A 55,514-nucleotide genomic window follows, 5' to 3' on the forward strand; every position below is an offset into this window, starting at 1 on the left:
GATCCGAGAGGCTTGACCATATAACCTCAAGTTGCCTTGGCCGACATGACATGTCGATAGATCCAAGTGCACGCTACGTCACAAGACCAAACGAGAGGCAGGCGCTCAGGCGCGTCTCTTTGCAACGCTGGCATCATCATGCCCGCCCCTGCAAAGACACGACGCCCAGGCGACACTCCAACCGCCTCCCTGGTGAAATTAGCGCTATGGAACCACCCGATCCCATCCCGAACTCGGAAGTGAAACGTAGCTGCGCCGATGGTAGTGTGGCCTAAGCCATGCGAGAGTAGGTCATCGCCAGGGTTTATACCCAAAAACCCCGCTGCTCATGCAGCGGGGTTTTTCTTTATTAAGTGAAGGCTCTGCTTTTTCGAGTTCCTTCCGCCCCAAGGGCAAGTACGCGAGCTGGCGCTGCAAGCGCTGCTGCAACCGTCTCCCTGGTGAAATTAGCGCTATGGAACCACCCGATCCCATCCCGAACTCGGAAGTGAAACGTAGCTGCGCCGATGGTAGTGTGGCCTAAGCCATGCGAGAGTAGGTCATCGCCAGGGTTTACATCCAAAACCCCGCTGCTCACGCAGCGGGGTTTTTCTTTGCGCGCGAGAAACCACGGGTAGTGCCGGCCGCTGGCCGGCAGATGCGTGGATGCTGGCGCCGCGTACGGTGCTGCCAACCAAGGTTGGCAACTACCAACGGCGGGGCCGGATGCGCCCTCCACACACGCACAAAAAAAAAAGCGGCGCCCAGAGGGCGCCGCTTTGTGTACAGCTCAACAGCTGGCGGACTTACTTCGCCGCAGCGGCCGGTGCCTTGGCCTTCATCATCGTGTCGCGTGCAGCCTTGAACGGATTGCCTTCGTACCAGTTCGGCCAACGATCGCCGCCGGCCAGTTCCTTGCCGACGCCATACATCAGCTGCAGGTCCTCGACCGTGCCATCCAGCTTCCAGGTGGCCGCGTCATACTCGTCCTTGGGCCCGTGATAGCGATTGGAACCGTAGTCGGCGGCCGCCTTGCGGCCCGCTTCGACGCCACCGTCGCGAAGGTCCTCACCGCCGTCGGCATACAGCGCCGGCACACCCGCCTTGGCGAAGTTGAAGTGATCCGAACGGAAGTAGAAGCCGCTCTGCACCGAGGTCTCGCCGTGCAGGGTGCGATCCTGGGCCGCAGCCAGCGGCTTGAGGATGTCTTCCAGCTCGGAACTGCCGAAGCCGGTCACCGTCACGTCCTTGGCACGACCGGCCACCGACATCGCATCGATGTTGATGACACCGGCGATCTTGTCCAGCGGGAAGGTCGGGTGGGCGACGTAGTACTTCGAACCCAGCAGGCCGGATTCTTCCAGGGTCACCGCCAGGAACACCACCGAACGCTCCGGCTTCGGTTCCTGGTGGGCCATCGCTTCGGCCACTTCAAGGATGCCAGCCACGCCGGTCGCGTTGTCGACGGCACCGTTGTAGATGTTGTCGCCCTGTTCGCCCTCGTGCTTGCCGAGGTGGTCCCAGTGCGCCATGTACAGCACGGCCTCATCGGCGCGCTTGCTGCCAGGCAGCACGCCCACCACGTTGCGCGACTGCTTCTGCGCGACCTTGCTCTTCAGGTCCACCGACGCGGTTGCCTTCAGCGGGACCGGCTTGAAGCCGCGCTTGCTCGCGTCCTTGTAAGCCTGGTCCAGATCCAGCCCGGCGCCGGCGAACAGCGCCCTGGCGGCATCGGCGCTCAACCAGCCCTGCACCGGCAGGCGCGGTTCTGCATCGTCCTTGGCCGGCAGGTCGTACTGCGGGCCCGCCCAGGAGTTCTTCACCACGTCCCAGCCGTAGGAAGCGCCCGCGGTGTCATGCACGATCAGTGCGGCGGCGGCACCCTTGCGCGCGGCTTCCTCGAACTTGTAGGTCCAGCGGCCGTAGTAGGTCATGCGCTTGCCGTCGAACAGCTTTTCATCATCGACATGGAAGCCCGGGTCGTTGACGAACATCACCACCGTCTTGCCCTTCCAGTCCTGGCCGGCGTAGTCGTTCCACTTCTGCTCCGGTGCATCCACGCCGTAGCCGACGAAGACGAGGTCACTGGCATCGACCTTCACTTCTGTCTGGCCGGTACGGGTGCCCACCACCATGTCGGTGCCGAACTTCAGTTCGGTGGTTTTGCCGCCCTGGTTGAGCGTGAGCACGGTCGATTCGTCGGCCGTGGTCTCGGTCATTGGCACGTCCTGGAACCAGCTGTCGCCGTTGCCGGGCTGCAGGCCGATGCGCTGCATCTGGTCGCGGATGTAGTTGACCGTCAGTTCCTCACCCTTGCTGCCAGGCGAGCGGCCTTCGAACTCGTCAGAAGCCAGGGTCTTCACCATCTCGGCGAAGTCGGCGGCGTTGATCGCGGCTGAGAACGTGTGCGGGGCCGGCTTGGCGGCGCTTTCGGCGTTGGGCGCCGGAGCCGGGGTGTCTTCGCCTTTGCAGGCGCTGAGCGCGGCCGCAGCGGCCAGGCACAGGAGGAGTTTGCGGGGCATCATCGGTTCCTGGAAACACAAGGGACGGCCGCGCAGCTGGCGCGACCGGTAACGGCAGTATCGCCCAAGCCGCAGGCTCAGTCGGCCGGGGCGGTATCGGTATCGAAGGGGATCGGGTCGGCGCCGGTGACCGGGCCGATGCGTGCGCTGCGGTGGACGTACAGCACCACTTCGCGCTCGAACAGCAGGCTGCCGTTGACCACGGCATTCGGGCCGATGATGACCCGCGGCTTGCGACTGGCCGTCAGCGAGACACTGAAGTTCGGCTTGCGGACATGTACGCCGCCGCCGACCTGCGAGCCGATGCCGACGGTGATGTCGCCGTTGACGGTCTCCACGTCCTTGCGCACGCGGCTGCCGACCAGGCCGATGCCGCCGTTGACGGTTTCCACGCCGCCTTCGATCTGGCTGCCCTGGTCGCTGAAGATGCTGCCGTTGACCGTGCTGACATCGCCGTGGGCCGTCACTTCGCGGCCCATGCGGATGCCGCCGTTGACGGTCTCGATGCTGCCGGTGCGGGCACGATCAGCGACCTTGACGCCACCGTTGACCGTGTCGATGCTGCCGGTTTCCACGCCTTCGCCGACACGGATGCCGCCATTGACGGTGTCCAGCTTGCCGTAGCGCTGGCCCGGATCGGCGCTGATGCTGCCGTTGACCTTGCTGACGTCCGCCTGGGCCCAGGCCGGACCACTGGCCAGCGCAATGCCCAACAGCAGCGGAATGGAGAGAGCTTTCATGGGAACCTCGTTGTTGTGCGGCTGGCAGGCCGCGTGCGGAGATGTCACCATTCCCCGCACGTCTCCGCATCTGCCTGAAGTCACTGGAAAGCCCTTGCGCAACAACGCCTTCCCCTCACGCCGGCATCACATCGCCACCCTGCGCGGTGGACGTTGCCTGTTGCTGGGAATGGCGCTTGCCCTGGCGCTGCCATTGCCGGGTGCGGCGCAGACCGCTTCGACCCGCGAGGCCGAGCGCAAGCTGCAGAAGCTGCGCACCGAACTGAAGGGCGTGGCACAGGAGCGCCGGCAGATCGAGGGCCAGCGCGGACAGGCGTCGCGGCAGTTGCGCGAGGCCGATGAGAAAGTCGCGCGCAGTGGTCGGACGTTGGCCCAGACCGAGGCGGCACTGCGTGAGCAGGCCCAGGCGCTGGCCCAGGCCGAGCAGCGGCGCAATGCATTGCAGTCCAACCTGGAAAAACAGAATCGCGAACTGGCGGGCCTGTTGCGCGCCGCCTACCAGCTTGGCAACCACGCGCCGCTGAAGCTGCTGCTTTCGCAGGACACGGTGGCCGATGCCAACCGTGCGCTGGCCTATCACCGCTACCTGCAGCGCGAGCGTGCGCAGCGCATCACCACGCTGACGGCCGATCTGAAGGAGCTGGAGACACTGCAGACGCAGATCGCCCAGCGCCAGCAGCACCTGCAGGGTACCCAGCGGGAGCAGAAGCAGCAGGTCGCCACGCTCGCGTCGGACCGGCGCGAACGCGCGCAGACGGTGGCTTCGCTGGAGGAACGCTTCAAGGACAAGCGCGAGAAGGAACAGGCACTGGGCCAGGATGCCAAGGCACTGGAAACCCTGCTGGCCAACCTGCGCGCGGCTGCGGCCCGTGCCGAGGCAGAGCGCCGTGCTGCTGCCCGCAAGGCCGCTGCCGAAAAAGCCGCGGCCGAGCGCGCGGCCCGCCAGGCCGCTGCCGCCGGCCGCCCACCGCCGCCGCCGACCAAGGTTCCCCCCGCGGTTGCCTCGGCGCCAGCGCCGAAGGTCGGTGGCCTGGGCTGGCCCCTGTCGGGCAATCTGCTGGCCCGCTATGGCGGCAAGCTGCCGGACGGCCGCACCAGCAGTGGTGTATTGATCGGCGCACCTGCCGGAAGCACCGTCACTGCCGTGGCCGACGGCACCGTGGTGTTCTCCGATTGGATGACCGGCTACGGCATGATCCTGATCGTCGACCATGGCAATGGCTACATGAGCCTGTACGCCCACAACGACACCCTGCTGAAGGATGCCGGCGCGCGGGTCAGCCGCGGCGATGCGGTGGCCAAGGTCGGCAACTCTGGCGGCCAGGGCGTGACGGCGCTGTACTTCGAGCTGCGCCGTGGTGGGCAACCGGTCAATCCGGACAGCTGGCTGCAGCGGCGCTGAATTCCGGCTGGCCGCACGAGGCCGGATTCAACGGGAATTTAGCCACGCTTCGCGCATAATCGGTGCATGTGCCTTGGGCACGATGCCATCGTCGACAGGAGTGATCCATGCGCGCAGCCCGTACCGCCACCCTCTTGCTGGCTCTGTTGCCGGCCCTGTCCTGGGCCCAGCAGACCGCCCCCATCCCGTTGAAGGAAACTCCCGGGAAGGCGGCGAGCAGCGAGGAGGCGGTGACCTCGAAGGTGCCGCTGGACGATATCCGGCGTTTCGTCGCCGTCTACAACGCGGTCCGCGCGGCCTATGTCGATCCGGTCGATGACAACAAGCTGATGCAGTCAGCTGTACGCGGCCTGCTGCTCGACCTCGATCCGCACAGCACCTACTTCAACAAGGAAGACGCGGAAGCGTTCGACGAGCAGGCCAACGGTGCCTACGAAGGCATCGGCGTGGAGCTGCAGCAGCAGCCGGACAACGCCAGCATGAAGGTGATCTCGCCGATCGACGACACCCCGGCAGCCAAGGCCGGCATCCTCGCCGGTGACCTGATCATCGCCATCGATGGCAAGCCGATCAGCGCGATCGATGCCAGCGAACCGCTGCGTGGTCCGGCCGGCAGCAAGGTGGTGCTGACCATCGTCCGCGACGGCAAGCCCAAGCCGTTCGACGTCAGCCTGACCCGGCAGACCATCCGCGTGACCAGCGTGCGCAGTCGCCTGCTGGAGCCGGGCTATGGCTACATCCGCCTGAGCACGTTCCAGGCTGACACCGGCTCTGATTTCCAGAAGCACCTGCAGCAGCTGCAGAAGCAGTCCGGCGGCAACCTCAAGGGGCTGGTGCTGGATCTGCGCAGCAATCCGGGTGGTCTGCTGACCGCTGCCGTGCAGGTGGCCGATGACCTGCTCGACAAGGGCAACATCGTCAGCACCCGCGGCCGCATCAGCATCAGCGATGCACGCTTCGACGCCACTCCGGGCGACCTGCTGAAGGGGGCGCCGGTGGTGGTACTGGTGGATGCCGGTTCGGCCAGTGCATCGGAAGTGCTGGCCGGTGCGCTGCGCGACAACAAGCGCGCGCGCGTGATCGGCAGCCGCACCTTCGGCAAGGGCTCGGTGCAGACCGTGCTGCCGCTGGACAACGGCGATTCGGTGAAGCTGACCACGGCACGCTATTACACGCCCAGCGGCAAATCGATCCAGGCCACCGGAATCGTGCCGGAAGTGGAACTGAAGGCCGCACCGCGTCCGGAAGACGAGGCATTGCCGGCCAGCCTGAGTGACTACAGCGAAGCAACCCTGCCGGGCCACCTGCGCGGTGACGAGGAAGGCACCGAGGGCTACCACGCAGGCGCCGTGCTGCCGGGCGATGGCCCGATCAACGATGCACTGGCCGAGCTGAAGAACCCGGGTTCGGTGGCGGCGCGTTTGAAGGCGGAAGCTGCGAAGGCCGAAGCGGACAAGGCAGCAAAGGCCGCCGCCAAGCCGGCGCCGAAGGCGGAGCCCAAGGCTGAAGCGAAGCCGGAAGCGAAGCCCGAAGCGAAGCCCGAAGCGAAGCCCGCAGAGATCCCGGCCAAGCCTTGATTCTGTAGATTCGAGCCATGCTCGACTGATGTTCAAACACCGCCCGAGCATGTCTCGGGCGTTTCGCAGAACGCGGCACGCGGACGCTAGAACCCGTGCCGCTTGCGCAGTCGCCGTGCGATCGCCGCGCGCACGTACATGCCGTACACCACACCGAACACGAAGCCGCCGATGTGCGCCCACCAGGCGACCATGCCGAAGGTCGGGCCGATGTAGGCGAACACCACCTGCAGCGCCGCCCAAACACCGATCAGCAGATAGGCCGGGGCGCGCACGAATTCCAGGAACAGCCCCAGCGGAATCACCACGCCCAGCCGCGCGCCGGGGAACAGCGCCAGATAGGCGCCGATCAACGCCGACACTGCACCACTGGCGCCGATGATGATCTGGTCCGGGCTGCCCATGGTGTAGATCGCGACCAGGTTGGAGATCGCCCCGCCCACCAGGAACAGCAGCAGCAACCGCCACGGGCCCAGCACCCGCTCGGCGGGCAGGCCGAAGATCAGCAGGAACACCAGGTTGCCCAGCAGGTGCGACCAGTCGGCGTGCAGGAACAGGGCGGTGAACAGGCGCAGCACGCTGCCGTCCTGCAGGGTTGCCCACCAGTCCAGCGGGTGGGTCAGGCCGGTGGACAGGGCGCCCCAGTCCAGCCACAGGCTTCCGCGGGCATCGTCCGGGCGCGAGATCGACCACAGGAATGCCAGCCACAGTGCCGCAAACAGCACGGGCGTAGCCCAGCGCAGGGTCGCCTTTTTGCGCGAGGGGAGGGAGACAAACATGGCACTAGCCTAGCGTGCGGGCGCTTTTGGCGGGGAAGGAGCCTGTTCAGCTTTTGCGACGAAGAAAGCCCCGGCGCTGTTATTGTTTCATTAACGGCTCTGGGTAATACTCGCATACGGCGTCGTATGTCGGGAGGGGAATCCGGCGCGCTTCGAAAGGCCATCCGGCCTGACGGGCGCAGGCGCACTTAGAGCACCATCACCGCTTACCGGAGAGAGAACTACGATGCAAACTGCTTCTACCATTGCCCGCCTGACCCTGCTGGCCGTCGGCGTTGCCGGTGCGCTGGCCGCCGCCGACGCCAATGCCGCCGCCTTCCAGCTGAAGGAAAACAGCGCCAAGGGCCTGGGCCGCGCCTTCGCTGGTTCCACCTCGACCGAAGGCGACGCCTCGGTCATCGCCACCAACCCGGCCTCCATGCGCCTGCTCGACGGCACCGTGGTGCAGGGCGATGTCAGCGCCATCAGCTTCGGCGCCAAGTTCCGCGGCGAAGGCCGCTACGGTAACGGCGCGCCGATTTCCGGCGGCAACGGCGGCGACGCCGGCATGATCGCTCCGGTTCCGGCAGCTTACTTCCACGTCCCGTTCGGCGAAAACAACAACATGCATTTCGGCGTGTCGCTGACCGTGCCGTTCGGCTTCAAGACCGAATACGACCGTGACTGGGTCGGCCGCTACAACGGCGTCAAGACCGAGCTGCAGGCCGTCGACCTGGGTGCTGCGTTCTCCTATGACGTCAACCCGTACCTGTCGTTCGGTGCGTCGGTGTTCGCCGAGCGCCTGAATGTCGACCTGACCAGCGCCGTCGATACCGGCACCGCCATCAATGCAACTGCCCAGCGCACCGCTGCTGCGCGCGTGCTGGCTGCCGGTGGCACCCAGGCCCAGGCCGCTGCCGCTTCGCAGGCCGCTGCCCGCCAGGCCGCACAGCTCGGCTTCTCGCCGGGTACCGCCGATGGCTACCTGCGCATCAAGGGCGATGAGGTGTCGATCGGCTACACCCTCGGCATGACCGTCACCCCGGTGGAAGGCACCAACATCGCCTTCAGCTACCGCTCGGAAGTCGAGCACAAGATCAACGACGGCAAGGCCGACTTCACCATCCCGCAGAATGCTGCCGCCTTCCTGGCCACCGCTGCCCCGGGCACCTTCATCGACAGCAACGGCCGTGCCACCATCACCCTGCCGGCCAGCGCCACCGTCGGCTTCACCCATCGCGTGAACGACCAGTGGCAGATCATGGCCGAAGTCACGCGCACTGCGTGGAGCAAGTTCGACCAGGTCGTCGTCGATTACGACTCCAACCAGCCGGACAGCGTGCTGCCGTTCCACTACCGCGACACCACCTTCGCGTCGATCGGTACCGATTTCCGCGTCAATGACAAGCTGACCCTGCGTGGCGGCCTGGCGTACGACCAGACCCCGACCACCGACGCCCACCGCGACGTGCGCGTGCCGGACACCACCCGCAAGTGGCTGTCGCTGGGTATGACCTACGCCGCTTCGGACAAGATGGAATACAGCGTGGGCTACACCCACCTGTTCACCAAGGATCCGAACGTCAACTCGACCTCGGCCACCGCCAACACCGTGACCGGCAAGTACAAGGTCACCGGCGACGTGCTGGCTGCGTCGATGCAGTACAAGTTCTGATTCCGGCGATTGCCTGAAGCAGTACGAAGGAGGCCCCGCGCAAGCGGGGCCTTTTTTTGCGTGGATGACGCATCCGGCTCGTGCCTGTTTCGGGAGTGCCTGCTACCTTGCCGGCATTTACGCAGTACAGGCGAATGCGAAATGGTTGATCGTCGCTACCAGAAGCGGATGATCCGATACTGGGCTCGGGAAGAGGCCAAGGCGAACGCGATTCTGGATCGCGTGCTGGAGTCGGAGTGGTTCGACTACTGGCACACGCATCTTGACTGGATGGGGCGCGGCAATCGCCATGTCAGTGACCGAATCGCCGTTGCCGCAGGGCTACTGCGGCTGCTCGAGCGGGCTGTGACGAGCGGGCGGGAGGATGTGCAGTGTTGGGTGACGCTGGCGCCGGATACCGGTCAGAGTGCGCTGTTCCTGCATTCGCCGAATCCTCGGGGAACACCGTGGCCGTACCCGTTCGATGGGGTGACCTGGGACATCGCCCCGCCTGACTGGCTTGCGCCTGTGCTCTCTTCAACCGGCCTGCAGCCAGGACGCTGGGGAGAGGGGGACAACCAGCGATGGATGATGCGCGTGCGCGCGCCGGGAAATGCGAGTGGTGCTCCGGAGGCGCAGGCATGACGCTCACCCGAAAAGGCAAGCATTGGTATGGCAGCGAAGACGATGACATCCGTACTGCCATCGAGGACTTCAGCGAACGCAACAGCTACCCCGCCACAGCGTACCGTGCCTCGGTCTGTGTTTGCGGATCGACGCTTTTCCGGCTGTTTGATGACGATGAAGCGGGCGTCGCTCGTCGAGACTGCGTGAGCTGTGGGAAGTCGCATCTGATGGGTGACAGCGCAGAATATGCTGATGAGGCCGAACTCGAAGCGCACTGGTGTCTGTGCGGGAACGAGTCTCTGGCAATCCATTCCGGTGCCGCGCTTTATCCCGACTCACGGGACGTGCGCTGGCTGTATATCGGCTGCCGCTGCCCGCAATGCCAGCTGGTTGGGGTATACGCCGAGTGGAAGTGCGAAGCGGGAGATGCCGAGGCGTTCCTGGCACGCGTGTAAGGCCATCCACGCGGGGCGCGGATCTACGCGACAATAGCGCGATGAACCTGTCCGACCCGAATTTCCAGCTGGAGCTGGCTGCCAACATCGCCGTTGCCGGCTCGATACTGCTGGCCGGCCGCAACAACGTGCATACGTGGTGGCTGGGCATCGTCGGCTGCGCGTTGTTCGCCGCGGTGTTCGAGCGCTCGCACCTGTACGCGGACATGGTCCTGCAGTTCTTCTTCGTGGTCATCAGCGTGTTCGGCTGGTGGCAGTGGCTGCGTGGTGACCATGGCGCGCCGTTGCCCATCACCCGCTTGCCAGCACGCGCGTGGAGCTGGCTGCTGCCGTTGGCGGTGCTGGCGACCTTCGGTTACGGCTGGATGCTGACCCGGCTGACCAATGCGTATGCGCCCTACATCGACTCGGCGGTGCTGGTGTTGAGCGTGATCGCACAGATCCTGATGATGCGGCGCAAGCTGGAATCGTGGTGGGTGTGGCTGCTGGTCAACACCATCGCGGTGCCGCTGTACTACAGCCGCGGGCTGCACCTGACCTCGATCCTGTATGTCGGTTTCTGGATCAACGCGCTGGTGGCGCTGCGTCACTGGCGGCACCTGATGCGCGCCGAAGCGGATACGGGCAGGGCGGCCGATGGCATTGCCTGAGCGGGTACCGCGCGGGTTGGTGGTCGGCAAGTTCTGCCCGCTGCACCTCGGCCACGAGCGCCTGATCGAATTTGCTTCTACACGCTGCACCCAGCTGCTGGTGATCGGGTGGTCTCAGCCGGGTTTTGCCGGCTACAGCGCGGCGCGTCGCGAGCGTTGGCTGCGCGCGCGCTTCCCGCAGGCGACGGTGGCGGTGCTGGATGATGCGCGGCTGGCGGCGTTGTGCAGGCAACAGGGTGTTCCCGTGTGTGCGCTGCCGCAGGACAAGGACAGTGAGCAGGTGCAACGCGCGTTCACCGCATGGCTGTGCGTGGCGCTGTTTGGCGGACCGGTCCAGGCTGTTTTCACCGGTGAAGACTACGGCGATGGTTTCGCTGCAGCCCTGGCGCAGCATTTCAATGCGCCGGTGCAGCACCATCGGCTGGAGCGTTCGACCGACATCGGTCAGGCCAGTGGTACCGAACTGCGCGCCGATCCGCATGCGCATCGACAGGGCCTGAGCCGGTCGGTCTATGCCGACCATGTGCAGCGGGTGGCCTTCATCGGCGGTGAGTCCACGGGCAAGAGCACGCTGGCGCGGGTGCTGGCCGAACGCCTGGGTACGGCATGGGTGCCGGAGTTCGGGCGTACGTTGTGGGAGCAGCAGGGCGGCGAGCTGCAGGCGCAGGATCTGCTGCGTATCGCTGCAACCCAGCCGCAGCACGAGGACCAGGCCGCGCAGCATGCGCATCGCTGGGTGTTCTGCGATACCACGCCGTTGGTGACGCTGGGCTACAGCGGCTGGATGTTCGGCACTGCACCCGAACCACTGCAGCGGGCCGCGGCGCGTGCGTACGACCTGTTGTTCCTGTGCGCCCCGGATATCCCGTTCGAGCAGGATGGAACGCGTGTGGGTGAGGAGTTCCGCATGCGCCAACACGAGTGGTATCTGCAGCAGTTGCAGGCGCGAGGAATGGCGTATGTGCTGCTGGAAGGCGATCTGGAGATGCGTATCGCGCGGGTGCTGGAGGAATTGGTGAGGCGTGCGGACAACCGGTTCAGTGTGCTGGCGGAATGAGTTGCCAGGGGCTGGCAGGCCCGCATCCGCCCAACATGAAAAAACCCCGCTTTCGCGGGGTTTTTCGTTTACTGCATGACGCTTGGGATCAGTCGCCCAGGGTCAGCAGCGAGGCGTTGCCGCCGGCGGCGGTGGTGTTCACCGTCACCGTCTTCTCGGTGGCGAAGCGCAGCAGGTAGTGCGGGCCGCCGGCCTTGGGGCCGGTGCCGGACAGGCCCTGGCCGCCGAACGGCTGCACGCCGACCACCGCACCGATCTGGTTGCGGTTGACGTAGACGTTGCCGACGTGGACGCCGTTGCTGATGCGGTCGACGGTTTCGTCGATGCGCGAATGCACGCCCAGGGTCAGGCCATAGCCGGTGGCGTTGATCTGGTCGATCACCGCGTCGAGCTGATCGCCCTTCCAGCGGATCACGTGCAGGACCGGCCCGAAGATTTCCTTCTGCAGCTGGCCCAGGTCCTTCAGTTCGTACGCACGCGGTGCGAAGAAGGTGCCGTTGGCCGCTTCGGCGGACAGTTCGGCCGCAGCGATCAGGCGCGCTTCGCGGTCCATGCGCGCGGCGTGGTCCTGCAGGATCTTCAGTGCATCGGCGTCGATCACCGGGCCGACGTCGGTGGACAGCAGACCGGGGTTGCCGACCTTCAGTTTCTTCATCGCACCGGCCAGCATGGTCATCACCTTGTCGGCGATGTCGTCCTGCACGAACAGCACGCGCGCGGCCGAGCAGCGCTGGCCGGCCGAGGTGAAGGCCGAACCGATGGCGTCCTTGACCAGCTGTTCCGGCAGTGCCGAGGAGTCGGCGATGAAGGCGTTCTGGCCGCCGGTCTCGGCGATCAGCACGCCGATGGCGGCATCGCGTGCAGCCATCGCGCGGTTGATCGCACGGGCGGTGTCGGTGGAGCCGGTGAAGGCCACACCGGCCACGCGCGGGTCGGCGGTCAGCGTGGCGCCGACGGTGGCGCCATCGCCCGGCAGGTACTGCACCACGTCAGCCGGCACGCCGGCATCGTGCAGCAGCTTCACTGCGTAGTAGCCGATCAGGTTGGTCTGCTCGGCCGGCTTGGCGATCACGCTGTTGCCGGCGGCCAGTGCGGCAGCCACCTGGCCCAGGAAGATCGCCAGCGGGAAGTTCCACGGGCTGATGCAGACGAACACGCCGCGGCCATGCAGCTGCAGTTCGTTGGATTCACCGGTCGGGCTGGGCAGCTTCTCGGCGTGACTGAACTGCTCGCGTGCCTGCTTGGCGTAGTAGCGCAGGAAGTCCACGGCTTCGCGTACTTCGGCGATGCCGTCGGGCAGGCTCTTGCCGGCTTCCTTCACGCACAGCGCCATGAATTCGGGCATGCGCGCTTCCAGCTGGTCGGCGGCGTGCTCGAGGATGGCGGCGCGGCTGGCGGCCGGGGTGCGGTTCCAGGCCGGCTGTGCGGCCACGGCATTGGCCAGCGCCTTCTGCACGGTGGCGGCATCGGCGGCCTGCCACTGGCCGACCACTTCACGGGTGTCGGCCGGGTTGGTCACCGGCAGCGAGGCACCGGTCGGGTCCGCGCCCGGCACCAGCGGTGCGGCCTGCCAGGGCTTCACTGCAGCGTTGAGCTGCTCGGCCAAGGCGCGCAGTTCGTTGTCGTTGGCGAGGTTGGCGCCCATGGAATTCTTCCTGTCGTGGTTCTGGCTGCGCAGCAGGTCAACCGGCAGCGGGATCTTGGGATGCGGAATCGATTCGAACGAGGACACCATCTCGACCGGATCACGAACCAGGTCGGCGATCGGCACGCGCTCGTCGGTGATGCGGTTGACGAAGCTGGAGTTGGCACCGTTTTCCAGCAGGCGGCGCACCAGGTACGGCAGCAGGTCTTCATGCGAACCGACCGGGGCGTACACGCGGCAGGGCAGGCCGAGGCGGTCGGCCGGCACTACTTCGGCGTACAGGTCGTCGCCCATGCCGTGCAGCTTCTGGTGCTCGTAGACGCCGCCGTTGGCGATGCTGCGCACTGCGGCGATGGTGTGCGCATTGTGCGTGGCGAACATCGGGTAGATCGCGTCGGCATGGGTGAACAGGCGCTTGGCACACGCCAGGTAGGACACGTCGGTGTTCTGCTTGCGGGTGAACACCGGGTAGCCGGCATAGCCTTCGATCTGCGCGCGCTTGATCTCGGCGTCCCAGTAGGCGCCCTTGACCAGGCGCACCTGCAGGCGACGGCCGGCGCGGCGCGCCATGTCGGCCAGGTGGTCGATCGTGTACGGCGTACGCTTCTGGTAAGCCTGCACGACCACGCCGAAGCCATCCCAGCCGGCCAGCGAGGCATCGCCGAACACCTGCTCGATGATGTCCAGCGACAGTTCCAGGCGATCGGACTCTTCAGCGTCGACGGTGCAGCCGATGCCGTAACTCTTGGCAAGCTGTGCCAGTTCCAGCACGCCGGGCACGAGGTCCTTCAACACGCGCGCGCGCTTGGCGTGTTCGTAACGCGGGTACAGCGCCGACAGCTTGATCGAGATGCCCGGTGCGTTGTTGACGTCGCCATCGGCGCGGCCGCCACGCGCCTTGTGGTCACCACCGATGGCGTGGATCGCACGACGGTAGTCTTCCAGGTAGCGCAGGGCGTCCTTCATGGTCAGCGCGCCTTCGCCGAGCATGTCGAACGAGTAGCGGTAGCTGGCGCTGTCGCCCTTGTGCGAGCGTGCCAGCGCTTCGCTGATGGTGCGGCCCATGACGAACTGGTGGCCCATGATCTTCATCGCCTGGCGCACGGCCAGGCGGACCACCGGCTCACCGACGCGGCCGACCAGGCGCTTGAACGCGCTGGGCGCATCGGCGCGGGTGGCGTCATTCATCTGCACCAGCTTGCCGGTCAGCATCAGGCCCCAGGTGGAGGCGTTGACCAGCACCGAGTCGCTGCCGCCCAGGTGCTTTTCCCAGTCGGCATCGGCCAGCTTGTCGCGGATCAGCTTGTCGGCCGTCTCCTGGTCCGGAATGCGCAGCAGCGCTTCGGCCACGCACATCAGCAGCACGCCTTCCTCGCTGCCCAGGTCGTACTGGCGCATGAAGGCTTCGATCGCGCCCTGGTCCTTGGCGCGCACGCGCACACGGGCGACCAGGTCGGCGGCCAGCGCCTGCACCCTGGCCTGCTCGTCTGCCGGCAGGCGTGCCTGCTCCAGCAGTTCGCGCACATGGCTGGCCTCGTCCTTCAGCCAACCATCGGTAATGGCCTGGCGGAACGGGTTGGGGGACGCCGGCAGTTCCGGCGACAGCAGCGCCGAGGGACGCGGAGCGTCGCTGGCGGCAATGGGAGAGGAAGGTGCGTTCATGCCGGTCCGGCCAGTGGAAAACTTGGCGATTTTAATCATTTTTTCGACTTCAGGAAGGCCCGCGCAGCCACCTTCATGAATGCTGATAGCCCCTAGCGGTGGTGGATTCAGCCTGTTCAGCAAGGGTGGGCCGTTTTGTGCCGAATTCGTCATCCATGCCGTCGGGGTCATGCTGTGTTGCAGCATCGGAAAAAGTGTGAATGCACCCTTGCTACTGGCGAGAGGGCAGGGCTACCATCGAGGCGTTTCCCGCGGCAGGAACGCGGTTGCGACATGATCGAGGTGCTTACAGCTCCGGATGGGTCAGGTACGCAGCTGCGACTGCGTCCCCCACGGGCGCTCGATGCCCGGCAGTTCGTCCTGTTGTTTGCTGTGTTGTCGGGAGTGATGTGGCTGGTGTCCGCCTTCGGGTGGGTGGCCGGCAACGCATTCGCCCCCCTGTTCGCGCTGCTGTACAGCCTGTTGCTGGCAGTTGCGTTGCGCGCGTTGTGGCGCAGCGGTGAACGGCAGGAGGAGATCCGGGTAGTGCCGGCGTACGTGGAGGTCATCCCCGTGCCCGGTGGATCGCCGGTGTTCCGGGCACATCCGCATTGGGTGCGCCTGCTCACCGACGACCAGAGGGTCCGGCTGGCATCCAGCGGCCGGCAGGTGGAGGTGGGGAGTTTTCTCGCGCCGGCCGAACGTCAAACGCTTGTTGAAACGCTTGAAGATTTGCTCGCCGCCAGCGATGGCGGCAACCGACGACGCTAAGGGTCTAGGCAATGAAGCAAAGCAGAGGGTGGGGCACGAAGTGCGTTGCAATGGCCGCCGCGATGGGGGCCCTGCTGTCGATGCCGGGGACGGCGCTGGCCCAGGCGGCCGATCCAAAGCCGTGGCAGTTGAACATGGGCAAGGGGGTGACCCAGACCTCACGCCTGGCCTGGGAATCGAACAACCTCTCGTTGATCGTCTGTACGGTGATCGGCGTGATCGTGTTCGGCGCCATGGCCTACGCGATGTTCAAGTTCCGCAAGTCCAAGGGCGCGGTCGCCGCCACCTTCAGCCACAACACCAAGGCCGAGGTCATCTGGACCGTGATCCCGGTGATCATCCTGGTGGTGATGGCGTGGCCGGCCACGGCCAACCTGATCAAGATGTACGACACCCGCGATGCCGAGATGACGGTCAAGGTCACCGGCTACCAGTGGATGTGGAAGTACGAGTACCTGGGCGAGAACGTGACCTTCACCAGCCGCCTGGACCGTGAGTCCGACCGCATGCGGCAGAGTGGCAAGGTGCCGACCCGCGAGAGCCATCCGCACTACCTGCTGGATGTCGACAACCGGCTGGTACTGCCGGTGGACACCAAGGTGCGCTTCGTCATCACTTCCGACGATGTGATCCACGCCTGGTGGGTGCCGGCGCTGGGCTGGAAGCAGGACGCGATTCCCGGCTTCATCAACGAAGCCTGGACCAGCATCGAGCAGCCCGGTGTCTACCGCGGCCAGTGCGCGGAGCTGTGCGGCAAGGACCATGGCTTCATGCCGATCGTGGTCGAGGCGGTGTCCAAGGAAGAGTTCAAGCAGTGGCTGGCGCAGCGCAAACCGGCGCCTGCACCCGCGACGCCTGCCGCGCCCGCCGAACCCACCGCGCCCGCCAGTGAAACGCCGGCGCAGCCGGCAGCACCGGCCGCCGCCGAGGCCGGCAACGCGCCTGCCGCGGCGGCCAGCGGAGCCTGATGTAACTGTCCGCGGCCGTGTCGCGGCCGCGGCGACAACCGATCCTGAGAGGTGTTTTGCAATGGCGCACTCGGCAGTTGGGCACGACGATCACCATCACCCGCAGAGCTTCTTCGAGCGTTGGTTCTTCTCGACCAACCACAAGGACATCGGCACGCTGTACCTGGGTTTCAGCTTCATCATGTTCGTCATTGGCGCGTTCATGAGCGTGCTGATCCGGCTGGAACTGGCCCAGCCCGGCATCCAGTACATCCGTCCGGAAATCTTCAACCAGCTGACCACCGTGCACGCGTTGGTGATGATCTTCGGCGGCGTGATGCCGGCCTTCGTCGGCCTGGCCAACTGGATGATCCCGCTGCAGATCGGCGCGCCGGACATGGCGCTGCCGCGCATGAACAACTGGTCGTTCTGGCTGTTGCCGGTGGCCTTCAGCCTGCTGCTGCTGACCTTCCTGCTGCCCGGTGGTGCGCCGGCCGGTGGCTGGACGTTGTATCCGCCGCTGTCGCTGCAGGGCGGCTACAACGTCGCGTTCACCGTGTTCGCCATCCACGTGGCCGGCATCAGTTCGATCATGGGTGCGATCAACATCATCGCCACGGTGCTGAACATGCGCGCGCCCGGTATCGACCTGCTGAAGATGCCGATCTTCTGCTGGGCCTGGCTGATCACTGCGTTCCTGCTGATCGCGGTGATGCCGGTGCTGGCTGGTGCGGTGACGATGCTGCTGACCGACAAGTTCTTCGGCACCAGCTTCTTCAATGCGGCCGGTGGTGGCGACCCGGTGATGTTCCAGCACATCTTCTGGTTCTTCGGCCATCCCGAGGTCTACATCATGATCCTGCCCGCCTTCGGCGTGGTCAGCGAGATCATCCCGACCTTCAGCCGCAAGCCGCTGTTCGGCTACCAGGCGATGGTCTACGCCACCGCGGCGATCGCGTTCCTGTCATTCATCGTCTGGGCCCACCACATGTTCACCGTGGGCATGCCGCTGGGTGGCGAGATCTACTTCATGTTCGCCACCATGCTGATCTCGATCCCGACCGGGGTGAAGGTGTTCAACTGGGTCAGCACGATGTGGCGCGGTTCGCTCACCTTCGAAGCCCCCATGCTGTGGTCGGTGGCATTCGTCATCCTGTTCACCATCGGCGGGTTCTCCGGCCTGATGCTGGCGATCGTGGCCGCCGACTTCCAGTATCACGACACCTACTTCGTGGTTGCCCACTTCCACTATGTGCTGGTGACCGGCGCGGTGTTCGCGCTGATCGCGGCGGTGTACTACTGGTGGCCGAAGTGGACCGGGCGCATGTACAGCGAGAAGTGGGCCAAGGTGCACTTCTGGTGGTCGATCGTGTTCGTCAACCTGCTGTTCTTCCCGCAGCACTTCCTGGGCCTGGCCGGCATGCCGCGGCGCATCCCCGATTACTCGGTGGCGTTCGCCGACTGGAACCTGATCAGCTCGATCGGTGCGTTCGGCATGTTCGCCACGCCGTTCATGATGGCCGCGATCCTGCTGTCCTCGCTGCGCAACGGCGAGAAGGCCGAGGCGCGCTCCTGGGAAGGTGCGCGCGGTCTGGAGTGGACGCTGCCGTCGCCGGCACCGGCGCACACCTTCACCACGCCGCCGACCATCCGCCCGGGTGACCTGGCCCACGACGACATCGGTCATTGAGGTGGTGCATGCATAACGAGAGTCCGCTCCCGATCGGTAGAGTCGAGCCAAGCTCGACTAACGAAAAGCAGCCGAGCATGGCTCGGCTCTACAACCGCGAAGGCAAAGCCCAGAGCGCCGGCATCGAGCAGCAGCGTCAGCGCGCCAAGCGCACCGCGCTGTGGGTGGGCGCGATCGCCGCGCTGGTCTACGTCGGCTTCATCCTCAGCGGCGTGATCGGTCGATGAGCGAAACGCCGGCCACCGCTCCGTCACGCAGCGCCGGCCTGCCGCGCCTGATCGGCGTTGCGGTGGTGGTGTTCCTGCTGACGTTCTCGCTGGTGCCGCTGTATCGCATCGCCTGCGAGAAGGTGTTCGGCGTGCGCCTGGAACGTGGCCCGGGCAGCGAAGCCAGTACCGGTGCTGCCAGTGGCAAGCGCACCGTGCGGGTGGAATTCGATGGCGGGGTCAATTCGCGGCTGCCGTGGTCGTTCCATCCCGAGCAGCTGACCATGGATGTGGTGCCTGGCGAGCTCAACGAGGCGCTGTACTTCGCCCGCAACGACAGCCAGCAGGCCGTGGTCGGCAGCGCGGTGCCCTCGGTGGCACCGGCACGCGCGTCGGGATTCTTCAGCAAGACCGAGTGCTTCTGCTTCACCGCGCAGACCCTGCAGGCCGGCGAGAAGCGCGACATGCCGGTGCGCTTCATCGTCGATCCGGACCTGCCGCCGGAAATCCGGACGATCACCTTGTCCTACACCTTCTACCGCAACGATGCGTTGTCCGATCGGCTGGCTCCGGCCGCCACGTCGGAAGGCGCCCACGCTGCTCCCTGACCCGGATACCGACCATGGCCCAGACACCCAGCGACGCCAACGTGTACTTCGTCCCGGCCCAGAGCAAATGGCCGTTCGTCGGTTCCATCGCGATGATGGTGACCATGGTCGGCGTAGCCAGCTGGCTCAATGACGCCAGCTGGGGCCGCTGGACCTTCTACATCGGCGTGGCGATGCTGGTGCTGACCCTGTTCTGGTGGTTCAGCGACGTGGTGCGCGAGTCGCAGGCCGGCAACTACAACCGGCAGGTGGACGGTTCGTTCCGGATGGGGATGGTCTGGTTCATCTTCTCCGAAGTGATGTTCTTCGGCGCCTTCTTCGGTGCGCTGTTCTACACCCGCCACCTCGGCCTGTCGTGGTTGAGCGGCGAAGGGCGCGGGGTGATGACCAACGAGCTGCTATGGCAGGGCTACTCGGCCGGTTGGCCGACCAACGGCCCGGCAGCAATCGGTGGCGCGTTCCAGACGATCCCGGCCTGGGGCCTGCCGCTGATCAATACGTTGATCCTGCTGACCTCGGGCGTGACCCTGACCATCGCCCATCATGCGCTGAAGGCAGGCAACCGCCGCCAGCTGCTGATCTGGCTGGGCCTGACGGTACTGCTCGGCCTCGGCTTCCTGACCCTGCAGGCGGAGGAATACATCCACGCCTACAAGGAACTGAACCTGACACTCGGCTCAGGCATCTACGGTTCCACATTCTTCATGCTGACCGGCTTCCACGGCGCACACGTGCTGCTGGGCACGATCATGCTGATCGTGATGTGGCTGCGCTCGGCGAAGGGGCACTTCACCCGCGACAACCATTTCGCTTTCGAAGCAGCCGCGTGGTACTGGCACTTCGTCGACGTGGTGTGGCTGATGCTGTTCCTGTTCGTCTACGTGCTTTGACCGCGCAGGCGTCGGCAGCCTCAGCCGCCGGCGCTGCCTGGTCTTACGTAGGGTCAGCTGCCGATGCCGTGCGGTTTGATCCAGCCCATGTAGATGCACACGATCACCAGTACGATCAACGCCACCGACACTCCGATGCGGCGGGTCAGTGCATTGACCGTGCGCTTGGTCTGGCCGCGGTCCACCAGCAGGTAATACAGGCCGGCGCCCAGATTCCAGACGATGACGATCAGAAACGCGATTACCAGCAGGGTCTTCAGCGAATCACTCATGCGCGGCTCGAGGGCAGGGTGGATGTGCCTATCTGACCGCGTTTGCGCGGACTTGTCATGATGCGCCAGCACACGCGCCTGATTGGATGGCTGATGGCGCTGCTGGCAATGGCCGGATTCACCGCGCTTGGCCTGTGGCAGCTGCAGCGGATGCACGCCAAACAGGCGTTGCTGGATGCGCAGGGCCCGGCCGTGGCGCAGGCGATGCCGTTGGCACAAGCGCTGGCGGCGCAGGGTGCGCTGCATGGTGTGGCCGATCACGGTCGCTTCCTGCCGGGCGTGGTGCTGCTGGACAACCAGACCCGCCACGGCCGCGCCGGAGTGAAGATCTATCGTCCGTTCCGCAGCGACGCGGGCAGCGTGTTGCTGGTGGACCTGGGCTGGCGCGCGCTGCCGCCCGACCGCACGTTGCCGGAGGTGGCGGCACCGCCGTCGCCGGTGGACGTACGTGGCCTGTTGGCACCGCCCCCTTCGGCCGGCTTGGCGCTGGGGCCGGCGTTCACCACCACCGATGTTGCTGGGCGCTGGCTGGCCAGTCGCCTTCCCGCCGATGGCCTGGCCGCTGCACTGGGCCTGCCGTCGTTGCCCGAGCGTGTGCTGCGGCTGGATCCGGCGTTGCCGTTCGGCGATGAGCGCGATCTCGACCTGCTGCCGAACACGCTGCCGCCGCAGCGCCACCTGGGATACGCCGTGCAGTGGTTCGGGCTGGCGCTGACCGTGCTGGTGGTGGCGCTGGTACTGGAATGGCGCAGGCGGCGGCCCGTTGCCCGGTAGTACCGGCCGCTGGCCGGCATCCCTTTCCCAACCGTGAGAAAATGCCCCGCATGAACACTGCTACCTCCCCGCAGGCGCGCGGCAATGGCCGCCGGACCCTGGTGCTGCTGTTCGCCGTTTTCTTCGGGGCGATGGCGCTGGCCGCCATCCTGCGTTTCTCGGGCTGGCAGCCGACCGCGCATCGCAACAGTGGTCAATTGCTGAAGCCGCCGGTGGATCTGCGCCAGCAACCACCGACGCTGGCCAATGGCTCGGCCTACCCCTGGAACCCTGACGCGCGCACGTGGCGCCTGCTGGTGGCACCGGCGGGTACCTGCGACGCGCAGTGCGTCACTTTGTCGCAGGGACTGGGCAAGGTGTGGCAGCTGTTCGGCCATAACGCCGATAATGTCGAAATCCTGTGGCTGGGAACGCCACCGGCGTCGATCGCCTCGCTGCCCGCGCTGCGGCCGCTGGCCCCGTCGCCAGCCCTGCGCGCGGCGCTGCCCGGCGTCGATGATCCGGCGGGTCTGCCGGTCTACGTGATCGATCCGAACGGCTTCGTGATCATGCGTCATGCCCCCGGGAGCGATCTCGGCGGACTGCGCAAGGACATGGCCACGTTGCTGAAACTGAAGTGAGTCCCGTTTGATGAGCCTTTCCGCGCGTCCGGCGCTGCACCGCAATTTCCACCGCCTGGCGTGGTTCGCCATGATCATGACCGCGAGCACGATCATGTTCGGTGCCTTCGTGCGCCTGTCCGATGCCGGCCTGAGCTGCCCGGACTGGCCGACCTGCTATGGGCAGGCGACCTGGCCGCAGCACGTGGAAGAGACCATCGGGCATCCGGCGGCGGAGATCCGTCCGCTGGAAACGCACAAAGCCTGGCGTGAGCAGGTGCACCGCTTCCTGGCCGGCGCGCTCGGCATCGAGATCCTGACCCTGGCCCTGCTGGCCACGCGCAAGCGGCGATTCGGAAGCACGGCGGTGGTCACCGCCTGCGTGCTGGTGGCCGCGGGCATACCGCTGTACATGATGGGCTGGCATGGAACCGCCAGCGCGCTGGCACTGATCGGCGAGGCCATCCTGCTGATCGCGGCATTGCGCTGGAGCAACATCGACCTGGCGCGCGCGGCGCTGCTGACGTTGGCGGTGGTGATCTTCCAGGCCCTGCTGGGCATGTGGACGGTGACCCTGCTGCTCAAGCCGATCGTAGTGATGGGCCATCTGCTGGGCGGCATGCTGATGTTCGGCCTGCTGGTGTGGATGGCCTGGCGGGCCACGCACATGCCGATCACCCTGGCCGAGGCGCCGAAGCTGAAGTGGTTGCTGCGCATCGGTGTGGCGGTGCTGGTCACCCAGATCGCGCTCGGCGGCTGGGTCAGCGCCAACTACGCGGCACTGGCGTGCGGCGGTGGCAGCGCCTCGCTGGACAATTTCCCGCGTTGCGCCAACCAATGGTGGCCGCAGCACAACTTCGCCGAGGGCTTTACCCTGTGGCGCGGCATCGGTGTGGACTACGAAGGCGGCGTGCTCGACGGTGCCTCACGCATCGCCATCCAGATGGCCCATCGCCTGTTCGCGATTGTCGTTGCCGTCTACATGCTGTGGTTGGGCCTGCGCCTGTTCCGGCTGCCGAGCATGCGTGGCTGGGCCTCGGCCCTGGTCGCGCTGCTGGTGCTGCAGGTCACCCTCGGCATCCTCAATGTGAAGCTTGCACTGCCGCTGGAAGTGGCAGTGGCGCACAACGGCGTTGCCGTTGCCCTGTTGTTTGTTTTGGTCAGCCTGCTGGCCCGCCTGCGTGCCCCGGACTGATCCCATGTTTTCCAACTATCGCCAGTACTGGGACCTGACCAAGCCCAAGGTCGTCGCCCTCATCGTCTTCACCGCTTTGGTCGGCATGGTCCTGGCCATTCCGGGCGTGCCCAGCTGGGAGCAGGTGCGTGCCGGCCTGCTCGGCTTCCTGGGCATCTGGCTTGCCGCCTCTGCAGCTGCAGCCATCAACCAGCTGCTGGATGCGCACATCGATGCGCAGATGGCGCGCACCTCGTGGCGACCGCTGGTGGTGGGCAAGGTCAAGCCATGGCAGGTGCTGGTATTTGCCGGCGTGCTGATCGTGCTGTCGATGGCGATCCTGGTGCTGTGGGTGAACTGGATCACCGCGGTGCTGACCTTCGCTTCGCTGATCGGCTATGCGGTGATCTACACCGTCTACCTGAAGCGTGCGACCTCGCAGAACATCGTCATCGGTGGTCTGGCCGGCGCGATGCCGCCGATGCTGGGCTGGGCGGCGGTGACCGGCATGCAGGGCTCGTCGGACTGGGCGTACTCGTCGCTGCTGGTGCTGATCATCTTCATCTGGACGCCGCCGCACTTCTGGGCACTGGCGATCTTCCGTCGCGAGGACTACGCCAAGGCGGAAATCCCGATGCTGCCAGTCACCCATGGCGTGGTGCACACGCGCAAGCAGATCATGGCGTACTCGGTGGTGCTGGCGCTGGTCTGCCTGCTGCCGTACCTGGTCGGCATGAGCGGGGCGTTCTATCTGGGCGGCGCGATCGTGCTCAACGCCGTGTTCCTCTGGTACGCCTGGCGCATGCTCAACCCGCCTGATGAACTGTTCTCGATGAAGATGTTCAGCTACTCCATCGTCTACCTGATGGCGCTGTTCGCCTTCCTGCTGGTGGACCACTGGATCCTGCCCTGGTTGTGATGGGCTGATGTTCGGGGTCAGATCCCCGAAGGGGCTCTGACCCCGCCTGATCCAAGGCGCCAGTCCTATGTAGAGCCGAGCCCATGCTCGGCTGAGGGTGTATTGGAAGAGCAGCCGAGCGTGGGCTCGGCTCTACACTTGATCTCTTCCAGCCGCGTCGCCATTGCTGTTCCTGACCCCAAGGAAAGGAAGGAGCAGGGATGCATTCGATCTTCCGCTGGACCGCCACCCTGCTGCTGGCGCTGGGCATGGCGACGAGCGCGCGCGCCGACGACGCTGCCATGCAGATCCGCCAGCATGCCGGAGACCACCGCGTGCTGGTGCTGGGCGAATTCCACGGTACCCGCGAGACACCGCTGCTGGTGCGCCGACTGGTGGACGACTACAGCCGTAACGGCCCGGTGGTGCTGGCTTTGGAGCTGCCGCGTGGTGAGAACACCACACTGCGTGACTATCTGGATTCCGATGGCGGGGCGGTGGCACGCCAACACCTGCGAGGCCGTGCGTTCTGGACCGTGCGCGATGATCAGCACGATGGCCGCCGCAGTCGCGACATGCTGGCGCTGATCGAAGGCATGCGCGCGCTGAAGGCGCAGGGGCGCGCCATCGAGGTGGTCGGCTATGACGTCAACAACAGTGATGGCGGCAGCCAAGCGCGCGATGATCGCATGGCGGCGGAGCTGCGGCGCCTGTACCGGCGCCTGCCGGATGACGCACGCATGGTCGTCCTGACTGGCAATGTCCACGCCATGCTGCAGCGGCCGGCCGATGCGCCGCCGGAAATGCAGACGCAACCGATGGCGTCGGCGCTGCGCGACCTGGACATTTACAGCGTGCGGCTGGGAGCACTGCGCGGCCATTTCTGGGGGTGCATGGACCGTTGCAAGGCGTTGGCTCTGCTCGAGCGACCTGCGCGTGCACCGGAGGTCGATACCGATGCCGGGCGGCAGTACGACCTGTGGGTGTGGATGCCGCAGCTGAGCGTCGGCACTCTGGCAGAACCGTGAGTTCACGCAGGGCCACTCATCAGCCGAGCATGGGCTCGGCTCTACAGTAGATCCACGCCATGCGTGGATGATTTCCCACAGCAGCCCGCGCGTTCAGTGGATCCACGCCACGCGTGGATGATTTCGCGGTTGGGTCAGGGCGCGCGCTTGGCGTAGCGCTGGGCGATCACGCCGCAGACGATTAGCTGGATCTGGTGGTAGATCATCACCGGCAGCACGATCGCGCCGAGGCTGCCGCCAGCGAACAGCACCTTGGCGATCGGCACGCCGGTGGCCAGGCTCTTCTTCGAGCCGCAGAACACGATGGCGATCTCGTCTTCGCGGTTGAAGCGCAGGCGGCGGGCGATGAAGGTGATCAGCGGCATCGCGATGCCGAGCAGTACCGCGGCCACGACAGCCACCGCGAACAGCGAGAGCAGGGGCGTCTTGCTCCACAACCCCTCGGTAACCGCTTCGCCGAATGCCGAGTACACCACCAGCAGGATGGTGGCCTGATCGGTGTAGCGCAGCAGCGCGCGCTGCTTTTCCACCCAGCCGGCGATCCATGGGCGCAGCAGGTGGCCAGCCACGAACGGCACCAGCAGCTGCAGCATGATGCCGCCGATGGCATGCAGCGGGTCATGCACGCCGCCGGAGGTACCGGCCAGTGCGGTCAGCAGCAGGGGCGTCAGGAACACACCGAGGATGCTCGACAGTGAGGCACTGCACACCGCCGCCGGCACGTTGCCGCGCGCCATCGAAGTGAACGCGATGGACGACTGCACGGTGGACGGCAGGGTGCACAGGAACAGCACGCCCAGGTACAGCTCAGGCGTCAGCAGCCAGCCCGACAACGGCTTGAACAAGAGCCCCAGCAGCGGGAACAGGATGAAGGTGCAGGCGAGGATCGTCAGGTGCAGGCGCCAGTGCAGCATGCCGCCGATGATCGATTCGCGCGGCAGGCGCGCGCCGTGCAGGAAGAACAGCGCGGCGATGGCGACGGTGGTGACATCGTCGAGCACCAGGGCGGCGGCACCTTTCATCGGCAGCAGCGAGGCCAGGCCGACGGTGCACAGCAGGGCGAGGGTGAAGTTGTCCGGTCGCAGGCGCGACCACCAGCGGGTCATGGTGGATAGGCTCCTTGGTGCGGGGAATCAGTGGGTTGGAGAAGGGATGGCCAGGCGCTCGCGGGTGGCCGCTTCCAGCGACTTCAGGCCGGCACGCTGGCCCAGCTGCAGGGCCTGTTCCGGGCTGGCGTGTTCGTAGCGCGCGTTGAGCAGGCCGAGCACGGCACCGGCGCGGTTGCCGGAGGCGCAGTGCAGCAGCACCGGCCCCTGGCTCTGCCGCAGGGCCTGGTGCACGGCGCGCACGTTGGCCGCATCCAGGCCCTCGGCACCGGCCACCGGAATGCGGACATAGCGCAGGCCCAGCGCTTCGGCCTCACGCGTTTCATCGAAGCCGCGATCTTCATCGGGTTGGCGCAGGTCGATCACCGTGCGCACGCCCTGTGCAGCCAGTCCGCGCAGTTGCGCGGCCGTGGGCTGGCCGCCGGCGTACAGGCCGGGGCGGACTTCAGCAAGGGCGGGGTCCGCAGCCCAGGCTGGCAGAACCGGGCAGAGCGACAACAACAGCAGGCAGGTCAGGCGCAGCAGCATGGTCTCTCCGGGGATGTGTTCTGCCGCTACAGGCGCAGATTGGCGCGTGCCTTCAGCAGCTCGCGCATCTCGTACTTGTCAGTATCGTCCAGACCCTGTTGGCGCTGCTTGGCGTTAAGGTCGTCGATCCGCTGGAACAGCAGCTGCTTCTCCAGCTGCCCGACCGCGTCATGCAGCTCCACCGTCCACATCGCTTCATCGCCCGCCAGCGTCTGCGCGGCCAAGGTATGCAGCGAGGCCTGTTCTTCGCGGCCGTCGAAATGCTCCAGCAGGGCGCCGGTACTGATGTCCGGGCGCTGTTCGACCAGCCCCAGCAGTTCGAGCAGCAGCTCCACGCCCGGCAGGCGCAGGCCCTGGAAGTGGTGCTTGCCGCCCAGGGTCAGGGCCAGCGACGGCTGCTGCAGCAGCACGGCGATCGCACCGCGCACCAGGCTGCGCTTTGCCGCGGGCTGGATCGTGCGCGGCGCGGCGCGCTGTGGCATCTGCGGGCGGCCCGCCTGCGCGTTGCCGCCCAGGCCGGTGAGCTGTCCCAGCTGCTGTTTCATCAGGTCGCCAAACGCGCCGTCGGGAATCTGCGCGAGCATCGGCTTGGCGCGCTCGGCCAGCCGTGCCTTGCCGTCCAGCGTGCCCAGGTTGATCTCGCGGGTCAGCTCGTCGAAGAAGAACTGCGACAGCGGCGTGGCCTGCTTCAGGCGCTCGTCGAAGGCCTCGGCACCTTCCTTGCGCACGATGCTGTCCGGGTCTTCGCCATCGGGCAGGAACAGGAAGAAGGCCTGGCGGCCGTCCTTCATGCGTGGCAGCACCGATTCCAGCGCCTTCCAGCCGGCGCGGCGGCCGGCGGCGTCGCCGTCGAAGCAGAAGAACACGTCCGGCGCGTTGCGGAACAACAGCTCGGCATGGTCCGGCGTGGTTGCCGTGCCCAGCGTCGCCACCGCCTGGGTGACGCCGAACTGGAACAGCGAGACCACGTCCATGTAGCCCTCGACCACGATCAAGCGCTCGATCTTCTGGTTGGTCTGGCGCACCTGCCACAGGCCATACAGTTCGCGGCCCTTGTGGAACAGCGCGGTCTCGGGCGAGTTGAGGTATTTGGGGCCGTCGTCCTTCTCGAACACGCGCCCGCCGAAGGCGATCACCCGGCCACGGCGGTCGAAGATCGGGAACATCACCCGGTCGCGGAACTTGTCGTAGACGTGGCCGCGGTCGTTCTTGGAGAACAGGCCAGCGCGGTCGAGCAGTTTCATCCGCCGCTCGTCCTTGCCCAGCGCATCGCGCAGGCCGCTGTAGCCATCGGGCGCATAGCCGATCTGGAAGCGCGCGCGGTTCTCTTCGTCCACGCCGCGACCATCGAGGTAACTGCGCGCTTTCTCGCTGCCTTCCAGGTTCTTCTGGAAGAACTTGGTAGCGGCGTCCAGCGCGGAGTACAGCTCGCGGCTGTCATCCTGCTGCTGGGCACTGCGCGGGTTCTCGCTGCGCGGCACTTCCATGCCGGCGCGCTTGGCCAGTTCGTCCACCGCGTCGAGGAACTCGAGGCGGTCGTAGTTCATCAGGAAGCTGATCGCGGTGCCGTGCGCGCCGCAGCCAAAGCAGTGATAGAACTGCTTGGTCGGCGAGACGGTGAACGAGGCCGAGCGTTCGTCATGGAACGGGCACCGTGCGGCGTACTCCTTGCCCTGGCGCTTCAGCGGCACGCGGCTGCCCACCACCTCGACGATGTCGGAGCGGGCCAGCAGGTCGTCGATGAAAGCGTCGGGGATACGGGCCATGGGCAACAGGACAGGGCGCGGCCGCCAGGGCGCGCTGCGGGGGCGGCAGGTCCCCTAGTTTACTCGCTGGCGGCGGCCGGGCCGGTTTCCTGTGGGGCCACATCGGCGCTGGCCAGGCGTGCACGTGCGTACTGGCGTTCGTCGATCACCGCGGTCATCAATGCACCAACGAAGAACACGGCAGTGGCGTAGTAGATCCAGACCAGCGAAATCACCAGTGCGCCCATCGAGCCGTAGGCGCTGCCAGGGGCAACGGTGCTGATGTAGACGCCGATGCCATAACGGCCGAGGGTGAACAGCAACGAGGTGATGGCGCCGCCGATGAAGGCCTGGCGCCAGGCCACGCGCCGGTCCGGCAGGTAGTGGTAAAGGAAGGCGAAGGCCAGCGTGTACAGCAGCAGCGATGTCAGGTAGCCGATGGCGGGCAGCACCGAGGGCAGCTGCGCGAACACCACCTGCAGCGCGGTGGTGGCGGTCATCGACAGGATCAGCAGGAAGCCCAGCGCCAGCACCACGCCGAAGGAGAACACGCGCTTGCGCAGCCAGGCCTTGATCCCGTCCAGGCGCTGCCCGCTGGTATGGAAGATCCGGTTCAGCGCGTTCTGCAGCTGCGCGAACACGGCGGTGGCGCCGACGAACAACAGCAACGTGCTCCAGACCCCGGCCAGCGAGCCGACGCTGGGCTGGCTGTTGGCGTTGTGCAGCACGGTGTCGGCCACGCTGGCCACACTGCTGCCGGCCACCGAGCCGATCTGCCCGATCAGTGCCTGCTGCGCCGGCGGATACAACGAGGCGGTCAGCCACAGCAAAAGCACCAGCAGCGGCGCCATCGACAGCAGGGCATAGAAGGAGACTGAAGCGGCCTGGGTCAGCACGTCGATTTCGACGAAGCGCTTGGCCACCGCCATCGGGAAGCTGTCCTGCAGGCGATCGGCGTAGTGGCGAAGCCGTGCGGGGATGCTGTGGGGACGCGTATCGGTGGGGGCGTTGGATTGCTCGACCATGGGGATGTTGTAGCAGCCGGGGGTCGAAGAGGTGGTGAAGCGGGTGTTGCATCGGTAGCGCCGGGCCATGCCCGGCGACCAATCGAAACGCCAGGCATGGCCCGGCGCTACCGGATCAACGCTGGCTTACGCCAGCTGCTGCTTGACCAGCTTGGACACCAGGCCCATGTCGGCCTGGCCGGCGAGCTTGGGCTTCAGCGCACCCATCAGCTTGCCCATGTCGGCTGCGCTGCTGGCGCCGGTCTCGGCGATGGCGGCCTGGATCGCCGCGACGATCTCGGCTTCGCCCATCTTGGCCGGCAGGTAGGCTTCGATCACCACGATCTCGGCGCGTTCGATTTCCGCCAGATCTTCGCGGTTGGCCGCTTCAAACTGGCTGACCGAGTCCTTGCGCTGCTTGACCATCTTGTCGAGCACGGCGATCACGGCGGTGTCGTCGAGCTCGATGCGCTCGTCGACTTCCTTCTGCTTGATGGCCGCGTTGATCAGGCGGATGACGCCCAGCTTGTGCTTCTCGCCGCCCTTCATGGCGGCCTTCATGTCTTCGGTGAGCTGCTGCTTCATGCTCATGGCGAACCTCGTGGTGGTGGTGGGGCAGGGCGGACGCCCGGGCCCGGAAACGCAAAAAGCCGGCGACGCTCGCGCGTGCCGGCTTCGACTCCACTGCGGCAGGGAATGCCCACCGCAATGAAGATGCGTCCGATCAGTACAGGCGCTGACGCTTGGTGACGTCGCGCGAGGAACGGCGCAGCTGACGCTTCACAGCAGCGGCGGCCTTGCGCTTACGCTCCTGGGTCGGCTTTTCGTAGAACTCGCGCTTGCGGGTTTCGGCCAGCACACCGGCCTTTTCGCAAGTGCGCTTGAAGCGGCGAAGAGCAAACTCAAAGGGTTCGTTCTCGCGGACTTTGACGCTGGGCATGGAATCTCCGGGACACAGTAGAACCGGGTCACGCCCGGCGAGCCGCACATTATAGTGGCGAATAAACAAACTGCAAGCCACAAATCCTGAATAGGGGCAAGTTGTTGGATTGCAGTGAGACCTGCCAGTTCCCCCGAGGGGCTGGCAGGGGCGTCATAATAGCAGGCATGCGAGTCCTTGGCATCGAATCTTCCTGTGATGAGACCGGCGTGGCGGTGTATGACACCGACCTGTCCGGCAGCGCGGCCCTGCGCGCCCATGCGGTCTACAGCCAGATCGCCCTGCATGCCGAGTACGGCGGTGTGGTGCCCGAGCTGGCCAGCCGTGACCACGTGCGCAAGCTGCTGCCGTTGATCCGGCAGACGCTGGCCGAGGCCGGGCTTGGCGTGAACGATATCGACGGGGTGGCCTACACCGCCGGCCCCGGCCTGGTCGGGGCGCTGCTGGTGGGTGCCGGCGTGGCCCGGTCGCTGGCCTGGGCACTTGAGGTCCCCGCCGTGGGCGTGCACCACATGGAAGGCCATCTGCTGGCGCCGCTGATGGAGGACGACCCGCCGCAGGCTCCGTTCGTGGCCCTGCTGGTATCCGGCGGCCATACCCAGCTGGTGGCCGTCGATGCCATCGGCCAGTACCGGCTGCTGGGCGAAACCCTGGACGACGCGGCCGGTGAAGCCTTCGACAAGACCGCCAAGATGATGGGCCTGCCGTACCCGGGTGGGCCGCAGCTGGCCAAGCTGGCCGAGCAGGGCACGCCGGGCGTCTACCGCTTCACGCGGCCGATGACCGATCGACCGGGCCTGGATTTCAGTTTCTCCGGCCTGAAGACCCAGGTGCTGATGGCCTGGCGCGACAGCGACCAGAGCGAGCAGACCCGCGCCGACATCGCCCGTGGCTTTGAAGACGCCGTGGTCGAGACCCTGTCCATCAAGTGCGAGCGCGCGCTGGAAGCGGCGGGCACCAACGTGATCGTGGTGGCCGGCGGCGTGGGCGCCAACAAACGCCTGCGCGCCCGCCTGCAGCAGATGGCCGGGCGCCTCGGCGGCCGCGCCTGCTTCCCGCGGCCGGCGCTGTGCACCGACAACGGCGCGATGATTGCCTTCGCTGGCGCATTGCGTCTGCAGGCCGGCCAGCACAGTCCGCCGAAGGTGGAAGTGACCCCGCGCTGGGACATGGCGTCGCTGCCGGCCGTCTGAGCCGGACCTGTTCCTGTCGTGCCGGCCGCTGGCCGGCAACGTCATCGACGTTTGCCAAGCAGCGGCGAGGCCGCCAGCACCGTCGTCGCCCGTTCATGGCGCTGCAGCCAGCCCAGGGTGTGCGGGCAACGGGCGTGGATCAGCCGCCCGATCGCGGCCAGGTCGGCACCGATGTCACGTTCGAGGATGGGTTCGTGGTGGGCGATGCGGTTGCGCAGCTGGCGGATGCGTCCGATGTCAACGTGCATGGCTTTTCTGATGGCACTGGGATGAGCCGAAGGCGCATGGCGCAGTACACCGTTGAGTGCCGGAATCCACAGCGTGGAGTCGAAGCGACAGGTGAACAGCTGTTGCCAGAACACCATTGGCAGGTTGGCGACGATCTCGGATGTACTGGTCGCGCGACACGCTGCCTGTTCCAGCGCCGTCCTGGCAAAGGCGGATGATGATGCCGGGAGCCTGCGTCGGAAGGCATCATTCCACGGCCATCGCGGACCATGCTGCCGCGACAGTACCGATGCCGCTGCATTGCGGATGACCACTTCGCAGAGGTGGACCGGCATCATCAACGCACCGCACATCCGCATGTTCCAGAGGTACAGGGATTCGGCAGTGACGTCACGGCTGCAGGTCGATGCGATTCTCTCGTAGGTCGATAGACGCTCCGCTGACATCGCGCGTCTCAATGCATCGTATGGAGCCATCGTGATGTGCGCTGGTGAGGGGAAGACCGATGTTGGCCAGGGATGCAGTCGGCCACCATCAGGGAACGCCTTTGTGTACGTGGCCGATTTCCCGCGTTCAAGCTGGGGACAAGACGTTGGTCTGCCTTGTCGCACATGGCCTTGACCCGCGGTTTGGTTCCTGCCTAATCTGATCACCTGCGCCACCGGGACTCGCGGCTTGAGAAAGCTCCCCCCGGGGACAAACGGTAGTACCAAAGGGCCCCGCTAGCAGGGCCCTTTGTCTTTTCCAGCCCCTGTGAATGCCCGGCGACCCGTCGCCCGTTCCGGGCAGGCTCACCGCCGTCCCGTTACCATGACGGCCTGTTTTCCGGCTGGTAACCGCAATGGACAAGGTTTTCATCGAAGGGCTGACGATCGACGCCCTGATCGGCATCTACGATTGGGAGCGGCGGATCCGCCAGGACCTGGTGTTCGATCTGGAGATGGGGTTCGACAACCGTCGTCCGGCGGCCAGCGATGACATTGCCCATACCCTGAACTACAAGGCGGTCAGCAAGCGCCTGGAGCAGTTCGTGCGTGAATCGGAGTTCGGCCTGGTGGAAACGCTCGCCGAGCGCTGCGCGCAGATCGTGCTGGACGAGTTCGACGTGAAGTGGCTGCGCCTGAAGCTGAGCAAGCCCGGTGCGGTGCGCGGCGCGCGCGCGGTCGGCGTGATCATCGAACGCTCGCGGGACTGACCCGTTACTGCCAGCCGCCGGCTGGCAACTCCCGGTAGTGCCGGCCGCTGGCCGGCAACCTCGACAGCAATGAAGAAGGAGACAACCGATGGTGGACGCAGTGGTGGCGGTACAGTGGCTTGAGCAGCTGCAGAACACACTGGAACCCTATCCTGGCGCCTACCTGGCGTTGATGATCTCGGCCCTGCTGATCGCAGCCGGCCTGGCCAACTGGTTGACCAAGCGCATCCTGGTGCGCGGCCTGCGACGCCTGCTCAACCGCCTGCCGGGCGCCGAGTCCGGGCGTGGCAGCCACCTGATGCGGGTCATCGCGCGCCTGTCCAACGTGGTGCCCAGCCAGGTGATCGCCTCGGGCATCACCCTCATTCCCGACCTGCCGCCAGGCCTGGTCAACGTCATCATCAAGCTGTGCATCGTGTGGGCCGTACTGACCGTGTCGATGGCGTTCTCGCATGCGCTGGATGCGGCCAACAGCCTGTACGAACGCAAGCCCGATGCACGCAACAAGCCGATCAAGGGCTACCTGCAGGTGGTCAAGATCGTGGTGTTCGTGGCCGCGGGCCTGTCCATCGTTGCCACCTTGCTGGGTGTCGCGCTGGGACCACTGGTCACCGGCCTGGGCGCGGCTACTGCAGTACTGATGCTGATCTTCCAGGACACCATCCTGTCACTGGTGGCCAGCGTGCAGATCAGTGGCGATGGCCGCGTGCGCATCGGCGACTGGATCGAGATGCCCAGCCAGAACGCCGACGGCGATGTCATCGATATCGCCCTGCATACCGTCACCGTGCAGAACTTCGACAAGACCATCACCACCATCCCGACCAAGAAGCTGGTGACCGAGTCGTTCAAGAACTGGCGGGGCATGCAGGAAGCGGGGGGCCGCCGGATCAAGCGCGCGCTGTACCTGGATCAGCACAGCGTGCGTTTCATGGAAGAGGACGACCTGGCCTTCCTCGGCCAGTTCGCGCTGCTGGGCGACTACCTGCGCGGCAAGCAGCAGGAGCTGGGCCAGTGGAACGGGCGCCTGCGCGAGCAGGGCGTGGCCGAGGTCAACAGCCGCCGGGTGACCAACCTGGGCACGTTCCGGGCGTACGTGGAGCGCTATCTGGGCAGCCACCCGGGCATCCACACCGACATGACCCTGCTGGTGCGCCAGCTGCAGCCGACCACCGAAGGCCTGCCGCTGGAGCTGTACTGCTTCACCCGCAGCACCGCCTGGGGCGAGTACGAAGCCGTGCAGTCGGACATCTTCGACCACCTGCTGGCGATCCTGCCGGCCTTTGGCCTGCGGGTGTTCCAGGCGTCCAGTGACGCCATGTTGATGGCCGGGCAGCGCCAGTTGGCCGGCTCGGAGTAAGCTGCGATGCCCCCGGCCGGACCGTACGGATCCGGCTGGTGGCTGAAACTGAATGACGAAACCTCTCGCCAAATCGTCCGGGATCGCTAGAATGCCGGGCTTGTAAACGTTTTCATCAAGGACTGCCGGTGGCCTCCGATCGCATCGAATCCCTCATTGCCCAGATGACCGTCGAGGAAAAAGTCGGCCAGCTGGGTGTCTTCGCGGACATGGTCCGCCCGTTCGCCCCGGACGTGAACCCGGAAGCCAACGTGCGCAATGCCGACCAGGTGCTGCAGCAGGTGCGCGAGGGCAAGGTCGGCTCGCTGTTCAACGGTGTCGGCGCCGAGCTCGGCCGCCGCATCCAGCAGGTCGCTACCGAGGAGAGCCGCCTCGGCATCCCGGTGATCCTGGCTGCCGACGTCATCCACGGCATGCGCACCGTGTTCCCGATTCCGCTGGGCGAAGCGGCCAGCTTCGAGCCGGACCTGGCCGAGCGCACCGCGCGTGCCACCGCGGTTGAAGCCACCGCTGCCGGCCTGCACTGGACCTACGCACCGGCGGTGGACATCGCCCGCGACCAGCGCTGGGGCCGTGGTGCCGAAGGTGCCGGTGAGGACGTCGTACTGGGCTGTGCGTTTGCTGCCGCCCGCGTGCGTGGCTTCCAGGGCGGCGACCTGCGCGCCGCCGATTCGCTGCTGGCCACGCCCAAGCACTTCGCCGCCTACGGCGCGGTGATGGCCGGCATGGAATACAACATGGTGGACATCTCGCCGCAGACCCTGCGCGACGTGCACCTGCCGCCGTTCAAGGCGGCCTTCGACGCTGGCGCGATCACCGTGATGTCCTCGTTCAACGACATCAACGGCGTGCCGGCCAGCGCCAACGCCGAGCTGCTGACCGACATCCTGCGCGGTGAATGGAAGTTCCCGGGCGTGGTGATCTCCGACTACACCGCCGACATGGAACTGGTCGCGCACGGCTATGCCGCCGACGACCGCGATGCCACTGCCAAGGCATTCACCGCCGGCCTCGACCTGAGCATGCAGAGCGGTTTCTACGCCGAGCACCTGCCGGGCCTGGTGGAGAGCGGCGAGGTGCCGATGAGCGTGCTGGATGAAGGCGTTCGCCGCATCCTGTGGCTGAAGGAAACCATCGGCCTGTTCGACGACCCTTACCGTTCGCTGGACCCGGCGCGCGAAGCCGATACTTCGCATATCGCCGCCCATGACGAACTTTCGCGTGATGCCGCGCGTCGTTCGATCGTGCTGCTGAACAACCGTGACAACGTGCTGCCGCTGCAGAAGAACGGGCAGAAGATCGCGCTGATCGGCCCGTTCGTGCAGGACCGCGAGAACATCGAAGGCTGCTGGACGCTGTTCGGCGACAAGCAGCGTTACGTGGACCTGGAAACCGGCGTGCGCGCGGCCATCGGCGATGATGCGCTGCTGGAAGTGGTGCCGGGTTGCGAGCTGGAAGTGGCCATTGCCGGTGGCACCGAAGCGGCCGTGGCGGCTGCGCTGCGTGCCGACGTGGTGGTGCTGGCGCTGGGCGAGCCGCAGCGTTACAGCGGTGAGGCACAGTCGCGCGTGGAGATCACCCTGCCGCCGGCACAGCAGGCGCTGGCCGAAGCGGTGGCGATGACCGGCAAGCCGCTGGTGGTGCTGCTGCGCAATGGTCGCGCGCTTGCACTGCAGGGCGCGGTGCGCAATGCGCATGCCGTGGCCATCACCTGGTACCTGGGCACGCAGACCGGCCATGCCGTGGCCGATGTGCTGTTCGGCGATTACAGCCCGTCCGGCCGCCTGCCGGTCAGCTTCCCGCAGGTGTCCGGCCAGCAGCCGTACTTCTACAACCACCCACGCACCGGCCGCCCGGAACTGCCGACGATGTCGGAGTTCAAGGCACGCTGGCGCGAGATTCCCAACGAGCCGCTGTACCCGTTCGGCCACGGCATCGGTTACACCACCTTCGCCTACGGCGTGCCGCAGCTGAGCAGTGCGCGCGTCGGCTGGGACGACACCCTGACCCTGACCACCACGCTGACCAACACCGGCAACGTGGCCGGCGAGGAAGTGGTGCAGCTGTACATCCATGACCGCGTGGCCAGCCGTGTGCGGCCGGTGCGTGAGCTGAAGGACTTCCGCAAGGTGGCCCTGCAGCCGGGCCAGTCGACCGAGGTGGTGTTCACCCTGACCCGAGAGCAGCTGGCATTCACCGGCCGCGACGGCGTGCTGCGTGCTGAGCCGGGCCTGTTCGACGTGTGGGTGTGTGCCTCGTCGATGGCCGGTGAGGCGGTGCAGTTCGAGCTGCTGAAGGCCTGATCGGTAGAGCATCCACGCATGGCGTGGATCTACTGGCAATGAGTAGCGCCGGGCCATGCCCGGCGTCCTCACCCATGGCGAACACGCCGGGCGCTGCCCGGCGCTACCATCGGACTTCCTGTGTCGATGGAGACCGCGCATGCGTACGATTGCTTTCCTGATCCCGGCCCTGCTGCTGGCGGCCTGTTCGCAGCCAGCATCGCCGCCCGAGCCCGCTGCCGATGCGCCACCGCCGATGACCGGTGCGACGCCGGCCGAGGCGGCCGCCAGCACCACGCCCGATGCCGTTGCGGCACCGCAGGCTGCGGCGGAACACGCGAAGGATGTGGCGGCGGCGCCGGCGAACGCTCCCAGCCCGGCCGAGCCCGCAGCAGACGACGCCCGCGCGCGCATCGAGACGCTGCTCGGCGATGCGGCGCAGTACGAAAAAGTATTCAATGCCTTCAAGACCGCCGTGGTCGCGGGTGACCGTCCTGCCGTGGTTGAGGAAGTGCGTTTCCCACTGAACATCAGTGGTGGGAAGAAGATCACCGGACCCGGTGAATTCCAGCGCAACTACGAAAAGATCATCACCCCGGCGGTGGTCAAGGCGGTGTCCGCGCAGGAGTTCGGCAAGGTGTTCGTCAATCAGCAGGGCGTGATGATCGGCGATGGCCAGGTGTGGTTGAACGGCCAGTGCCTGGACAAGGCCTGCACGCGCACGGAAGTGAAGGTCATTACCATCCAATGAAAGCAGACGGCCCCGCATGCGGGGCCGTTGCAGTTCGGTAGTGCCGGCCGCGGTCCGGCAACCCGGCCAATCAGGCCTTCGGCGTGAGCTTCAGCAGCCGCGCCTTGCTGCCGTCTTCCAGCAGCCACAGTGCGCCATCCGGGCCCTGTTCGACTTCGCGGATGCGCTCGCCCATGTTGAAGCGTTCGGCTTCACGCGCGTTGTCGCCGTCGAAGCTGACGCGCACCAGGGAGGTGGACGACAGGCCACCGATGAAGGCGCTGCCCTTCCACTGCGGGAACAGGTTGCCGCTGTAGAACATCAGGCCGGCCGGGGAAATCACCGGGTTCCAGGTCACCTTCGGTGCGGCGAATTCCGGTCGGGTGTCGTGGTCGGGAATCGGACGGCCATCGTAATGGTCGCCGTTGGACACGATCGGGTAGCCGTAGTTGGCACCGCGCACGATCAAGTTCAGCTCGTCGCCGCCGGCAGGGCCCATTTCCTGCGCCCACAGCTTGCCGTTGGCATCGAAGGCGATGCCCAGCACATTGCGGTGCCCCAGCGACCATACCTGTGCGGCCACGCCACCCTGCGAGGCGAACGGATTGTCGGCCGGCAGGCTGCCGTCGTCGTTGAGACGGATGATCTTGCCCAGGTTGCCGCTCATGTCCTGCGCCGGATCGAACTTCTGCCGTTCGCTGGAACTGATCCACAGCTTGCCGTCCGGGCCGAAGGCCAGGCGATGGCCGTAGTGGCCTTCGCCACTGACCTTCGGCGTCTGCCGCCAGATCACCTTCAGGTCTTTCAGCTGGCCGCCGCCGTTGGCGTCGAGGGCGAGGGTGGCACGGGCCACGGCCGCGCCGCGCGTATCCAGCGTGCCTTCCTCGGCGTAGCTGACGTAGACCAGGTGGTTGCGGGCGAAATCCGGATGCAGGATCACGTCACCGAAACCGCCCTGGCCGCCGTAAGCGACCTTGGGGACACCGGTGATCTCATGCTTCTGGCCACTGGCCAGGTCGAGGTGCTGCAGCTTGCCGCGCTTTTCGGTCACCAGCAGGCTGCCATCGGGCAGGAAGGTCATCGCCCACGGCTGGTCGAAACGGCTGACCTCGGTGGCGGTGAAGGGGCGTTGGTCGTTGGCGGTGGCGGCTGCCGGTGCCTTCTGACCTGTCGCATCAGGGCCGGCTGCATTGCAGGCGGTAGTGGCGAGGATCGGCAGCAGGCCGAGTGCGAGCAGCAGAGGTGTGCGGGTCATGGGTATCTCCAGCGGAAGGGGATGCGGATGGCCAGGCTCTCCCTTGTATACCACCGGCGGGGTGACGGTCGTGGCCCGAAGGTCCTGCTACCCCCTGTGCGGCATGGCGCGGATCGTCTAGGGTGTTCTCGCCCGGGCAAAGCATGCCCGCCTGTCTGCCAAGGAACTGCAATGAACGCACCCCTTATCCATCGACCTTCGCCCGCCTTCATCGCCGCCTCGTGGGTGGCCCTGCTGCTGGGCGCAGTGGCCTACCTGGTAGGTCTGTTCAATGCCGAAATGCCGCTGAACGAAAAGGGCTATTACCTGACCCTGCTGCTGTTCGGCCTGTTCGCGGCGGTATCGCTGCAGAAGAGTGTGCGCGACCGCGTCGAGAGCATTCCGGTGAGCGGCCTGTACTACGCACTGTGCTGGTTCGCGCTGCTGTCGGCGCTGTTGCTGCTGCTGGTCGGCCTGTGGAACGCCACCCTGGTGCTGAGCGAAAAGGGTTTCTATGGCATGGCGTTCGCGCTGTCGTTGTTTGGCGCGGTGGCGGTGCAGAAGAATACCCGCGACTTGATTGCCGCGAATGCGGCCGAGCCCAAGCGCGCTTCGTCGATTCCGCCGCTGCCGGAACAGGACTGACGGACGGAGATAGAGCCGAGCTCACGCTCGGCTGCTGTGTATCGGCAGCCGAGCGGGCTCGACTCTGGATACACAGCCGAGCATGGGCTCGGCTCTACAGGGCATGGTTATCCGCGGCTGTTCCGGTGCGGGTCCAGGTTCACTGCTTCTTCCCAGCCGCGACGCACGGCGCTGCGCGCCTGCGCCCATTCCAGCCGGCTCTTGCCGCGCTCCTTCGCCCATCGCGATTCCAGCTCGCCTTCGATCTCTTCGTATGCGCGGATCATGTCCTGCGCGCGCGCCGTGTGGCCGATCTGGTACGCCGGCTCGTAATCGTCGAAGAACAGCTGGTTGTCGTAATACGGCTCGCTGGTATAGCGATCGCGCCAGTAGTCCGAAACCGCCTGACGTGGGGTTCCGTCTTCCGGCACGCGGCCGGGGATCTGGTAATCAGTGCTCATGGGCAGGAGGCTCCGTGGTGGACGAAGCCTGATCCTGCCTGTCGCCCGGTTAACGCGTCGGGCCGGCAGCGTGATCGGCAGGTCAATCGGCGCTGGCGTCCTTGCGCGGCAGCTTGTAGATGACCGCGCCAACCGCGAAGGCGACCAGCGCCGCGGCGATGTTCTGCCAGCTGGCACTGGCGAACAGGGCCACGCACAGCAGCAGGGCCAGCACCGGAATCAACGGGCCACCGGGCAGCTTCAGCGCGCCGGGGCGGTCCGCATAGCGCTTGGCCAGTACCAACACCGCTGCTGCAGTACCAATGTAGGCGAACAGGCGCGTGGTCATCGACAGCAGCGCCAGCTGCACGAACGAGCCGGACAGTGCCAGGCCGAGGGCGATCAGGCCCTGGCAGAAGATCGCTGCGGCCGGGGTACGGAAGCGTGGGTGCACCTGCGCCAGCACCTTCGGGCCGTAGCCATCGCGGGCCAGCGCGAACAGGAAGCGCGGGCCCATCATCATCGTGTTGCTGTTGGTGCCAAGGATGGAGATGGTCGCGCCCACGGTGAGGATCAGCGCCAGCGCCTCACCACCGAAGCTGGAGGCGGCATCGGCCAGCGGCGTGGCCGAGCTGGCCAGGCCGGGCAGCGTGCCCTGCGCCACGATCTGCACCGCCGCGTAGATCACGGTAACGGTGACGATCATGGTGATCAGCGCGAACGGGATGTCGCGGCGCGGGTTGCGGTACTCGCCGGCCGCAGCTGGGATGTTCTCGAACCCGGCATAGGCATACAGCAGCAACAGCGCTGCCTCGCCCATGCGCTGCAGGTCGTGCGGGTCCGGGCGCTGGCCGGAGAACGCCAGGTGCGGGTCGATGTAGAACGCGCCGATGGCCACGAACAACAGCAGCGGCAGCATCTTGCCGATCACCAGCACGATGCCGGTACGCGCGGCCGAACGCACGCCGATGATGTTCACCCCGGTCAGGAACCCGAGCGAGACCACGATGATCGCGATGCGGCCCATGCCTGCGCCTGCCCATGGCCAGAACCGCGCCACGGCATCGGCCAGCGCGTTGCTGAGCGCTGCGGCGGAGCTGATGCGGGTCAGCCAGATCATCCAGCCGATCTCGAAGCCGGCAAAGCGGCCAAAGGCTTCGCGCGCGTACAGATAGCTGCCACCGGGTTCATCGAAATAGCTGGCCGCCTGCGCGTAGCACAGCACCAGCAGGGCGACGACGACGCCGGCAGCGACCACACCCCACAGGCTGAAGGGGCCGAGCAGGGCGACCGTGGCCGCCGGCAGCAGGTAGATGCCGCTGCCGACCACATCGTTGATCGACAGGCCGACGATCTGCCAGCGGCTGACTGCGCGTTGCAGTTGTGGTTCGTCGGCGGTGCTCAAGGTGCGGCTCCTTCAAGCGCGGGCAGTTTCCACTGCGCCTGCAGGCGCTGGTATTCGGCGCGTGGCAACAGCACGAAACGCGGTGTGTCCTGTGGGCGCAGCCAGTCCAGCAATGCCTGCATGCGCGCCTGTGGCATCGCGGTGCAGCCGGCGGTGGCCTCACCGGGCTGGCGCCACAGATGGGCGAAGATGCAGCTGCCCTTCCCGGGTTGGTTGTCCGGGTTGTGCGCGATCACGAAGCCTTCCTGGTAACGCACGTCGCCCTTGTTGTGCAGGTCCAGCCGCATCGGTTCGGTGGAGCCGGTGATGGCGGTACTGCCGACCTTCCTGGCATCGACGATGCGGTTGTAGAACGGCGACGCCGGTACGTCCATGCAGTAGCTGCTCTCGAACATCGGCTGGTAGGTCATCGCCGTGCCGGGCCGGGTGACGGCATAACCGAACGCGCTGCCCAGCGCGAACACGCCGGCCGGACTGCGACCGTCCCCTTCCTGTTTCTGCGGACCGTCGGCCTGGGCAGGATGCAGGCCCAGGCCCCAGGCACTACCGGTGCGACCCAGCGCAACCGGGAACGACTGGCCGTGCTTGCGCCATTGCTTGCCGTCGCGCACGAAGGCCTGCAGCTGTCCCTGCGTGCTGTCCCAGTTGTCGCTGGTGACGACGATCAATTGGCGTGCCTCATCCAGCGGGGCAGCATGGACAGTGACGGCAGCCGCGAGCAGCAGCGCGGCGGATGCAAGGCGGGCCAGCAGCAGGTTCATCGGGCGCTCCGGTCAGGAATCCAGCAGGTGATCGATCCGTTCCAGGTTCACCGCCAGCTGCTGCTGGCGATCCGGATTGGCGTGGCAGAGCAGCACGAACAGGAAATCGAGCAGGGCGTGCATGGCGCTACGGTACAGCAGCTGCGCCACCTGCGGCGCGCGGTCGTGCGCGCACACCACCAGCGCCGCATCGGCATGCGCGCGCAGCGGGTTTGCGGTGTGGCGGGTGATCGACACCACCTTGCCGCCCATGTCCTGGAACTGGCGCGAGAGCTGTGACAGCTGTGGCAGGTTGCCGAACTCGGAGAACATCAACAGCACATCGCCCGGACGCGCCGCGGACAGGTTGGCCAGCATCAGGATCGGATCGGTATGCGGCACCACCAGCAGGCCGAGCAGCGACAGCCGCATGGCGAATTCACGGGCGTACAGGCCGTCGTCACCCAGGCCGTGGACAAACAACTTCGGCGCGCCGTCGAGCAGCTGCACGATGCGCTCGATTTCCTCGCGCGGGTTGGCCTGGCGGGTTTCTTCCTCGGCCTGCGCCTTGCTGCGGTGCAGGGCGTCACCCAGGCGCAGGTAGTCATCGCTGATGTCCGGAGCGGCCGGCGCCTGCTGCGGATCGGCACCGGCACGGGCGACGTCCTCGCCGATGGAGTACTTCAGGTCCGGGTAGCCCTTGAAGCCGAGCTTCTGGCTGAACTTGACCACGCTGGACTGGCTGATGCCCAGGGCACTGGCCAGCTGTTGCGAGGAGTAGTCGCGCAGCAGGTGCGCGTTGTCGAGGATGAAGTCGGCGATGCGGCGTTCGATGGCCGACATCTGCCCGCGCTCGGTGCGGATCTTCAGCAGGGGCGGCATGCGGGGCGTCCAGGCATGTGTAGGCGCGTTGCGGTTGGTCGCGTAGAGCTTGTCATGGGTTGGGTTGGGCGGGTGGGGTTTGCAGGGGACGCCGCAAGTACGTCCGTGTAGGCTTGGCCGCCCTGCCCAACCCGCCCGAGGCATGCCTCGGGCCCAAGGCGCGGACACCCCAGCAAATCCCACCCGCCCGACCCCGGACAGATCGCGCGCGTGCCAGCCGCGAAGAGGATGCGGGGTAGGGCAGAAGCAGGAGCAGGAGCATCCACGCATGGCGTGGATCTACGGGGTGCAGATGTTGCCTTTGACGTTGAGTCCGCCTTCAAGCGAGCCGAGCACCGCAGGTCCGGCGAGGGCGAAGAGGCGCGGGTGTCTGAGCGCAGCGAGTTCCCGCGCCGTCCCTCGACGGGCTGAGGAGCGCAGGGAACCGGCGCGCAGCGCCGGCTCGCGGCCGGCGGAGCGTTTCTTTTGGTTACTTTTCTTTTCGCGAAAAGAAAAGTAACGCCCGACCAAAAGTCAGTTGTACGCCAGGCCAGCGGCAAGGCAGAAATCAACCCAGCATCTCCAGCCCCCGCACTTCGGTGATACCCAGCCCCGGCACATCGCTGATGCTGATCTCCGACTCGTTGAAGCGCACGCCGCCGCTGACCGGATCGAACTGCCCCAGCGACGGGCCATCCAGATCGACCTTGGTGATCACATCGCTCTTGGCCACCGCCAGATGCACTGCCGCCGCCACGCTGATGCTCGATTCGATCATGCAGCCGATCATGCACGGCACGCCGTAGATGCCGGCGATGTCGGCGATGCGGATCGCGTTGGACAGGCCGCCGGTCTTCATCAGCTTGATGTTGATGATGTCGGCGGCGCGCTGCTGGATCAGGTCCATTACCTGGCTGGGGCTGAACACGCTCTCGTCGGCCATCACCGGGGTGTTGACCCGGTCGGTCACGTACTTCAGGCCGCTGATGTCGGCGGCCTTGACCGGTTGTTCCAGCAGCTCCAGCACCACGCCAGCTTCTTCCAGCGTGCGCATCGCATGCACGGCCTGCTTGGCGGTCCAGCCCTGGTTGGCGTCCAGGCGCAGCAGCGCACGACCTTCCACTGCGGCGTGGATCGCCTTGACCCGCTCGATGTCCACGCCGATGTCCTTGCCGACCTTGATCTTCAGCGACTCGAAGCCGCGTTCGATCGCCGACAGCGAATCGGCCACCATCTTGTCGATGTAGTCCACGCTGATGGTGATGTCGGTGGTGATCACCGGGTCGCCGCCACCCAGCATCTGGTACAGCGGTGCGCCATGCAGCTGCGCCCACAGATCGTAGAGCGCGATTTCCACCGCTGCCTTGGCGCTGGTGTTGCGCTCCATCGCGGTCTGCACCAGCGTGCACAGGCGGTTGAGGTTGACCACCTCCTGGCCGATCAGGCGCGGGGCGATGAAGTGGCGGATCGCTTCGATGATCGAGCCGTGCGTGTCACCGGTGATGACCGCGGTGGCCGGTGCCTCGCCGTAGCCGGTGTGGCCGGTATCGGTGCGGATCAGCACCACCACGTCTTCCACGGTCTCCACGGTGCGCAGCGCGGTCTTGAACGGTGTTTTCAGCGGCACGCGCAGCATGCCCAGTTCGATGGCAGTGATCTTCATTCAGGGGTTCTTGGCACGCAGGCGTTGGATGTTGGTGATGCGGTCGATGTAGCGGACGCTGTCGCTGGCCATCATCGGCTCCAGCGGCGTGACCGAAACACCATTGAGATGGGCCTGCACACGCTTGCCGTCGGCGCCGAACCAGCTGCCGCCCGCGGTATCGTGGATCACCCAGGTGCGACCGTCGACGTGGCCGATGGCCATCATCACATGGCCGGGGATGTAGACCAGATCACCCACCTGCAGGTCGGTGACGGCGCGGTCGCGCGCGGCCTTGCTGTCCTTGGTGGTGAACGGCAGGCGGTCCAGCGCGGGGCTGATCGCCTGTGCGCTGGTATTGCGCGGCAGCAGTACGCCGAAGCTGCGATAGATCTCCGACACGAATCCACTGCAGTCGCGGGTGTCGTAGTCGTGGCCCCAGCCGTAGCGCTCGCCGAGGAACTTGAACGATTGCTGCAGCAGCAGGCGCGGGGTCAGCGGCAGGTAGTCGGCGGCGGTGTCCTGCGAGCGCGGCAGCAGCGCCGGCACCAGGCGCAGGCGGCCATCGGCCTCGCGCACCGGCAGCTGCACCACCCACGAGGCGTGTGCCTGTTGCCCGTTCACCGGTTCGGCGGCAGGCCAGTCGGCCAACACCGGCAGGCGCACGCCCATGTCCAGCTGCAGGCGCGAAACGCGCGGCTCTTCCGGTGTGTACGTGGTCTGCGCGGTGGCACCGGTGACGATGCGGTACGGCCCCTTCGCGCCGTAGCCGAGCACCGTGGCCTTGTCACCGCTGGCCACGGCATCGGCTTCGATCCACGCGCTGTAGCGTTCGCTGTGCACGAACAACCAGCGGCCATCGGCACTGCGGTGGACGACGGCGACCTTGTCACCGGGGAACAGCGCCGACTCCTGGAAGCGGTCGATATCGGTATCGCCGACGGTGCTGAAAACACGCTGGCGGGTCGGGAAGGTACGCAGCGCGGCACGCTTCACCACCAGCCCGTACGTCGGTGCGATCTGCGAAGGAACCGCATCGAGGCCACGGTTGGCTTCGATCGCGGTGCGCAGGCCTGGGGCGATGGCCTGGCCCTTCTCGTCGTACAGCGCTCGCTTGGGCCAGCTCGAAAGCGCGTCGATGCTGTCGCGCACCTGCGTGGCGCTGAGCTGTGCCGGCAGCGCGGCGATGTCCTGGATGTGGCTGTCCTGGGCACGCATCCGCGCGTTCTGCGCCTGGATCTGCGCGCGGTCGAGGATCGGTGCGTCGGCGTTGTCCAGGCGTGCCGCCCAGTAGTCCGGGGTGAGGTAGGCCTCATGCAGGCCGATCACGTAGGGCAGCGGGACGCCGGGGTCGGGTGCAGGCGTGGCCGCCTGGGTGAATGCGGGCGTGGCCAGCAGGCCCAGGGCCAGCGCCAGGGTCAACCTGCGCGGCCAGTGCCGACGTGGTTCGCGGGAAGCCAGGATCATGCGCTGCACACCCTCCTCGAAAGCTTGTTGGAATATTTATTCCTTTCGGCCGCGAAAGCAAGAATAAATTATTGACCGGTCCCCCGGCCCGTGTTACACAGCCGTTACCACCCGCGCTTGGGAAGTGTCGCTGTGGATCCTGCCGTTCGCAAACCGTCTCTGCCTGTCGCTGCCGGACTATGCGCCGCGCTGCTGCTGTGGGCGCCGGCCACGCAGGCGGCAGAGGGACGCGGCAGCGAGCAGCGTGCGCGCCAAACGCAGGTGATCGACCTGGTCGACAGCGGTCGCTTCAGCGATGCCAATGCGCTGCTGGCGACCGGAAGCGATGCTGCCGAAAGTGCATTCCAGCGCGAGCGCATGCGCCGCATCCGTCTGGATTTTTCCCTCGACGAAGCCGCAGCCAAGGCCGCCGTGCGTCGCTGGATTCCCGAGCTGACCGACGAAGAGTTCGCGCGCTGGGATCAGCAGGGCCTGATCGAGCACGTCGATATCGACGGCACGCGCTGGTACTTCAAGCGCGCACCGTCGAACCTGTTCCTGCTCAGTGACGAGGCGCGTGCGCGTCGTCGGGCAGATGCACCGATGCCACCGCCCGGCCCGAATGAAGTGCTCAATGCACACCACGTGCGTGTGGTTGCTGCCGCCGAACGGGGCGGCACGGCATCCGTACTGCCGCAGCGCATCGAATTCACCCAGTCGTTGACGGTCAAGGCCGACAACGTACCGGCCGGCGAAACCATTCGTGCCTGGATTCCGTACCCACGCGAGATTCCTGGCCAGCAGGAGCGCGTGCAGTGGATCGGCAGTGCACAGGGCAAAGCGCGCATCGCCCCGGCCAGCACCCAGCAGCGCACTGTCTATCTGGAAGCCAAGGCCGTGGCTGGCCAGCCGACGCGCTTTGAAATCCGCTATGCGGTGACGATCTTCGCGCGCCACACGGCAATTGATGCGACGAAGGTGCAGGCCACGCCGGATGATCCCGCGTTGAAGCCCTATCTGGCCGAGCAGCTGCCGCACATACGCTTCACCCCAGCTTTGAAGCTGTTCTCCGACCAGGTGCTGCAGGGCGAGACACGCCCGTATGAAGTGGTACGCAGGCTGTTCGCGGCGGTCGACCGCATTCCGTGGGCGGGGGCGCGAGAGTACTCGACGATCAGCAACATCAGCGACTACGCGCTGCGTGCCGGCCACGCCGATTGCGGGCAGCAGACCCTGCTGCTGATCGCCCTGCTGCGCATGAACGGCATTCCCGCGCGCTGGCAGTCGGGCATGGTGTTTTCCGACGATGGCAGCGGCTACAACAACCTGCACGACTGGGGCCAGGTCTACCTGGCGCCGTATGGCTGGGTGCCGATGGATGTGACCACCGGTGCTCTGGCCAGCGACACGCCCGCGCTGCGTGATTTCTACCTGGGTGGCCTCGATGGCTACCGCATCGCTTTCAACGACGATTTCGGCCAGGCCTTCGTGCCGGCCAAACAGCACTACCGCTCGGAAACGGTCGACTCGCAGCGCGGCGAGGCCGAGTGGTCAGGCGGCAACCTGTACTTCGACCAATGGAGCTACGACTTCCAGTGGCGGGTACTGCCAGCCGGGCAACGCTAGCGCGACACACCACCCCACCACCATTCAATTCTTGCAGGAGAGAGCAGGGGATGAAGGCTTACAACATCAAGCGGGCGGCCTTGTGCGTCGCCCTCGGGACGTGCCTGGGCGTCATGCTGCCCACCACGGCCATGGCCCAGAACGTGTCCGGTGCCGTTGCCGGCCGCGCGACTGCGGGCGACCAGATCACCGTCGTCAATACCGGCACCGGTCTGAGCCGGACGGTCACCGTCGGTGCCGATGGCAGCTACCGCCTTGGCCAGCTGCCGGTGGGTGACTACCGGCTGCAGCTCAGCCGCGATGGCCAGACGCTGGGCGAACAGGTGGCGGTCAGCGTCGCTGTCGGTGGCACCACCACCGTCAACCTGGCCAGTGGTGGCGGCGTCACCAACCTCGATGCGCTGCAGGTGGTCGGTACCCGCGTGATCAACCGGGTGGACGTCTATTCCACCGAGACCTCATTCAACATCAACCGGCAGGAGATTTCACGGCTGCCGGTGGCACAGGATCTGTCCGCTGTCGCGCTGATGGCACCGGGCGTGGTCGGCGGCAACTCCTCGTTCGGCGGCCTGTCCTTCGCCGGTTCCTCGGTGGCCGAGAACGCGGTCTTCATCAACGGCCTCAACGTCACCGACATGTACACGCGCCGCGGCTTCAGCACGGCCCCGTTCGCCTTCTTCAATGAATTCCAGGTCAAGACCGGCGGCTACTCGGTCGAGTTTGGCCGTTCCACCGGTGGCGTGATCAATGCGGTCACCCGCTCGGGCAGCAACGAGTTCAAGGGCGGTGTGGAAGTCACTGCCGAGCCCAGCGCGGGGCGCTCAAGCGGCGGCGACCACTTCCATCGCGACGGTACGCCGCATTCCTACGGCAGCCGCGACAACAACTCGTTCCTGAAAACCAACGTCTGGGGCTCTGGGCCGATCATCAAGGACAAGCTGTTCCTGTTCGCCATGTACGAGGACCGCAACGACCGCGGCCACAACACCTCGTCCGATGGCAGCACCTGGTTCAAGAACAAGACCGGCAATGGCTTCTGGGGCACCAAGCTGGACTGGAACATCAATGACAACCACAGCCTGGCGCTGCTGGCGTTCTCCGATGAGGGCGATGTCACCAACGCGTCCTATGCCTACGACTGGGATGACAACCGCATTGGCGGTTGGGGCGGTGACTCGATCACCGAAACCGGCGGCAAGAACTGGTCAGCCACCTACACCGGCCACTTCGGACAGAACTTCACTGCCCGCGCGATGGTCGGCCAGAACAACCAGCGCGCGTTCACCAACTCGTCGCTGGACCAGGCCTGCAGCCCGGTGTTCACCGACAGCACCTATGGCACCCGTCTGTCCAAGCTGCAGGGCCTGCGCGCCGGCTGCCATCCGACCGGCACGGCCGTGGCCGAACGTGATGACACCCGCGACGTGGCGCGCCTGGACTTCGAATGGCAGCTGGGGGATCACCTGCTGCGCTTCGGCGTCGACCGCGAGCTGATGACCACCGACCAGACCACCCGCTATCCCGGGCCGACCGCCTTGAGCTACACCGCTTACGTGGCGCGTCCCGGGGATGAGGTGTGGGACGGCGCCAATGCCTACGTGCCGGCCGGTGTCACCGAGATGCTGCGCGCGCGCAACCGGCAGTCCGGCGGCAAGTTCGAGACCGAAGCCAATGCCTTCTATCTGGAAGACATCTGGAACATCACCCCCAACCTGATGCTGAACCTGGGCGTGCGCTGGGACCGCTTCGAAAACCGCACCGCCGCCGGCAAGGCGTTCATCAAGATGGACGATCTGATCGCGCCGCGCGTGGGCTTCTCGTGGGACATGAAGGGCGATGGCAGCACCAAGCTGTTCGGCAACGCGGGTCGTTACTACCTGCCGGTGACCAACAACATCAACGTCAACTTCGCCGGCGGCCTGACCGACGAGTACAGCTACTACGTGCTTGAGGGCTGGGAACGGAAAACTTCGCCCACCGGTTCGGCGTACATGGCACCGGTCATCGGCCAGCAGATCGGGCCGACCGACACCCGCATGAACACCGGGGGTGCCGACCTGCGGCAGAGCGTGGACAAGGACCTGAAGGCGGTCTACCAGGACGAGTACATCCTCGGTTTCCAGAACATGATCAACCAGGCCTGGTCGTGGGGCGTCAACGCGACCTACCGGCGCATGACCCGCGCACTGGATGACATCCGCATCAACTACACCCCTTGCGGACCGACGCCGAGCACGTTGTGGCCGATCGCAAACCCGGGCGAGAGCCTGACGATCTGGGGCGACAAGAGCATCGGCTGCGCCAACGAAGGCTGGATCACCATCGACACCGCCAACAGCGGCTATCGCAAGGGTGGCAGCGGCGAGGTGATCGGTTATTCCAAGCCCAAGCGGACCTACAAGGCGCTGGAATTCCAGATCGACCGCGCGTGGGACGAGAAGTGGATGCTCAACGCGTCCTACCTGTGGTCCAAGAGCGAGGGCAATTTCGAAGGGCCGGTGAACTCCGATACCAACTATGGCGACACCGGCATGGTCCAGTTCTGGGATCACCCGGCCACCAACGAACGTTACGGCGTGCTGTTCAACGACTTCCGTCACCAGTTCAAGCTGCGTGCTGCGTATGCACTGAACAAGCAGTGGTCGTTCGGCACCACGTTGCAGGTGCAGTCCGGCGGACCGATCACCGCCTATGGCGTGATGTGGCCGAACGATTCGATTGCCGGCGGCAGCACGTCCAGTGAAGGCAGTGGTGGTGGCACCGGCTGGCTGTGCGTGGCCAACTGCTCCGGCCCGTATGACAAGCGCCAGTTCGAATACAGCCCGCGTGGTGCTTTCGGTCGGCTGCCGTGGACCTGGACCATGGGGGCGAACGTGACCTGGCGCCTGCCGGTGGAGGGCATCGACCTGAGTGCCCGACTGTCGGTGTACAACATCTTCAACAACCAGAAGACCATCAACGTGCACCAGCGCTACGAAGCGCAGCCTGGCCAGTACCGCGAGAACACCTTCGCCACCGGTACCCGTTGGCAGGCCCCGCGCTACACCCAGCTGGTGGTGACCTGGAACTTCTGATCGACGAGGATGTGCAGTGCCGGGCGTTGCCCGGCGCTGCCAATGGAGACCGGCCGTGTATCGCCTGCTGACCTTCGCCGCGCTGCTTGCCGCCGCCCCTGCACAGGCGGTGGACAGCGCACGCCTGGATGCCGACATCGCCTTCGTGGACCAGCACGAGCACCTGCCGGGGCTGGCGATGGCGGTGGTCGAGGATGGCCAGGTGGTCTATCGCCACACCGAAGGGGTGCGCGGCGACGGCGGCCGCATCGACGAGGACACGCTGTTCAAGATCGCCTCCAACAGCAAGGCGATGACCGCCGCGCTGCTGGCCACGCTGGTGGAACAGGGAAAGCTGCATTGGGATGATCCGGTGCAGCGTCACCTGCCGGCGTTCCGCATGCATGACCCGTGGGTGGGCGAACACCTGCAGGTACGCGATCTGCTGATCCACAACAGTGGCCTCGGCCTGGGTGCCGGTGACCTGATGCTGTGGCCTGAGCCCAATGCCTTCACCCGCAGCGATGTCATCGCCGGGCTGGCACACCTGAAGCCGGTCACCAGCTTCCGCAGCGGCTACGCCTACGACAACCTGATGTACGTCGTTGCCGGTGAGGTGGCCGCGGCCGCCGGTGGCAAGCCGTATGACCAGTTGATGCGCGAGCAGGTGTTTGAACCGTTGGGCATGACCCGCTGCCAGGTGGGCGCATGGTCGGTGGAGCAGGTCGGCAATGTCGCCCAACCGCATGTGCGGCGCGACGGCCGCAACGTGGTGGTCGGTGCGGATGGAACGCTCAGCCCCGACCTGACGTCGATGGCAGCTGGTGGCATCCGTTGTTCGCTGCGCGACATGACGCGCTGGATGCAGGTGCTGCTGGACCCGTCGCTGGCGCCGACGTGGTTGGGTGCCGAGCAACGCCGCATGCTGTGGACACTGCACATGCCGATGCCGTTGGGCGAACGCCAACGCGACTGGGACAACGCCCGCTTCTACGGTTATGGGCTGGGCTGGCGGGTGTCGGACATGGACGGGCAGTGGAAGGTCGCGCACACCGGGACACTGTCGGGCATGTATTCCTCGCTGGCGCTGCTGCCGGATCGCAAGGTCGGTGTGGTGATGCTGATCAACGGCGAGGCCGAAGACGCGCGTACCGCGCTGATGCAGTCGGCGCTGAAACAGTTCACCGCGCCGGAAGACGCGCAACATGTGGGGTACTACCTGGCTGAGCTGGCCGCCGAACGGGCCGTGCGCGCCGCCACCGGGAGTCGCGCGCCCTCCACCCGGGCTGCGCAACCGGCCGCCGCCACCGATCTGTCGCAGTGGCAGGGGCGTTACCGCGATCCCTGGCTGGGCGCGGCATCACTGTGTCCCACCGGCAATGGCCTGCGCTTCAGCGTGGACAAGTCGCCCACGCTGCAGGCAACAGTGAAGCGGCTGGAAGGGCGCTGGCTGTTGCAGTGGGATACGCTGGAACCCTCGGCGCAGGCGTGGCTGAATCCCGGTGCAGACACGCCGACGCTGGAGCTGCGCGCCATCGATCCGGAGATCGACTTCAGCTATGACTTCCAGGACCTGCATTTCACTCGTACTGGCGATTGCCCTGGCACCGACGGCCCACGCCGCTGAGCCACCACGCATCTCGCCCGCCACCGACGCCACTGCGGCGGGGCTGGTGGAGATCCGCACGCTGTCACCGCGCATCGAGATGGACATCCGCTATGCCGGTGGCAACAACTTCACCGCTGCGCCCGTGCCCGGTTATGAGGCGCCTGCATGCTATCTGCTGGCGCCGGTGGCAAAGGCGTTGGCCGCTGTGGAGGCGGACCTGCGCACGCAGGGTTTCGCGCTGCGCCTCTACGACTGCTACCGCCCGGTGCGCGCGGTGCAGGCGTTCATGGCCTGGGTGAACGATCCGCAGGAACAGTCGCGCAAGGCGCTGCAGTATCCCGATCTGGACAAGCCGCAGCTGCTGAGCGACGGCTACATCGCCGAGCGTTCCGGCCACAGCCGCGGTGCCACCGTCGATCTGAGCCTGCTGGATTGCCGCAGCGGGCGCTGTACGCCGATGGACATGGGCACCGACTTCGATTTCTTCGGACCGCGCGCGCATACGCAGACGCCGGGGTTGAGTGATGCACAGAACGCCAACCGCCAGCAGCTGGTGCAGGCGATGGCACGGCGCGGTTTCGCCAACTATGCGCAGGAGTGGTGGCATTACACGCTGCAACCCGAGCCGGATGCCGGTACCGCCTACGACGTGCCAGTGCGGTAGGGGTTGGCGGCAGGGCTGCGCCCTGCACCCGCCGAGGCCTCAAGCCAGAGCAACAGCAACAGCAACAGCAACAGCAGAAGCTGGCATTCCGTGGGATGGCGGGGTGGGTCCGGTTGCGGGGGACGCCGTGAATACGTCCCTGTAGGCTTGGGCGCGCCATCCATGGCGCTTACACCCCCGCAACCGGACCCACCCCGCCTTCGACAGATTTCCTCGATCTGTCGGAATGGCATGGCCTGCGCTTGGTGGGTGTCGACCTTGGTCGACACGTAGACCCACGCCATGCGTGGATGCTCTTCGATCAATTGTCGAGATATTCGATTTCGATGGAGATCCATCCACGCATGGCGTGGATCTACCCGATCGCGGGAATCTGTCAGAGGTGGGGCGGTGTCGGATTGCGGGGTGTCAGCCGCATGGATGCGGCTGCCAAGCCCCCATGGATGGGTTTACGGCGTCCCCGCAATCCGACACCGCCCCGCCATCCCACGGAACGCCCGCTGTTGCCGTTGCTTCGGCATCTGCGGGTGCAGGGCTGCAAGCCCTGCCGATACCCTTACACTGGCCGCCTTCTCCTGCGTCCCCGCCCGATGAACCTTCCTCTGCATTTCGGCCTGCTTGGTACGCTCGAAGCGGGCCTCATCGCCCTGCTGGTCGGCCTGCTGGTGTATTTCCTGTGGCACCACCTGTGCCGGCTGCTGCACTGGACCGTGGGCCATGTGATCGGCTGGTCGTGCGTCATCGCGGTGATCGTCTCTGCCGGCATCGACGCCTGGAAGCTGTTCTACATGGGCATCGTGCGGCTGGAGTCGCCGCTGTATGCGCGCCTGTTCCTGTCCACCATCCACGATCCGAACGAACTGGGCAGCCGCGTGGTGCTGGAAATCGCCGGTGCGCTCTCCGGTGTTGCATTGGGGTGGGTGTTGTTCAGTTCGCGGTCATCGGAAAAAACCGTCGACTGACGCGGGTTTTTCGTTCGCTGCCGGTTAAATCCGATAGCGCTGAATGCTCGTCTTACTCCCTGCTCACTTCGCACTAACCACCGCGCTAACGCATGCCTCTGCGTGAGTGGTTAACCATGCGTGTTGGCGTGGATCGCCGCGCAAAATCGATTCAGAAACGCGGTGGCAGGGTAGGTGCCGTGCGGAGACAACGACCGCGCACTACCACCCTTCAGGAGACACCCCAGATGACTATTCGCAACCGCAAGCCCCTGATCGCCCTGATCGTCGCCGCCGGCAGCGTGTTGGCCATCCCGGCGATGGCGCAGTCGGCCAAGCAGCAGGCCGCGCATGCACAGAACGAAGCGGCGCAGGCCCAGCAGGCGGCGGCACAGGCAGGCCAGGCGGCCGACCAGGCGACCGATGCGGCCGCGGCAGCATCGGCCCAGGCCAACGGCGGTGGCCAGACCTGGGCCAGCATCGATACCGATGGCAACGGCACCATCAGCAAGAGCGAAGCACAGGTGAATGCGGGCCTTGCGCAGGTGTTCGACCAGGCCGATGCCAACAAGGACGGTCAGTTGAGCGCCGACGAGTACAAGGCCTACGTGGCCGCCCAGCAGGCCGGTGCCGGCGCCGGTGGCACGGCCGCAGGCCAGGGCCGCTGATCCACGGTTGAATTCGGGACAACCGGTGCATGGGCAACCCGGGTGGCTTCGGCCACCCGGGATTTTTTCGTCATCGCAGCGCCTGTATCCTAGGGCGATGAACACCTCCACGCCTGCGCCCTCGCGCGCCATCGGCCTGGTCGGTTTTGACGGTGACGACACGCTGTGGAAGAGCGAGGACTACTACCGCAAGGCCGAGCAGGATTACCTGGACCTGCTGTCGCGCTACATCGACGTCCATGACACCCAGACCGCCCGCCACTTGCTGGAAGTGCAGCAGCGCCACCTCGGCGTGTTCGGCTACGGGGTGAAGAGCATGACGCTGTCGATGATCGAGGCGGCCATCGAAATCACCTCGCAGCGCATCGAGGCCAAGGACATCCAGCGCATCCTCGACATTGGCCATGACACCCTGCGCCATCCGGTTGAACTGATCGACGGCGTACGCGAGTCGGTGGCGGCCATCGCCGCGCAGTACCCGGTGGTGCTGATCACCAAGGGCGATCTGTTCCACCAGGAAGCCAAGATCAAGGTGGCGGCGCTGGCGGACCTGTTCCCGCGCATCGAGATCGTGTCCGAGAAGGACCCGGAAACCTATGCCCGCGTGCTGGCCGAATTCGACCTGCCGATGCAGCAGTTCGTGATGGTCGGCAACTCGCTGCGCTCGGATATCGAACCGGTGATCACCCTCGGCGGCTGGGGCATCCATACCCCGTACGCGGTGACCTGGGCGCACGAGACCCAGCACGGCGTGGCCGACGACGAACCGCGCATGGTCAACGCCCATACCGCCTGGGACTGGCCGGCCGCCCTGGCGACGATCGAGGCCAAGGCCGCTGCCGCGGCCTGACACGGCGCGCCCGCTGCGGCAGAATCGGGTCATGAAACTGCCACTGCGCGCGCTGCTGTTGTCCCTGCTGCTGGCGCCGGCCATCGTGCTGGCCCAGCAGACCGCCGAACGTTCGGCGACCTACGAGGTGGATACCGGCGACGCCTGGGTCGACACCCAGCTGGCCGACATCAACCACTACGCCGAGCGTTACCCCGATGCCTTCCTCGACGAGGTATCACGCTACGCCGGTGTACCGCGCGGCTACATCGCCGCGCTGGCCACCACCCACCAGTGGCAGGCCGGTGACATCTACTTCGCCTGCTTCTGGGCCAAGGCCAGTGGCCAGACCTGCCGCGACAGCGTGCGCGCCTTCAGCCAGGATCCGGAGGGCGGCTGGGCCGAGGTGGTGAAGCGGATGCCGGCCAAGCCGCAGAACCTGCACTACCGGGCCGTGCGCCACGCCATCGTCGCCAGTTACGAGCACTGGGACCGGCCGATCACCCTGGATGCGACGCTGAAGCGCCAGCTGGGCAGGTAGCGCCGGGCCATGCCCGGCGCTACCGATGTTCTTCATGTTGCTCTGCGTATCGCCGCCGCCGCGCACTCCGGCGACAATACGGGTTCTCGCCGTTCCCCGTTCCCGTAATCGAGTGACTGATGAGCGCCTCTTTCGTTTCGCCTGATGTGATCCGCCGCCTGTTCGCCCAGGCCATGTCCCGCATGTACCGCACCGAAGTGCCGCTGTACGGCACGCTGGTGGAACTGGTGGAGCGGATCAACACGCAGGTCCTGGCGCAGGACCCGGCGCTGGCCGCGCAGCTGCTGCGCAACGACGAGCGCGCCCGCCTGGACGA

General features: G+C 66.1%; 52 protein-coding genes and 2 rRNA genes (1 of these 54 running past the window's edge). 35 read left to right on the plus strand and 19 right to left on the minus strand.

Annotated elements, in window-relative coordinates; genetic code table 11:
- Positions 1-188: 188 nt before the first annotated feature.
- Both rrf (MRBLST15_RS12595) and rrf (MRBLST15_RS12600) read left to right on the plus strand, forming a co-directional pair.
- Positions 189-303, plus strand: a 5S ribosomal RNA gene (gene rrf / locus MRBLST15_RS12595).
- A gap of 133 nt (positions 304-436) precedes the next feature.
- Positions 437-551: ribosomal RNA gene (gene rrf / locus MRBLST15_RS12600) — 5S ribosomal RNA — on the plus strand.
- A gap of 234 nt (positions 552-785) precedes the next feature.
- Here rrf (MRBLST15_RS12600) and MRBLST15_RS12605 read toward each other — a convergent pair.
- Positions 786-2,501 (minus strand): M28 family metallopeptidase, encoded by a 1,716-nt coding sequence (locus MRBLST15_RS12605; protein ID WP_265951903.1) that lies wholly within the window; start codon positions 2,499-2,501, stop codon positions 786-788.
- Between the two features lie 77 nt (positions 2,502-2,578).
- Complete coding sequence (locus MRBLST15_RS12610) at positions 2,579-3,241, minus strand: hypothetical protein (protein ID WP_265951904.1); 663 nt, start codon at positions 3,239-3,241, stop codon at positions 2,579-2,581.
- A 169-nt stretch (positions 3,242-3,410) separates the two neighbouring features.
- Here MRBLST15_RS12610 and MRBLST15_RS12615 point away from each other — a divergent pair, with 169 nt between their 5' ends.
- Both MRBLST15_RS12615 and MRBLST15_RS12620 read left to right on the plus strand, forming a co-directional pair.
- Complete coding sequence (locus tag MRBLST15_RS12615; protein ID WP_265951928.1) at positions 3,411-4,643, plus strand: murein hydrolase activator EnvC family protein; 1,233 nt, start codon at positions 3,411-3,413, stop codon at positions 4,641-4,643.
- 107 nt (positions 4,644-4,750) lie between these two features.
- Positions 4,751-6,220, plus strand: coding sequence for a S41 family peptidase (locus MRBLST15_RS12620; RefSeq protein WP_367786048.1), 1,470 nt, complete (start codon positions 4,751-4,753; stop codon positions 6,218-6,220).
- Between the two features lie 86 nt (positions 6,221-6,306).
- Here MRBLST15_RS12620 and MRBLST15_RS12625 read toward each other — a convergent pair whose 3' ends face one another.
- Positions 6,307-6,999: a rhomboid family intramembrane serine protease gene (locus MRBLST15_RS12625; protein ID WP_025878304.1), complete on the minus strand. Its 693-nt coding sequence runs from the start codon at positions 6,997-6,999 to the stop codon at positions 6,307-6,309.
- Between the two features lie 226 nt (positions 7,000-7,225).
- Here MRBLST15_RS12625 and MRBLST15_RS12630 point away from each other — a divergent pair, with 226 nt between their 5' ends.
- The 5 genes from MRBLST15_RS12630 (at position 7,226) to MRBLST15_RS12650 (ending at position 11,421) form a co-directional block, all read left to right on the plus strand.
- Positions 7,226-8,653: an outer membrane protein transport protein gene (locus MRBLST15_RS12630; RefSeq protein WP_180167637.1), complete on the plus strand. Its 1,428-nt coding sequence runs from the start codon at positions 7,226-7,228 to the stop codon at positions 8,651-8,653.
- A 141-nt stretch (positions 8,654-8,794) separates the two neighbouring features.
- Positions 8,795-9,277 (plus strand): hypothetical protein, encoded by a 483-nt coding sequence (locus MRBLST15_RS12635; protein WP_367786051.1) that lies wholly within the window; start codon positions 8,795-8,797, stop codon positions 9,275-9,277.
- Positions 9,274-9,714 carry a hypothetical protein gene (locus MRBLST15_RS12640; RefSeq protein WP_367786053.1) on the plus strand — a complete coding sequence of 147 codons (441 nt, stop codon included), beginning with the start codon at positions 9,274-9,276 and terminating at the stop codon, positions 9,712-9,714. Before MRBLST15_RS12635 ends, MRBLST15_RS12640 begins: the two co-directional genes overlap by 4 nt.
- A gap of 41 nt (positions 9,715-9,755) precedes the next feature.
- Positions 9,756-10,364 (plus strand): nicotinamide riboside transporter PnuC, encoded by a 609-nt coding sequence (gene pnuC / locus MRBLST15_RS12645; RefSeq protein WP_025878300.1) that lies wholly within the window; start codon positions 9,756-9,758, stop codon positions 10,362-10,364.
- The gene (locus tag MRBLST15_RS12650) at positions 10,351-11,421 is read left to right on the plus strand and encodes an AAA family ATPase (protein ID WP_367786055.1); all 1,071 of its coding nucleotides are present in this window, start codon (positions 10,351-10,353) and stop codon (positions 11,419-11,421) included. Before pnuC ends, MRBLST15_RS12650 begins: the two co-directional genes overlap by 14 nt.
- An 88-nt stretch (positions 11,422-11,509) precedes the next feature.
- On the opposite strand, the gene putA is transcribed toward MRBLST15_RS12650, so the two are convergent.
- Positions 11,510-14,728 carry a bifunctional proline dehydrogenase/L-glutamate gamma-semialdehyde dehydrogenase PutA gene (gene putA, locus MRBLST15_RS12655; RefSeq protein ID WP_367786057.1) on the minus strand — a complete coding sequence of 1,073 codons (3,219 nt, stop codon included), beginning with the start codon at positions 14,726-14,728 and terminating at the stop codon, positions 11,510-11,512.
- A 273-nt stretch (positions 14,729-15,001) separates the two neighbouring features.
- Here putA and MRBLST15_RS12660 point away from each other — a divergent pair, with 273 nt between their 5' ends.
- The 6 genes from MRBLST15_RS12660 to MRBLST15_RS12685 all read left to right on the plus strand — a co-directional run bounded on the left by MRBLST15_RS12660 (position 15,002) and on the right by MRBLST15_RS12685 (position 19,819).
- Positions 15,002-15,478 carry a DUF2244 domain-containing protein gene (locus MRBLST15_RS12660; protein WP_265951908.1) on the plus strand — a complete coding sequence of 159 codons (477 nt, stop codon included), beginning with the start codon at positions 15,002-15,004 and terminating at the stop codon, positions 15,476-15,478.
- 11 nt (positions 15,479-15,489) lie between these two features.
- Positions 15,490-16,446 (plus strand): cytochrome c oxidase subunit II, encoded by a 957-nt coding sequence (coxB, locus tag MRBLST15_RS12665; protein WP_100461560.1) that lies wholly within the window; start codon positions 15,490-15,492, stop codon positions 16,444-16,446.
- Positions 16,447-16,507: 61 nt separating this feature from the next.
- Positions 16,508-18,115, plus strand: coding sequence for a cytochrome c oxidase subunit I (gene ctaD / locus MRBLST15_RS12670; protein WP_025878294.1), 1,608 nt, complete (start codon positions 16,508-16,510; stop codon positions 18,113-18,115).
- A gap of 8 nt (positions 18,116-18,123) precedes the next feature.
- Positions 18,124-18,342 carry a hypothetical protein gene (locus MRBLST15_RS12675; RefSeq protein WP_414716148.1) on the plus strand — a complete coding sequence of 73 codons (219 nt, stop codon included), beginning with the start codon at positions 18,124-18,126 and terminating at the stop codon, positions 18,340-18,342.
- A complete protein-coding gene (locus tag MRBLST15_RS12680) occupies positions 18,339-18,929 on the plus strand; it encodes a cytochrome c oxidase assembly protein (RefSeq protein ID WP_100461555.1) in 591 nt (196 codons plus the stop codon). Before MRBLST15_RS12675 ends, MRBLST15_RS12680 begins: the two co-directional genes overlap by 4 nt.
- Positions 18,930-18,943: 14 nt before the next feature.
- The gene (locus MRBLST15_RS12685) at positions 18,944-19,819 is read left to right on the plus strand and encodes a cytochrome c oxidase subunit 3 (protein ID WP_312705602.1); all 876 of its coding nucleotides are present in this window, start codon (positions 18,944-18,946) and stop codon (positions 19,817-19,819) included.
- Positions 19,820-19,872: 53 nt separating this feature from the next.
- Here MRBLST15_RS12685 and MRBLST15_RS12690 read toward each other — a convergent pair whose 3' ends face one another.
- Positions 19,873-20,091 (minus strand): twin transmembrane helix small protein, encoded by a 219-nt coding sequence (locus MRBLST15_RS12690; RefSeq protein ID WP_089238223.1) that lies wholly within the window; start codon positions 20,089-20,091, stop codon positions 19,873-19,875.
- A gap of 57 nt (positions 20,092-20,148) precedes the next feature.
- Here MRBLST15_RS12690 and MRBLST15_RS12695 point away from each other — a divergent pair, with 57 nt between their 5' ends.
- From MRBLST15_RS12695 to MRBLST15_RS12715, 5 genes are all read left to right on the plus strand, one after another.
- Complete coding sequence (locus MRBLST15_RS12695; RefSeq protein WP_367786062.1) at positions 20,149-20,865, plus strand: SURF1 family protein; 717 nt, start codon at positions 20,149-20,151, stop codon at positions 20,863-20,865.
- 50 nt (positions 20,866-20,915) lie between these two features.
- Positions 20,916-21,485: a hypothetical protein gene (locus MRBLST15_RS12700; protein ID WP_367786064.1), complete on the plus strand. Its 570-nt coding sequence runs from the start codon at positions 20,916-20,918 to the stop codon at positions 21,483-21,485.
- A gap of 10 nt (positions 21,486-21,495) precedes the next feature.
- Complete coding sequence (locus MRBLST15_RS12705) at positions 21,496-22,659, plus strand: COX15/CtaA family protein (RefSeq protein WP_100461549.1); 1,164 nt, start codon at positions 21,496-21,498, stop codon at positions 22,657-22,659.
- Between the two features lie 4 nt (positions 22,660-22,663).
- Positions 22,664-23,557 carry a heme o synthase gene (cyoE, locus tag MRBLST15_RS12710; protein ID WP_099821342.1) on the plus strand — a complete coding sequence of 298 codons (894 nt, stop codon included), beginning with the start codon at positions 22,664-22,666 and terminating at the stop codon, positions 23,555-23,557.
- Positions 23,558-23,757: 200 nt separating this feature from the next.
- Positions 23,758-24,564: a calcium-binding protein gene (locus MRBLST15_RS12715; RefSeq protein WP_367786066.1), complete on the plus strand. Its 807-nt coding sequence runs from the start codon at positions 23,758-23,760 to the stop codon at positions 24,562-24,564.
- A gap of 134 nt (positions 24,565-24,698) precedes the next feature.
- Here the strand turns inward: MRBLST15_RS12715 and MRBLST15_RS12720 are convergent, their stop codons facing one another.
- The 6 genes from MRBLST15_RS12720 to rpsU all read right to left on the minus strand — a co-directional run bounded on the left by MRBLST15_RS12720 (position 24,699) and on the right by rpsU (position 29,887).
- The gene (locus MRBLST15_RS12720) at positions 24,699-25,670 is read right to left on the minus strand and encodes a bile acid:sodium symporter family protein (protein WP_099782541.1); all 972 of its coding nucleotides are present in this window, start codon (positions 25,668-25,670) and stop codon (positions 24,699-24,701) included.
- 27 nt (positions 25,671-25,697) lie between these two features.
- Positions 25,698-26,198 carry a protein tyrosine phosphatase family protein gene (locus MRBLST15_RS12725; protein WP_265951913.1) on the minus strand — a complete coding sequence of 167 codons (501 nt, stop codon included), beginning with the start codon at positions 26,196-26,198 and terminating at the stop codon, positions 25,698-25,700.
- 26 nt (positions 26,199-26,224) lie between these two features.
- Entirely contained in the window at positions 26,225-27,964 is a 1,740-nt protein-coding gene (gene dnaG / locus MRBLST15_RS12730) for a DNA primase (protein ID WP_251473136.1), read from the minus strand.
- Positions 27,965-28,023: 59 nt separating this feature from the next.
- Positions 28,024-28,968: a YihY/virulence factor BrkB family protein gene (locus tag MRBLST15_RS12735; RefSeq protein WP_414716150.1), complete on the minus strand. Its 945-nt coding sequence runs from the start codon at positions 28,966-28,968 to the stop codon at positions 28,024-28,026.
- Positions 28,969-29,094: 126 nt separating this feature from the next.
- Positions 29,095-29,538 (minus strand): GatB/YqeY domain-containing protein, encoded by a 444-nt coding sequence (locus MRBLST15_RS12740; RefSeq protein ID WP_099821346.1) that lies wholly within the window; start codon positions 29,536-29,538, stop codon positions 29,095-29,097.
- Positions 29,539-29,671: 133 nt separating this feature from the next.
- Positions 29,672-29,887: a 30S ribosomal protein S21 gene (gene rpsU, locus MRBLST15_RS12745; protein ID WP_002808376.1), complete on the minus strand. Its 216-nt coding sequence runs from the start codon at positions 29,885-29,887 to the stop codon at positions 29,672-29,674.
- Between the two features lie 167 nt (positions 29,888-30,054).
- Between rpsU and tsaD the strand changes: the two genes are divergently transcribed.
- Positions 30,055-31,080, plus strand: coding sequence for a tRNA (adenosine(37)-N6)-threonylcarbamoyltransferase complex transferase subunit TsaD (tsaD, locus tag MRBLST15_RS12750; RefSeq protein WP_265951919.1), 1,026 nt, complete (start codon positions 30,055-30,057; stop codon positions 31,078-31,080).
- Positions 31,081-31,121: 41 nt separating this feature from the next.
- Here the strand turns inward: tsaD and MRBLST15_RS12755 are convergent, their stop codons facing one another.
- Complete coding sequence (locus tag MRBLST15_RS12755; protein ID WP_367786487.1) at positions 31,122-31,784, minus strand: hypothetical protein; 663 nt, start codon at positions 31,782-31,784, stop codon at positions 31,122-31,124.
- A gap of 365 nt (positions 31,785-32,149) precedes the next feature.
- Here MRBLST15_RS12755 and folB point away from each other — a divergent pair, with 365 nt between their 5' ends.
- From folB to MRBLST15_RS12775, 4 genes are all read left to right on the plus strand, one after another.
- On the plus strand, positions 32,150-32,503 hold the full coding sequence (gene folB, locus MRBLST15_RS12760) for a dihydroneopterin aldolase (RefSeq protein ID WP_025878255.1): 354 nt from the start codon (positions 32,150-32,152) through the stop codon (positions 32,501-32,503).
- Positions 32,504-32,591: 88 nt separating this feature from the next.
- On the plus strand, positions 32,592-33,863 hold the full coding sequence (locus MRBLST15_RS12765; protein WP_265951920.1) for a mechanosensitive ion channel family protein: 1,272 nt from the start codon (positions 32,592-32,594) through the stop codon (positions 33,861-33,863).
- Positions 33,864-33,991: 128 nt separating this feature from the next.
- A complete protein-coding gene (locus MRBLST15_RS12770) occupies positions 33,992-36,166 on the plus strand; it encodes a glycoside hydrolase family 3 N-terminal domain-containing protein (RefSeq protein WP_367786082.1) in 2,175 nt (724 codons plus the stop codon).
- 139 nt (positions 36,167-36,305) lie between these two features.
- Entirely contained in the window at positions 36,306-36,896 is a 591-nt protein-coding gene (locus tag MRBLST15_RS12775; protein ID WP_367786084.1) for a hypothetical protein, read from the plus strand.
- 70 nt (positions 36,897-36,966) lie between these two features.
- Here MRBLST15_RS12775 and MRBLST15_RS12780 read toward each other — a convergent pair whose 3' ends face one another.
- Positions 36,967-38,130 (minus strand): PQQ-dependent sugar dehydrogenase, encoded by a 1,164-nt coding sequence (locus MRBLST15_RS12780; protein ID WP_265951925.1) that lies wholly within the window; start codon positions 38,128-38,130, stop codon positions 36,967-36,969.
- A gap of 171 nt (positions 38,131-38,301) precedes the next feature.
- Between MRBLST15_RS12780 and yiaA the strand changes: the two genes are divergently transcribed.
- On the plus strand, positions 38,302-38,754 hold the full coding sequence (yiaA, locus tag MRBLST15_RS12785) for an inner membrane protein YiaA (protein ID WP_099821353.1): 453 nt from the start codon (positions 38,302-38,304) through the stop codon (positions 38,752-38,754).
- 107 nt (positions 38,755-38,861) lie between these two features.
- Here the strand turns inward: yiaA and MRBLST15_RS12790 are convergent, their stop codons facing one another.
- The 6 genes from MRBLST15_RS12790 to MRBLST15_RS12815 all read right to left on the minus strand — a co-directional run bounded on the left by MRBLST15_RS12790 (position 38,862) and on the right by MRBLST15_RS12815 (position 45,288).
- Positions 38,862-39,194, minus strand: a complete 333-nt coding sequence (locus MRBLST15_RS12790) for a hypothetical protein (RefSeq protein WP_180167649.1) — start codon at positions 39,192-39,194, stop codon at positions 38,862-38,864.
- A gap of 82 nt (positions 39,195-39,276) precedes the next feature.
- A complete protein-coding gene (locus tag MRBLST15_RS12795) occupies positions 39,277-40,578 on the minus strand; it encodes an APC family permease (protein WP_367786087.1) in 1,302 nt (433 codons plus the stop codon).
- The gene (locus tag MRBLST15_RS12800; protein ID WP_367786089.1) at positions 40,575-41,339 is read right to left on the minus strand and encodes a L,D-transpeptidase family protein; all 765 of its coding nucleotides are present in this window, start codon (positions 41,337-41,339) and stop codon (positions 40,575-40,577) included. The genes MRBLST15_RS12795 and MRBLST15_RS12800 overlap by 4 nt, the downstream gene beginning before the upstream one ends.
- Positions 41,340-41,351: 12 nt before the next feature.
- Complete coding sequence (locus MRBLST15_RS12805) at positions 41,352-42,200, minus strand: MurR/RpiR family transcriptional regulator (protein WP_205406179.1); 849 nt, start codon at positions 42,198-42,200, stop codon at positions 41,352-41,354.
- A 547-nt stretch (positions 42,201-42,747) separates the two neighbouring features.
- A complete protein-coding gene (locus MRBLST15_RS12810; protein ID WP_089238266.1) occupies positions 42,748-43,842 on the minus strand; it encodes a dipeptide epimerase in 1,095 nt (364 codons plus the stop codon).
- Positions 43,843-45,288, minus strand: coding sequence for an SH3 domain-containing protein (locus tag MRBLST15_RS12815; protein ID WP_367786091.1), 1,446 nt, complete (start codon positions 45,286-45,288; stop codon positions 43,843-43,845).
- Between the two features lie 132 nt (positions 45,289-45,420).
- Here MRBLST15_RS12815 and MRBLST15_RS12820 point away from each other — a divergent pair, with 132 nt between their 5' ends.
- The 9 genes from MRBLST15_RS12820 to hglS form a co-directional block, all read left to right on the plus strand.
- Positions 45,421-46,893: a transglutaminase-like domain-containing protein gene (locus tag MRBLST15_RS12820; RefSeq protein WP_367786093.1), complete on the plus strand. Its 1,473-nt coding sequence runs from the start codon at positions 45,421-45,423 to the stop codon at positions 46,891-46,893.
- A 50-nt stretch (positions 46,894-46,943) separates the two neighbouring features.
- The gene (locus MRBLST15_RS12825; protein ID WP_367786095.1) at positions 46,944-49,967 is read left to right on the plus strand and encodes a TonB-dependent receptor; all 3,024 of its coding nucleotides are present in this window, start codon (positions 46,944-46,946) and stop codon (positions 49,965-49,967) included.
- 55 nt (positions 49,968-50,022) lie between these two features.
- Positions 50,023-51,573: a serine hydrolase gene (locus MRBLST15_RS12830; RefSeq protein ID WP_367786097.1), complete on the plus strand. Its 1,551-nt coding sequence runs from the start codon at positions 50,023-50,025 to the stop codon at positions 51,571-51,573.
- The gene (locus MRBLST15_RS12835; RefSeq protein WP_367786099.1) at positions 51,506-52,219 is read left to right on the plus strand and encodes a M15 family metallopeptidase; all 714 of its coding nucleotides are present in this window, start codon (positions 51,506-51,508) and stop codon (positions 52,217-52,219) included. Before MRBLST15_RS12830 ends, MRBLST15_RS12835 begins: the two co-directional genes overlap by 68 nt.
- Before the next feature lie 590 nt (positions 52,220-52,809).
- Positions 52,810-53,181 (plus strand): hypothetical protein, encoded by a 372-nt coding sequence (locus tag MRBLST15_RS12840; protein ID WP_367786101.1) that lies wholly within the window; start codon positions 52,810-52,812, stop codon positions 53,179-53,181.
- Between the two features lie 227 nt (positions 53,182-53,408).
- Positions 53,409-53,828: an EF-hand domain-containing protein gene (locus MRBLST15_RS12845; RefSeq protein ID WP_100554560.1), complete on the plus strand. Its 420-nt coding sequence runs from the start codon at positions 53,409-53,411 to the stop codon at positions 53,826-53,828.
- 97 nt (positions 53,829-53,925) lie between these two features.
- The gene (locus MRBLST15_RS12850; RefSeq protein WP_367786103.1) at positions 53,926-54,678 is read left to right on the plus strand and encodes an HAD family hydrolase; all 753 of its coding nucleotides are present in this window, start codon (positions 53,926-53,928) and stop codon (positions 54,676-54,678) included.
- A 31-nt stretch (positions 54,679-54,709) separates the two neighbouring features.
- Entirely contained in the window at positions 54,710-55,198 is a 489-nt protein-coding gene (locus tag MRBLST15_RS12855) for a hypothetical protein (RefSeq protein WP_367786104.1), read from the plus strand.
- 119 nt (positions 55,199-55,317) lie between these two features.
- Positions 55,318-55,514: the 5' portion of a 2-oxoadipate dioxygenase/decarboxylase HglS gene (hglS, locus tag MRBLST15_RS12860; protein WP_367786106.1), read on the plus strand. The gene runs 1,165 nt beyond the window's last position; the window shows 197 of its 1,362 coding nt (coding positions 1-197); the start codon lies at positions 55,318-55,320; the stop codon falls past the right edge of the window.

The organism is Stenotrophomonas sp. LST15-1-1.1 (assembly GCF_040815575.1).
In the GTDB taxonomy this organism is placed as follows: Bacteria; Pseudomonadota; Gammaproteobacteria; order Xanthomonadales; family Xanthomonadaceae; genus Stenotrophomonas; species Stenotrophomonas lactitubi_B.

What these genes read in the sequence shown, in the direction of transcription:
- MRBLST15_RS12725 (WP_265951913.1), bottom strand. Translation starts at nt 26,198, where the DNA reads ATGCTGCTGCGCCTGACCTGCCTGCTGTTGTTGTCGCTCTGCCCGGTT.
- MRBLST15_RS12640 (WP_367786053.1), top strand. Translation starts at nt 9,274, where the DNA reads ATGACGCTCACCCGAAAAGGCAAGCATTGGTATGGCAGCGAAGACGAT.
- MRBLST15_RS12740 (WP_099821346.1), bottom strand. Translation starts at nt 29,538, where the DNA reads ATGAGCATGAAGCAGCAGCTCACCGAAGACATGAAGGCCGCCATGAAG.
- MRBLST15_RS12790 (WP_180167649.1), bottom strand. Translation starts at nt 39,194, where the DNA reads ATGAGCACTGATTACCAGATCCCCGGCCGCGTGCCGGAAGACGGAACC.
- MRBLST15_RS12715 (WP_367786066.1), top strand. Translation starts at nt 23,758, where the DNA reads ATGCATTCGATCTTCCGCTGGACCGCCACCCTGCTGCTGGCGCTGGGC.
- MRBLST15_RS12780 (WP_265951925.1), bottom strand. Translation starts at nt 38,130, where the DNA reads ATGACCCGCACACCTCTGCTGCTCGCACTCGGCCTGCTGCCGATCCTC.
- MRBLST15_RS12735 (WP_414716150.1), bottom strand. Translation starts at nt 28,968, where the DNA reads ATGGTCGAGCAATCCAACGCCCCCACCGATACGCGTCCCCACAGCATC.
- MRBLST15_RS12685 (WP_312705602.1), top strand. Translation starts at nt 18,944, where the DNA reads ATGGCCCAGACACCCAGCGACGCCAACGTGTACTTCGTCCCGGCCCAG.
- MRBLST15_RS12680 (WP_100461555.1), top strand. Translation starts at nt 18,339, where the DNA reads ATGAGCGAAACGCCGGCCACCGCTCCGTCACGCAGCGCCGGCCTGCCG.
- MRBLST15_RS12635 (WP_367786051.1), top strand. Translation starts at nt 8,795, where the DNA reads ATGGTTGATCGTCGCTACCAGAAGCGGATGATCCGATACTGGGCTCGG.
- coxB (WP_100461560.1), top strand. Translation starts at nt 15,490, where the DNA reads ATGAAGCAAAGCAGAGGGTGGGGCACGAAGTGCGTTGCAATGGCCGCC.
- putA (WP_367786057.1), bottom strand. Translation starts at nt 14,728, where the DNA reads ATGAACGCACCTTCCTCTCCCATTGCCGCCAGCGACGCTCCGCGTCCC.
- MRBLST15_RS12630 (WP_180167637.1), top strand. Translation starts at nt 7,226, where the DNA reads ATGCAAACTGCTTCTACCATTGCCCGCCTGACCCTGCTGGCCGTCGGC.
- MRBLST15_RS12815 (WP_367786091.1), bottom strand. Translation starts at nt 45,288, where the DNA reads ATGATCCTGGCTTCCCGCGAACCACGTCGGCACTGGCCGCGCAGGTTG.
- rpsU (WP_002808376.1), bottom strand. Translation starts at nt 29,887, where the DNA reads ATGCCCAGCGTCAAAGTCCGCGAGAACGAACCCTTTGAGTTTGCTCTT.
- MRBLST15_RS12675 (WP_414716148.1), top strand. Translation starts at nt 18,124, where the DNA reads ATGCATAACGAGAGTCCGCTCCCGATCGGTAGAGTCGAGCCAAGCTCG.
- MRBLST15_RS12825 (WP_367786095.1), top strand. Translation starts at nt 46,944, where the DNA reads ATGAAGGCTTACAACATCAAGCGGGCGGCCTTGTGCGTCGCCCTCGGG.
- MRBLST15_RS12810 (WP_089238266.1), bottom strand. Translation starts at nt 43,842, where the DNA reads ATGAAGATCACTGCCATCGAACTGGGCATGCTGCGCGTGCCGCTGAAA.
- yiaA (WP_099821353.1), top strand. Translation starts at nt 38,302, where the DNA reads ATGAACGCACCCCTTATCCATCGACCTTCGCCCGCCTTCATCGCCGCC.
- MRBLST15_RS12765 (WP_265951920.1), top strand. Translation starts at nt 32,592, where the DNA reads ATGGTGGACGCAGTGGTGGCGGTACAGTGGCTTGAGCAGCTGCAGAAC.
- MRBLST15_RS12835 (WP_367786099.1), top strand. Translation starts at nt 51,506, where the DNA reads ATGACTTCCAGGACCTGCATTTCACTCGTACTGGCGATTGCCCTGGCA.
- MRBLST15_RS12605 (WP_265951903.1), bottom strand. Translation starts at nt 2,501, where the DNA reads ATGCCCCGCAAACTCCTCCTGTGCCTGGCCGCTGCGGCCGCGCTCAGC.
- MRBLST15_RS12695 (WP_367786062.1), top strand. Translation starts at nt 20,149, where the DNA reads ATGATGCGCCAGCACACGCGCCTGATTGGATGGCTGATGGCGCTGCTG.
- folB (WP_025878255.1), top strand. Translation starts at nt 32,150, where the DNA reads ATGGACAAGGTTTTCATCGAAGGGCTGACGATCGACGCCCTGATCGGC.
- MRBLST15_RS12800 (WP_367786089.1), bottom strand. Translation starts at nt 41,339, where the DNA reads ATGAACCTGCTGCTGGCCCGCCTTGCATCCGCCGCGCTGCTGCTCGCG.
- MRBLST15_RS12690 (WP_089238223.1), bottom strand. Translation starts at nt 20,091, where the DNA reads ATGAGTGATTCGCTGAAGACCCTGCTGGTAATCGCGTTTCTGATCGTC.
- MRBLST15_RS12845 (WP_100554560.1), top strand. Translation starts at nt 53,409, where the DNA reads ATGACTATTCGCAACCGCAAGCCCCTGATCGCCCTGATCGTCGCCGCC.
- ctaD (WP_025878294.1), top strand. Translation starts at nt 16,508, where the DNA reads ATGGCGCACTCGGCAGTTGGGCACGACGATCACCATCACCCGCAGAGC.
- dnaG (WP_251473136.1), bottom strand. Translation starts at nt 27,964, where the DNA reads ATGGCCCGTATCCCCGACGCTTTCATCGACGACCTGCTGGCCCGCTCC.
- MRBLST15_RS12775 (WP_367786084.1), top strand. Translation starts at nt 36,306, where the DNA reads ATGCGTACGATTGCTTTCCTGATCCCGGCCCTGCTGCTGGCGGCCTGT.
- cyoE (WP_099821342.1), top strand. Translation starts at nt 22,664, where the DNA reads ATGTTTTCCAACTATCGCCAGTACTGGGACCTGACCAAGCCCAAGGTC.
- MRBLST15_RS12850 (WP_367786103.1), top strand. Translation starts at nt 53,926, where the DNA reads ATGAACACCTCCACGCCTGCGCCCTCGCGCGCCATCGGCCTGGTCGGT.
- MRBLST15_RS12705 (WP_100461549.1), top strand. Translation starts at nt 21,496, where the DNA reads ATGAGCCTTTCCGCGCGTCCGGCGCTGCACCGCAATTTCCACCGCCTG.
- MRBLST15_RS12805 (WP_205406179.1), bottom strand. Translation starts at nt 42,200, where the DNA reads ATGCCGCCCCTGCTGAAGATCCGCACCGAGCGCGGGCAGATGTCGGCC.
- MRBLST15_RS12840 (WP_367786101.1), top strand. Translation starts at nt 52,810, where the DNA reads ATGAACCTTCCTCTGCATTTCGGCCTGCTTGGTACGCTCGAAGCGGGC.
- MRBLST15_RS12620 (WP_367786048.1), top strand. Translation starts at nt 4,751, where the DNA reads ATGCGCGCAGCCCGTACCGCCACCCTCTTGCTGGCTCTGTTGCCGGCC.
- MRBLST15_RS12625 (WP_025878304.1), bottom strand. Translation starts at nt 6,999, where the DNA reads ATGTTTGTCTCCCTCCCCTCGCGCAAAAAGGCGACCCTGCGCTGGGCT.
- MRBLST15_RS12755 (WP_367786487.1), bottom strand. Translation starts at nt 31,784, where the DNA reads ATGGCTCCATACGATGCATTGAGACGCGCGATGTCAGCGGAGCGTCTA.
- MRBLST15_RS12720 (WP_099782541.1), bottom strand. Translation starts at nt 25,670, where the DNA reads ATGACCCGCTGGTGGTCGCGCCTGCGACCGGACAACTTCACCCTCGCC.
- MRBLST15_RS12660 (WP_265951908.1), top strand. Translation starts at nt 15,002, where the DNA reads ATGATCGAGGTGCTTACAGCTCCGGATGGGTCAGGTACGCAGCTGCGA.
- MRBLST15_RS12650 (WP_367786055.1), top strand. Translation starts at nt 10,351, where the DNA reads ATGGCATTGCCTGAGCGGGTACCGCGCGGGTTGGTGGTCGGCAAGTTC.
- MRBLST15_RS12700 (WP_367786064.1), top strand. Translation starts at nt 20,916, where the DNA reads ATGAACACTGCTACCTCCCCGCAGGCGCGCGGCAATGGCCGCCGGACC.
- MRBLST15_RS12615 (WP_265951928.1), top strand. Translation starts at nt 3,411, where the DNA reads ATGGCGCTTGCCCTGGCGCTGCCATTGCCGGGTGCGGCGCAGACCGCT.
- pnuC (WP_025878300.1), top strand. Translation starts at nt 9,756, where the DNA reads ATGAACCTGTCCGACCCGAATTTCCAGCTGGAGCTGGCTGCCAACATC.
- tsaD (WP_265951919.1), top strand. Translation starts at nt 30,055, where the DNA reads ATGCGAGTCCTTGGCATCGAATCTTCCTGTGATGAGACCGGCGTGGCG.
- MRBLST15_RS12855 (WP_367786104.1), top strand. Translation starts at nt 54,710, where the DNA reads ATGAAACTGCCACTGCGCGCGCTGCTGTTGTCCCTGCTGCTGGCGCCG.
- MRBLST15_RS12610 (WP_265951904.1), bottom strand. Translation starts at nt 3,241, where the DNA reads ATGAAAGCTCTCTCCATTCCGCTGCTGTTGGGCATTGCGCTGGCCAGT.